At 66.4% G+C, this 52,782-nt stretch carries 60 protein-coding genes and 1 tRNA gene (2 of these 61 cut by a window edge); 29 read left to right on the top strand and 32 right to left on the bottom strand.

All coding sequences use genetic code 11. The features are described 5' to 3' along the window. The 3 genes in view from AC1DX2_RS24360 to AC1DX2_RS24350 are tightly spaced (at most 17 nt apart) and all read right to left on the bottom strand, a layout consistent with a single transcriptional unit that may run on beyond the window. Positions 1-574, bottom strand: the beginning of a protein-coding gene (locus AC1DX2_RS24360) for a thiolase family protein (protein WP_477199019.1). It extends 677 nt beyond the left edge of the window; only the first 574 of its 1,251 coding nucleotides appear in the window; it begins with the start codon at positions 572-574; its stop codon lies beyond the left edge, outside the window. A gap of 2 nt (positions 575-576) precedes the next feature. After that, positions 577-2,448: a feruloyl-CoA synthase gene (locus AC1DX2_RS24355; protein WP_477199049.1), complete on the bottom strand. Its 1,872-nt coding sequence runs from the start codon at positions 2,446-2,448 to the stop codon at positions 577-579. 17 nt (positions 2,449-2,465) lie between these two features. Then, positions 2,466-3,248, bottom strand: a complete 783-nt coding sequence (locus AC1DX2_RS24350; protein WP_477199018.1) for a crotonase/enoyl-CoA hydratase family protein — start codon at positions 3,246-3,248, stop codon at positions 2,466-2,468. Positions 3,249-3,409: 161 nt separating this feature from the next. Here AC1DX2_RS24350 and AC1DX2_RS24345 point away from each other — a divergent pair, with 161 nt between their 5' ends. The 4 genes from AC1DX2_RS24345 to AC1DX2_RS24330 all read left to right on the top strand — a co-directional run bounded on the left by AC1DX2_RS24345 (position 3,410) and on the right by AC1DX2_RS24330 (position 5,559). Beyond that, a complete protein-coding gene (locus AC1DX2_RS24345) occupies positions 3,410-3,883 on the top strand; it encodes a group II truncated hemoglobin (protein WP_477199017.1) in 474 nt (157 codons plus the stop codon). 185 nt (positions 3,884-4,068) lie between these two features. Continuing rightward, on the top strand, positions 4,069-4,683 hold the full coding sequence (locus AC1DX2_RS24340) for a LysE family translocator (RefSeq protein WP_477199016.1): 615 nt from the start codon (positions 4,069-4,071) through the stop codon (positions 4,681-4,683). Positions 4,684-4,699: 16 nt separating this feature from the next. After that, a complete protein-coding gene (locus AC1DX2_RS24335; RefSeq protein ID WP_477199015.1) occupies positions 4,700-5,137 on the top strand; it encodes a YeeE/YedE family protein in 438 nt (145 codons plus the stop codon). Positions 5,138-5,145: 8 nt separating this feature from the next. Continuing rightward, complete coding sequence (locus AC1DX2_RS24330) at positions 5,146-5,559, top strand: DUF6691 family protein (RefSeq protein WP_477199014.1); 414 nt, start codon at positions 5,146-5,148, stop codon at positions 5,557-5,559. Positions 5,560-5,745: 186 nt separating this feature from the next. On the opposite strand, the gene AC1DX2_RS24325 is transcribed toward AC1DX2_RS24330, so the two are convergent. The 5 genes from AC1DX2_RS24325 to AC1DX2_RS24305 form a co-directional block, all read right to left on the bottom strand. Beyond that, the gene (locus AC1DX2_RS24325; protein WP_477199013.1) at positions 5,746-7,782 is read right to left on the bottom strand and encodes a dipeptidyl-peptidase 5; all 2,037 of its coding nucleotides are present in this window, start codon (positions 7,780-7,782) and stop codon (positions 5,746-5,748) included. A 14-nt stretch (positions 7,783-7,796) separates the two neighbouring features. Continuing rightward, positions 7,797-8,387: a hypothetical protein gene (locus tag AC1DX2_RS24320; RefSeq protein ID WP_477199012.1), complete on the bottom strand. Its 591-nt coding sequence runs from the start codon at positions 8,385-8,387 to the stop codon at positions 7,797-7,799. Positions 8,388-8,484: 97 nt separating this feature from the next. Next, positions 8,485-9,081 carry a trimeric intracellular cation channel family protein gene (locus AC1DX2_RS24315; protein ID WP_477199011.1) on the bottom strand — a complete coding sequence of 199 codons (597 nt, stop codon included), beginning with the start codon at positions 9,079-9,081 and terminating at the stop codon, positions 8,485-8,487. 6 nt (positions 9,082-9,087) lie between these two features. Continuing rightward, the gene (locus AC1DX2_RS24310) at positions 9,088-9,456 is read right to left on the bottom strand and encodes a hypothetical protein (RefSeq protein WP_477199010.1); all 369 of its coding nucleotides are present in this window, start codon (positions 9,454-9,456) and stop codon (positions 9,088-9,090) included. 9 nt (positions 9,457-9,465) lie between these two features. After that, positions 9,466-11,553 (bottom strand): prolyl oligopeptidase family serine peptidase, encoded by a 2,088-nt coding sequence (locus tag AC1DX2_RS24305; RefSeq protein ID WP_477199009.1) that lies wholly within the window; start codon positions 11,551-11,553, stop codon positions 9,466-9,468. A 131-nt stretch (positions 11,554-11,684) separates the two neighbouring features. Between AC1DX2_RS24305 and AC1DX2_RS24300 the strand changes: the two genes are divergently transcribed. Then, the gene (locus AC1DX2_RS24300; RefSeq protein WP_477199008.1) at positions 11,685-12,341 is read left to right on the top strand and encodes a hypothetical protein; all 657 of its coding nucleotides are present in this window, start codon (positions 11,685-11,687) and stop codon (positions 12,339-12,341) included. 4 nt (positions 12,342-12,345) lie between these two features. Here the strand turns inward: AC1DX2_RS24300 and AC1DX2_RS24295 are convergent, their stop codons facing one another. Beyond that, positions 12,346-13,542, bottom strand: coding sequence for an MFS transporter (locus AC1DX2_RS24295; RefSeq protein WP_477199007.1), 1,197 nt, complete (start codon positions 13,540-13,542; stop codon positions 12,346-12,348). Positions 13,543-13,598: 56 nt separating this feature from the next. Continuing rightward, complete coding sequence (locus AC1DX2_RS24290) at positions 13,599-14,225, bottom strand: ATP-dependent Clp protease proteolytic subunit (protein WP_477199006.1); 627 nt, start codon at positions 14,223-14,225, stop codon at positions 13,599-13,601. A gap of 51 nt (positions 14,226-14,276) precedes the next feature. On the opposite strand from AC1DX2_RS24290, the gene AC1DX2_RS24285 reads away from it, so the two are divergent. Both AC1DX2_RS24285 and AC1DX2_RS24280 read left to right on the top strand, forming a co-directional pair. Beyond that, the gene (locus tag AC1DX2_RS24285; protein WP_477199005.1) at positions 14,277-15,089 is read left to right on the top strand and encodes an AraC family transcriptional regulator; all 813 of its coding nucleotides are present in this window, start codon (positions 14,277-14,279) and stop codon (positions 15,087-15,089) included. Positions 15,090-15,186: 97 nt separating this feature from the next. Beyond that, a complete protein-coding gene (locus AC1DX2_RS24280; RefSeq protein ID WP_477199004.1) occupies positions 15,187-15,672 on the top strand; it encodes a DUF6265 family protein in 486 nt (161 codons plus the stop codon). A gap of 24 nt (positions 15,673-15,696) precedes the next feature. Here AC1DX2_RS24280 and AC1DX2_RS24275 read toward each other — a convergent pair whose 3' ends face one another. Both AC1DX2_RS24275 and AC1DX2_RS24270 read right to left on the bottom strand, forming a co-directional pair. Then, entirely contained in the window at positions 15,697-16,149 is a 453-nt protein-coding gene (locus AC1DX2_RS24275; protein ID WP_477199003.1) for a DOPA 4,5-dioxygenase family protein, read from the bottom strand. After that, entirely contained in the window at positions 16,146-17,828 is a 1,683-nt protein-coding gene (locus AC1DX2_RS24270) for a M14 family metallopeptidase (RefSeq protein WP_477199002.1), read from the bottom strand. The genes AC1DX2_RS24275 and AC1DX2_RS24270 overlap by 4 nt, the downstream gene beginning before the upstream one ends. Before the next feature lie 158 nt (positions 17,829-17,986). Here AC1DX2_RS24270 and AC1DX2_RS24265 point away from each other — a divergent pair, with 158 nt between their 5' ends. Beyond that, entirely contained in the window at positions 17,987-18,199 is a 213-nt protein-coding gene (locus AC1DX2_RS24265; protein ID WP_477199001.1) for a hypothetical protein, read from the top strand. 13 nt (positions 18,200-18,212) lie between these two features. Here the strand turns inward: AC1DX2_RS24265 and AC1DX2_RS24260 are convergent, their stop codons facing one another. Next, a complete protein-coding gene (locus tag AC1DX2_RS24260; protein ID WP_477199000.1) occupies positions 18,213-20,600 on the bottom strand; it encodes a TonB-dependent receptor in 2,388 nt (795 codons plus the stop codon). A 181-nt stretch (positions 20,601-20,781) separates the two neighbouring features. Next, the gene (locus tag AC1DX2_RS24255) at positions 20,782-21,429 is read right to left on the bottom strand and encodes a flavin reductase family protein (RefSeq protein WP_477198999.1); all 648 of its coding nucleotides are present in this window, start codon (positions 21,427-21,429) and stop codon (positions 20,782-20,784) included. 134 nt (positions 21,430-21,563) lie between these two features. On the opposite strand from AC1DX2_RS24255, the gene AC1DX2_RS24250 reads away from it, so the two are divergent. The 6 genes from AC1DX2_RS24250 to AC1DX2_RS24225 all read left to right on the top strand — a co-directional run bounded on the left by AC1DX2_RS24250 (position 21,564) and on the right by AC1DX2_RS24225 (position 25,400). Then, the gene (locus AC1DX2_RS24250; protein ID WP_477198998.1) at positions 21,564-22,244 is read left to right on the top strand and encodes an ArsR/SmtB family transcription factor; all 681 of its coding nucleotides are present in this window, start codon (positions 21,564-21,566) and stop codon (positions 22,242-22,244) included. A 154-nt stretch (positions 22,245-22,398) separates the two neighbouring features. Then, positions 22,399-22,872, top strand: a complete 474-nt coding sequence (locus AC1DX2_RS24245) for a DUF6714 family protein (protein WP_477198997.1) — start codon at positions 22,399-22,401, stop codon at positions 22,870-22,872. A gap of 108 nt (positions 22,873-22,980) precedes the next feature. Beyond that, positions 22,981-23,640: a YidC/Oxa1 family membrane protein insertase gene (locus AC1DX2_RS24240; RefSeq protein ID WP_477198996.1), complete on the top strand. Its 660-nt coding sequence runs from the start codon at positions 22,981-22,983 to the stop codon at positions 23,638-23,640. Continuing rightward, a complete protein-coding gene (locus AC1DX2_RS24235) occupies positions 23,637-24,251 on the top strand; it encodes an SIS domain-containing protein (RefSeq protein ID WP_477198995.1) in 615 nt (204 codons plus the stop codon). Before AC1DX2_RS24240 ends, AC1DX2_RS24235 begins: the two co-directional genes overlap by 4 nt. After that, the gene (locus AC1DX2_RS24230; protein WP_477198994.1) at positions 24,244-24,717 is read left to right on the top strand and encodes a YiiD C-terminal domain-containing protein; all 474 of its coding nucleotides are present in this window, start codon (positions 24,244-24,246) and stop codon (positions 24,715-24,717) included. Before AC1DX2_RS24235 ends, AC1DX2_RS24230 begins: the two co-directional genes overlap by 8 nt. 107 nt (positions 24,718-24,824) lie before the next feature. Continuing rightward, positions 24,825-25,400 (top strand): peroxiredoxin, encoded by a 576-nt coding sequence (locus tag AC1DX2_RS24225; RefSeq protein ID WP_477198993.1) that lies wholly within the window; start codon positions 24,825-24,827, stop codon positions 25,398-25,400. Positions 25,401-25,741: 341 nt separating this feature from the next. On the opposite strand, the gene AC1DX2_RS24220 is transcribed toward AC1DX2_RS24225, so the two are convergent. The 4 genes from AC1DX2_RS24220 to AC1DX2_RS24205 form a co-directional block, all read right to left on the bottom strand. After that, positions 25,742-26,644, bottom strand: a complete 903-nt coding sequence (locus AC1DX2_RS24220; RefSeq protein ID WP_477198992.1) for a hypothetical protein — start codon at positions 26,642-26,644, stop codon at positions 25,742-25,744. A 77-nt stretch (positions 26,645-26,721) separates the two neighbouring features. Then, positions 26,722-26,916 carry a hypothetical protein gene (locus AC1DX2_RS24215; protein WP_477198991.1) on the bottom strand — a complete coding sequence of 65 codons (195 nt, stop codon included), beginning with the start codon at positions 26,914-26,916 and terminating at the stop codon, positions 26,722-26,724. Between the two features lie 78 nt (positions 26,917-26,994). Then, entirely contained in the window at positions 26,995-27,669 is a 675-nt protein-coding gene (gene lepB / locus AC1DX2_RS24210; protein ID WP_477198990.1) for a signal peptidase I, read from the bottom strand. A 56-nt stretch (positions 27,670-27,725) separates the two neighbouring features. Continuing rightward, entirely contained in the window at positions 27,726-28,082 is a 357-nt protein-coding gene (locus AC1DX2_RS24205) for a PspC domain-containing protein (protein ID WP_477198989.1), read from the bottom strand. A 258-nt stretch (positions 28,083-28,340) separates the two neighbouring features. Between AC1DX2_RS24205 and AC1DX2_RS24200 the strand changes: the two genes are divergently transcribed. Next, positions 28,341-28,787, top strand: a complete 447-nt coding sequence (locus AC1DX2_RS24200; protein WP_477198988.1) for a CBS domain-containing protein — start codon at positions 28,341-28,343, stop codon at positions 28,785-28,787. A 77-nt stretch (positions 28,788-28,864) separates the two neighbouring features. Here AC1DX2_RS24200 and AC1DX2_RS24195 read toward each other — a convergent pair whose 3' ends face one another. From AC1DX2_RS24195 to AC1DX2_RS24150, 10 genes are all read right to left on the bottom strand, one after another. After that, complete coding sequence (locus tag AC1DX2_RS24195; protein WP_477198987.1) at positions 28,865-29,662, bottom strand: substrate-binding periplasmic protein; 798 nt, start codon at positions 29,660-29,662, stop codon at positions 28,865-28,867. A gap of 9 nt (positions 29,663-29,671) precedes the next feature. Next, positions 29,672-30,946 carry an EAL and HDOD domain-containing protein gene (locus tag AC1DX2_RS24190; protein ID WP_477198986.1) on the bottom strand — a complete coding sequence of 425 codons (1,275 nt, stop codon included), beginning with the start codon at positions 30,944-30,946 and terminating at the stop codon, positions 29,672-29,674. Positions 30,947-31,014: 68 nt separating this feature from the next. Beyond that, entirely contained in the window at positions 31,015-32,769 is a 1,755-nt protein-coding gene (locus AC1DX2_RS24185) for a hypothetical protein (RefSeq protein WP_477198985.1), read from the bottom strand. Between the two features lie 378 nt (positions 32,770-33,147). Then, a complete protein-coding gene (locus tag AC1DX2_RS24180; protein WP_477198984.1) occupies positions 33,148-34,659 on the bottom strand; it encodes a S10 family peptidase in 1,512 nt (503 codons plus the stop codon). Between the two features lie 52 nt (positions 34,660-34,711). Next, entirely contained in the window at positions 34,712-35,242 is a 531-nt protein-coding gene (locus AC1DX2_RS24175) for an N-acetyltransferase family protein (RefSeq protein ID WP_477198983.1), read from the bottom strand. Beyond that, a complete protein-coding gene (locus AC1DX2_RS24170; RefSeq protein WP_477198982.1) occupies positions 35,239-35,841 on the bottom strand; it encodes a helix-turn-helix domain-containing protein in 603 nt (200 codons plus the stop codon). The genes AC1DX2_RS24175 and AC1DX2_RS24170 overlap by 4 nt, the downstream gene beginning before the upstream one ends. 72 nt (positions 35,842-35,913) lie before the next feature. Continuing rightward, positions 35,914-36,729, bottom strand: coding sequence for a TlpA family protein disulfide reductase (locus AC1DX2_RS24165; RefSeq protein ID WP_477198981.1), 816 nt, complete (start codon positions 36,727-36,729; stop codon positions 35,914-35,916). Positions 36,730-36,825: 96 nt separating this feature from the next. Beyond that, entirely contained in the window at positions 36,826-36,972 is a 147-nt protein-coding gene (locus tag AC1DX2_RS24160) for a hypothetical protein (protein WP_477198980.1), read from the bottom strand. Further along, a complete protein-coding gene (locus AC1DX2_RS24155) occupies positions 36,969-38,252 on the bottom strand; it encodes an MFS transporter (RefSeq protein ID WP_477198979.1) in 1,284 nt (427 codons plus the stop codon). Before AC1DX2_RS24155 ends, AC1DX2_RS24160 begins: the two co-directional genes overlap by 4 nt. Before the next feature lie 123 nt (positions 38,253-38,375). Next, positions 38,376-39,008: a TetR/AcrR family transcriptional regulator gene (locus tag AC1DX2_RS24150; protein ID WP_477198978.1), complete on the bottom strand. Its 633-nt coding sequence runs from the start codon at positions 39,006-39,008 to the stop codon at positions 38,376-38,378. A gap of 122 nt (positions 39,009-39,130) precedes the next feature. Between AC1DX2_RS24150 and AC1DX2_RS24145 the strand changes: the two genes are divergently transcribed. The 5 genes from AC1DX2_RS24145 to AC1DX2_RS24125 all read left to right on the top strand — a co-directional run bounded on the left by AC1DX2_RS24145 (position 39,131) and on the right by AC1DX2_RS24125 (position 44,820). Next, positions 39,131-40,753 carry a methyl-accepting chemotaxis protein gene (locus tag AC1DX2_RS24145; RefSeq protein ID WP_477198977.1) on the top strand — a complete coding sequence of 541 codons (1,623 nt, stop codon included), beginning with the start codon at positions 39,131-39,133 and terminating at the stop codon, positions 40,751-40,753. A gap of 48 nt (positions 40,754-40,801) precedes the next feature. Next, positions 40,802-41,638 (top strand): arylamine N-acetyltransferase family protein, encoded by an 837-nt coding sequence (locus AC1DX2_RS24140; protein ID WP_477198976.1) that lies wholly within the window; start codon positions 40,802-40,804, stop codon positions 41,636-41,638. A 21-nt stretch (positions 41,639-41,659) separates the two neighbouring features. Beyond that, positions 41,660-42,304: a glutathione S-transferase family protein gene (locus AC1DX2_RS24135; protein ID WP_477198975.1), complete on the top strand. Its 645-nt coding sequence runs from the start codon at positions 41,660-41,662 to the stop codon at positions 42,302-42,304. A gap of 20 nt (positions 42,305-42,324) precedes the next feature. Then, on the top strand, positions 42,325-42,789 hold the full coding sequence (locus tag AC1DX2_RS24130) for a hypothetical protein (RefSeq protein WP_477198974.1): 465 nt from the start codon (positions 42,325-42,327) through the stop codon (positions 42,787-42,789). A 162-nt stretch (positions 42,790-42,951) separates the two neighbouring features. Then, the gene (locus AC1DX2_RS24125) at positions 42,952-44,820 is read left to right on the top strand and encodes a PAS domain-containing hybrid sensor histidine kinase/response regulator (RefSeq protein WP_477198973.1); all 1,869 of its coding nucleotides are present in this window, start codon (positions 42,952-42,954) and stop codon (positions 44,818-44,820) included. 59 nt (positions 44,821-44,879) lie between these two features. Here AC1DX2_RS24125 and AC1DX2_RS24120 read toward each other — a convergent pair whose 3' ends face one another. Then, the gene (locus tag AC1DX2_RS24120; protein WP_477198972.1) at positions 44,880-45,104 is read right to left on the bottom strand and encodes a hypothetical protein; all 225 of its coding nucleotides are present in this window, start codon (positions 45,102-45,104) and stop codon (positions 44,880-44,882) included. A gap of 157 nt (positions 45,105-45,261) precedes the next feature. Further along, positions 45,262-45,834: a hypothetical protein gene (locus AC1DX2_RS24115; protein WP_477198971.1), complete on the bottom strand. Its 573-nt coding sequence runs from the start codon at positions 45,832-45,834 to the stop codon at positions 45,262-45,264. Positions 45,835-46,029: 195 nt separating this feature from the next. Between AC1DX2_RS24115 and AC1DX2_RS24110 the strand changes: the two genes are divergently transcribed. The 4 genes from AC1DX2_RS24110 (at position 46,030) to AC1DX2_RS24095 (ending at position 49,139) form a co-directional block, all read left to right on the top strand. After that, positions 46,030-46,386 carry an ArsR/SmtB family transcription factor gene (locus AC1DX2_RS24110; protein WP_477198970.1) on the top strand — a complete coding sequence of 119 codons (357 nt, stop codon included), beginning with the start codon at positions 46,030-46,032 and terminating at the stop codon, positions 46,384-46,386. A gap of 42 nt (positions 46,387-46,428) precedes the next feature. Continuing rightward, positions 46,429-46,926, top strand: coding sequence for an SRPBCC family protein (locus AC1DX2_RS24105; RefSeq protein ID WP_477198969.1), 498 nt, complete (start codon positions 46,429-46,431; stop codon positions 46,924-46,926). Between the two features lie 172 nt (positions 46,927-47,098). Beyond that, a complete protein-coding gene (locus tag AC1DX2_RS24100) occupies positions 47,099-48,970 on the top strand; it encodes a sensor histidine kinase (RefSeq protein WP_477198968.1) in 1,872 nt (623 codons plus the stop codon). 93 nt (positions 48,971-49,063) lie between these two features. Next, positions 49,064-49,139 (top strand) — tRNA-Ala (locus AC1DX2_RS24095). 53 nt (positions 49,140-49,192) lie between these two features. On the opposite strand, the gene AC1DX2_RS24090 is transcribed toward AC1DX2_RS24095, so the two are convergent. Continuing rightward, positions 49,193-49,837 (bottom strand): TetR/AcrR family transcriptional regulator, encoded by a 645-nt coding sequence (locus tag AC1DX2_RS24090; protein WP_477198967.1) that lies wholly within the window; start codon positions 49,835-49,837, stop codon positions 49,193-49,195. A 99-nt stretch (positions 49,838-49,936) separates the two neighbouring features. Here AC1DX2_RS24090 and AC1DX2_RS24085 point away from each other — a divergent pair, with 99 nt between their 5' ends. Both AC1DX2_RS24085 and AC1DX2_RS24080 read left to right on the top strand, forming a co-directional pair. After that, the gene (locus AC1DX2_RS24085; RefSeq protein ID WP_477198966.1) at positions 49,937-50,194 is read left to right on the top strand and encodes a DUF4287 domain-containing protein; all 258 of its coding nucleotides are present in this window, start codon (positions 49,937-49,939) and stop codon (positions 50,192-50,194) included. Then, on the top strand, positions 50,194-50,607 hold the full coding sequence (locus AC1DX2_RS24080) for a DoxX family protein (protein WP_477198965.1): 414 nt from the start codon (positions 50,194-50,196) through the stop codon (positions 50,605-50,607). The genes AC1DX2_RS24085 and AC1DX2_RS24080 overlap by 1 nt, the downstream gene beginning before the upstream one ends. Here AC1DX2_RS24080 and AC1DX2_RS24075 read toward each other — a convergent pair. Beyond that, complete coding sequence (locus tag AC1DX2_RS24075; protein ID WP_477198964.1) at positions 50,599-50,913, bottom strand: helix-turn-helix domain-containing protein; 315 nt, start codon at positions 50,911-50,913, stop codon at positions 50,599-50,601. The two genes, AC1DX2_RS24080 and AC1DX2_RS24075, sit on opposite strands and share 9 nt — an antisense overlap. Before the next feature lie 110 nt (positions 50,914-51,023). On the opposite strand from AC1DX2_RS24075, the gene AC1DX2_RS24070 reads away from it, so the two are divergent. From AC1DX2_RS24070 to AC1DX2_RS24060, 3 genes are all read left to right on the top strand, one after another. Beyond that, complete coding sequence (locus tag AC1DX2_RS24070; protein WP_477198963.1) at positions 51,024-51,389, top strand: VOC family protein; 366 nt, start codon at positions 51,024-51,026, stop codon at positions 51,387-51,389. A gap of 40 nt (positions 51,390-51,429) precedes the next feature. Beyond that, the gene (locus AC1DX2_RS24065) at positions 51,430-52,407 is read left to right on the top strand and encodes a VTT domain-containing protein (RefSeq protein ID WP_477198962.1); all 978 of its coding nucleotides are present in this window, start codon (positions 51,430-51,432) and stop codon (positions 52,405-52,407) included. 315 nt (positions 52,408-52,722) lie between these two features. Beyond that, positions 52,723-52,782 carry the 5' portion of a TonB-dependent receptor gene (locus AC1DX2_RS24060; protein WP_477198961.1) on the top strand. 2,163 nt of this gene lie beyond the right edge of the window, so the window shows 60 of its 2,223 coding nt (coding positions 1-60); it begins with the start codon at positions 52,723-52,725; its stop codon lies off the right edge, out of view.

Genomic DNA, 52,782 nt, shown 5'->3' with positions numbered 1-52,782 from the left:
AGGCGGATGCAAACTCGTCCACTTCAGCGCGGGTGATGCCGTATTGCCTGGCCAGGTTCTCAGCCGTCTGGATCATGTTGATGTCGGCGGCCGGGTCCAGCAGCGCTTCCCACATGTAGTCCTTGAAACCCACCGGCGCGCCGAGCTTGAAGCCGGTGCGGTGCTCAAAGCTGGCGATGGGGTTGCGCGTCATGCTCTCGGTGCCCACCACCAGCGCGGCCTCGCAGGCGCCGCCCTGGATATGTTCGCCGGCCTGGCGAAACAGCTCGAAGCCCGTGCCGCAGATGCGCTGCGCCATGATGGCCGGCACCTGCACCGGCACGCCGGCGTACAGGCCGATGTGGCGCGGCAGGAAGAACTGGTAGAAGTCTCCCGGCGCCATGTTGCCGGTGATGACGGAACCGATGTGCTCGCCCGGCACGCCGGCACGCGCCAGCGCCGCGCGCGCGGCCTTGATGCCCAGATCAGTGGGCGAGATGTGGCCCAGCGCGCCGCAATAGTCCACCATGGGGGTGCGCACGCCGTCCAGCAACCAGACGTCGTTGAAGGGGGTAAAAAATCCGGCTTGGCTCATGGTCAGGTTCTGTTTTGGGGTTGCAGCGTGTGGGGCAGGCGGCCTTCGTGCAGCGCCGCCACGGTGTCCGCGCGCAGTGTCAGCACTGCGCGCTGGTTGATCGAGCCCTTGTCGGTGACCTCGCCTTTGTCCATCGACGGCGGTTGGGCCAGCAGGCACATCCTGGCAATGCGGGTGGCGCTGCCCGTGGCCTGGGCGGCCAGCGTGTCCAGCAGGCGCTGGAAGTGGGCCAGCACCGGCGTGCTGGCCAGCACCTCATCCAGCGGCGCGTCCGCCGCCAGGCCGCTCAAGGCCCGGCATGCGGCCACGTTGGGGAACACCATGGCCCCCACCTCGTGCCGGTCCAACCCGGTGATGACCGCGTCCTGCACGCAAGGTGCGCCGGTGGCGATGAGCTTGCCGCGCAGCGGCCCCACGCTGACGAAAGTGCCGGTGGCCAGCTTGAAGTCCTCGGCAATGCGGCCGTCAAAGCGCAGGCCCTTGTGGACGTCGGCCTCGTCTATCCATTTCAGCGCGTCGCCGGTGCAGAAGAAACCTTCGTCGTCGAAGTGCCGGGCGGTCTCCGCCGGGTCGCGCCAGTAGCCGGGCGTGATGTTGGGGCCGCGGTAGCGCACCTCGGTCTTGTTGCCACAAGGGGCCAGCTTCAGCTCCAGCCCCGGCGCGGGCAGGCCCAGGTCGCCGGACTGCACATGCGGGCTGGTGACGAACAGGCCAAACGGGCTGGATTCGGTCATGCCCAGGCCACTGGCCATCACCACGCGCTGGCCGATTTCCGATTGCGCGCTGGCAAACAGGCTGTCCCATACCGGCTGGGCCAGTGAGGCACCGGCATAGAAGAACATGCGCACGCGCGAGAACAGGTTCTTGCGCAGCGCGGTGTCGGTCTGCATCGCACCGGCAATGGCTTCAAAGCCCGTGGGCACGTTGAAGTACACGGTGGGCGCCACCTCGCGCAGGTTGCGCAGCGTCTCGCCCACCAGGGCCGGCACCGGCTTGCCCTCATCGATGTACAGCGTGCCGCCGTTGTACAGCACCATGCCGACGTTGTGGTTGCCGCCGAAGGTGTGGTTCCACGGCAGCCAGTCCAGCAGCACCGGCGGCTCTTCGGTCAGCACCGGCATGGACTGGCGCATCTGCTGCTGGTTGGCGCACCACATGCGGTGCGTGTTGATGACCGCCTTGGGCAGCTTGGTGGAGCCGCTGGTGAAGAGGAACTTGACGATGCTGTCGGGCGTGATGGCCGCGGTGGCCGCGTCCACCGCCGCCGTGGGTTTGGTCGCCAGCAATTCGGCCAGTGGCGTGCTGGGTCGGCCTAGGGTGCTGCCTTGGGCAAACACCAGCTCCACTTCCGGGGCGACCGTCGCCAGCATCGCCTTGGCGTAGCGGCTGGCGTCGTTGGCGAACACCAGGCCGGGTGTCAGCGTGTCCACCACATGGCGCAGCTTGGCGTAGTCCGTGCTCAAGGTGGAGTAGGGCGGCGAGGCCGGGCACCAGGGGATGCCGGCCAGCATGCAGCCCAGCGCCATCAGTGCGTGGTCGAGGTCGTTTTCGCTCAGGACCAGCACCGGGCTTTGCGCATTCAGGCCGCGTTGCAGCAGCGCCTGGGCGATGGCGCGGGCGCTGGCCAGTGCCTGCGCGTAGCTGATGTGACGCCAGTCGCCCCGGCTGCCATCGGCCAGCCGCGTGCGCTGCGCGAACAGCGTGCGGTCCGGCGCCTCGCGCGCCCAATGCAACAGGCGCTCGGCCATGTGCGGTGCGTGCGGCTCCAAGGCTTGCTCGGCGCGCAGGTAGCGCACGCCGTCAACGCCCTCGGTCATCACCCCCCGGGTGACACCGAAGCGCAGCGGACGGTACAGCGAAGCGGGTGCGTTCATGGCCTGCGCTTCGCTGTTCATTGCTTCTTGACCTTGGCGGCGCGGCCCTGCAGAAAGTCCTGCATGCGCGCCTTGGCCTCGGGGGCGCTCTGGGCAATGGCGGCCATCATGGCTTCGGTGAAATAGCCCTGGTCGGAAGGCTGCTCGGCGATGCGCGGCAGCGCGTGCACCAGCGCATAGTTGGTCATGGGGGCGTTTTGCGCGATGCGTCGGGCCAGCTCCACCGCTTTGGTGAGCGCCTGGCCGGGCGGCACCAGGTACTGCGCCAGGCCCACGCGTTCACCCTCGGCAGCGGTGTAGACGCGGCCTGTCAGCATCATGTCGGCCATGCGGGCGGCGCCTATCAGGCGCGGAATGCGCACCGAGCCGCCACCGCCGACGAAGATGCCGCGCGAGCCCTCGGGCAGTGCGTAGAAGGTGGTCTCGTCAGCGACGCGGACGTGGCAGGCGCTGGCCAACTCCAGCCCGCCGCCCACCACGGCGCCATGCAGCGCGGCCACCACCGGCACCGGGCCGAACTGCACCTGCTCCAGCGCCGCATGCCACATGCGCGAATGGTGCAGGCCCTCGGCGGCATCGCGCTCCTGCAGCTCGGCCAGGTCCAGCCCGGCGCAAAAGTGTTCACCCTCGCCATGCAGCACGGCAGCGCGCACGCCGGCGGGCAATTCCTCGAACAGCCGGCGCAGGCCCAGCATCAGGCCGTCGCTGATGGCGTTGCGCTTGCGCGGACGGCTCAGGCGGATGACGGCGACTTCGCTGTCATCGCCCTGGATCTCGAGGTGCAGGTCTTTGGTGCTCATGGTGGTTCTGCCTTGTGGAATGAATTATGGTTATTAAATATAACTAAATCAATGCGGGACGAATGTGCTTTTCTAGGTGTTTTCCCGGGCCGTCCCGGGATTGCATGAGCCACGGGACGACACCATGTACAGGCATATCTCCACCACAACAGCCCTGACCCATGACTGACCCAACCGGCATCCCGTCCCTGTACCAATGGCTTGGCGGCATGGACGTGCTGCACCGCCTGACCACGCGCTTTTATGAGCATGTGAAAGCGGACCCGCTGCTGGCCCCGGTGTTTGCCCATATGGGCGCGGACCACCCCGAGCATGTGGCGGCCTTCCTGGCCGAGGTGCTGGGCGGCCCCAGCAGCTATTCGGCGCAGCATGGCGGTCACCCGCACATGATCCGTCAGCACCTGAACCGCCACCTGGAGCAGCCACAGCGCCGCCAATGGGTGACACTGCTGCTGCAGACGGCTGACGAACTCGGCTTGCCGGACGACCCCGAGTTCCGCTCCGCGTTGGTGAGTTACCTGGAATGGGGTTCGCGCCTGGCGGTCATCAACTCGCAGCCCGGCGCCACGGTGGACGAGCATGCGCCCATGCCGCATTGGGGCTGGGGTGAAGTCAAGGGTCCGTACCAGCCTTGACAGAATTCGCAGCACCATGGTGAAAACCCTAGGCCTGCGCGCGGAACTTGTTTCACTGCTGTGAATTTCAGCAAGCTGAGCACGGCGCGCGTCAATGCTGGGGGTTTGGCCTTCAGTCACAGTTTATCCACAGGCTTGTCAACCGCTGTGGGGGACATGTAGGATGAGAGCGGTAACATTCAGACATGCATTTCAGTACCTGGCTCCTCTATTTGCTGGCCTGCGTGGGCCTGTCGCTGTCTCCCGGCCCCAATGGCCTGCTGGCCTTGACACACGGTGCGCTGCATGGCCGCAACAAGGCGCTGTACACCATTGCGGGCGGTGCGCTGGGCTTCACGGTGCTGATTGCACTGTCCATGTTCGGCATAGGCGCGCTGCTGCGCGCCTCCATCACCTGGCTGACCTTGCTCAAGTGGGTGGGCGGCGCCTACCTGGTGTGGCTGGGCATCCAGGTCTGGCGTGCGCCGCCGGTGCGCCTGCAGGCACACGGTGATGCGCTACCCACACGCTCGGGCGCCTCGCTGTTCCGACAGGGCCTGCTGGCCTCGTTGACCAACCCCAAGGGCCTGCTGTTCTTTGCCGCCTTCCTGCCGCAGTTTGTGGATCCGGCGGGCAACATGCTGCTGCAGTTCTTCATCATGGCTGGCACCTTCGCCCTGACCGAGATCAGCACCGAGTTGCTGCTGGCCAGCCTGGCGCAGCGCCTGGGGCCCTGGTTGCAACGGGTGGGCCGGCGCTTCAACCAGGTCTGCGGCGGCATCTTCATGGCGCTGGGGGCGGCGTTGCCGCTGCGGGCTTGAGCGGGCGGGCGCCTACATGTCCATCGCCTGGAATACCTTCACCCCCTGGGGCGCCTTGGCCGGCGGCGCGCTGATCGGCCTGGCCGCCGCGCTGTTCGTGTTGTTCAACGGCCGCGTGGCCGGCATCAGCGGCATCGTGGGTGGCCTGCTGCGTCCGGCGCGCGGCGATGTGCTGTGGCGGTTGCTGTTCGTGGCCGGGTTGCTGGCCTCACCCTGGGTGTACCGGCTGCTGGCCCCCTGGCCCGCGATCGAGATCGCCGCCGGAGATGCGGCCTTGGTGGTTGCCGGCCTGCTGGTGGGCGTGGGCACGCGCTATGCCGCTGGTTGCACCAGCGGGCATGGCGTGTGCGGCTTGTCGCAGCTGTCGCCGCGCTCGTTGGTGGCCACGGTGGCTTTCATGGGCGCAGGTTTTGCCACCGTGGCGCTGCTGCGCCATGTGCTGGGCTGGGGTTGAGGCCGTTCATGGCGTCGCTGATCATCGCTTTGCTGGCTGGCCTGGTGTTCGGTCTGGGCCTGGTGCTGTCGGGCATGGCCAACCCGGCCAAGGTCTTGGGCTTCCTGGACCTGGGTGGCGCCTGGGACCCGTCGCTGGCCTTCGTGATGGGCGGCGCCATTGCCGTCGCCCTGCCGGCGTTTGCTTGGGCACGCAAGCGCAGCCGTTCGTTGCTGAATGAACCCATCAACCTGCCCACCGCGCGCCAGGTCGACCGGCGCCTGGTGCTGGGCAGTCTGCTGTTCGGCATCGGCTGGGGCGTTGCCGGCTTCTGCCCCGGCCCCGGCGTGGTGGCGTTGGGCATGGGGCAACCCAAGGCCCTGCTGTTCGTTGGGGCCATGCTGGCGGGCATGGTGCTGTTCGAGTGGCTGGAGCGGCGTTGAGCTCTTGCGGTGCCTTTGCTGCCGGCGTTTCGGCGTGGCGCGTTCCAATTAACCCGATGTCGCTGGGGCGCGTGGCGGAGGGAAATCAAGGAGGAGGCCCGCAGGGCCGGGGGACATTCCCGTAGCCACGCGCACCAGCGGCGTCGGCAGCCACTGACCCAGCAAGGCAGTATCGTCGCCTACCAGTTACGACTGAGCGCGCGAATGCCGATCAAGCCAGTCAAAGAACTCGCCGTACCATTGCTTCGAGTTGCGCGGCTTCAGCACCCAGTGGTTCTCGTCGGGGAACCACAGCAGGCGCGCATCCACACCCAGGCTTTTCAGCGTGTTGTAGTAGGCCAGGCCGTTGTGGTCAGGCACACGGAAATCCTGCTGGCCATGGATCACCAGCGTGGGCGTGCGCATGGCAGCGGCAAAGGTGGCGGGGCTTTGTGCCTGCACCTTGGGCAGGTCTTCCCAGTAGTTGGCGCCCAGGTCCATGGGACGGTGGGTGTAGGAGTCCGCGCTCCAGGTGGCCACGCGATCAAACACGCCGGCATGGCAGATGTAGGCGCGGTAGCGGCCGGCCGGGATGTGGCCGTTCATCCACGCCACCAGGTAGCCGCCATAGCTGCCGCCGGAGGCAAACACCTGCTTCGCATCGGCCCACGGCTGCTGCAACAGCCAGTCGGTGGCGGCCTCGACGTCCTGCAACTCCAGCTCGCCCATGCGCCCCATGATGCTGTCGCGGAACGCGAAGCCAAAGCCGCTGGAGCCGTGGTAGTTGACCTGCGCCACCACATGGCCTTTCGATGCCAGCGTGTGCGTGTTCCAGCGGTAGGCAAAGGTGTCGCCGCTGGCCGCATACGGCCCGCCGTGGATGGCGTGCAGCACCGGGTGCTTCTTGCTGGCGTCAAAGCCCGGTGGGAAGGTCAGCCACACCTGCACCGCGTCGCCCTGGGCGCCGGTGACCCAATGTTCCTGAACCTCGCCAAGCGCACAGCGCGCCAGCAGATCGTCGTTGAAACGCTCCAGACGTTGCGGTGGCGCCTGCGCCGCGTCATGCCGCAGCACACGCACCGGGTGCATCGCGCTGTCCATGGCGCTCAGCACCACGGGTGGTTCATTCAGCGGGCCACCCACGTCAAAGCCCTGCACCCAGCCGCCGCGCGCGGCCAATTCGAACGCGGCTGGTGTCTGGTCCTGTGGCCGTTCCAGACGATAGCGCCACAGGTGGCAGCGGCCATGCTCTTCGGCGGTGAAGTACACGCTGCCGCTGTCGGGTGCCCAGCGCAGCGGTGCGTTCACATGGCGATCGCGTGCATTGCTGACAGCCTGCCAGCGGCCACTGTCGCGGTCCAGCAGCGCCAGCTGGCCGAGCGCGGTGTGGCGCGGGCCGTTGTGCGCCGCGATGACGGCGATGCTGCCACCGTCAGGGCTGTAGGTGGGGGCGGCAAAGTCCCAGTCAGGCGCATCGGTCAGCAGCCGGCAGCGCCGCTTGCGCAGGTTCAACTCCACCAGCGCCAGCCGGTTGCTACCGCGCTTCAGCGGCTGGGTGTCGCAGGCAAACACGATGTGTTTGCCGTCGGGGCTGATGTCGAAGTGGCCGGCGCCCGGCTCGTCGCGTGGCAGCTCATAGCCGCTGCCTTCCAGCAGGTCGGTGACGCGGCCGCTGCCCAGCTCCAGCAGCAGCAGGTGCGCGACCCGGTCCTGCGGCAGGTTGTGGTCGAAGTAGCGGTAGTGGGCTTCGGAGGTGGCGTAGCCGCTTTCCTTACGCTCAAGGAAAGCCTTGTAGCGCTTGGCCTGCGCCTTGGCACCTTTCAGTTCAGGCCAGACCCAGGCGACGAACACGATGCCCTTGCCGTCGGGCATCCACTTGAAGCCTTCCATGCCGGGCGCGTACTGGCTGACGCGCTGCGCTTCGCCGCCGTCCGGGGCGATCACGTAGAGCTGCGGCGTGTCGTCCTTCCTGCCGTCCTGCTCGCGCCGGGCCATGAAGGCGATGCGGTCGCCCTGCGGGCTCCAGGCCGGCTGGCTATTGCGCTCGCCGCACTGCGTCAGTTGGCGCGGTGTGCCACCGGGTGCGGTGGGCAGCAGCCACAGGTGCGTGCTGGCCTTGTTGTCGTCCATGTCGTAGCGGCTGACCGAGCACACCGCCTGGGTGCCATCGGGCGCCAGCGCGAGGCCGGCGATACGCTGCAGTTGCCACAGCGTGGCGACGTTCAGGGGTTTGGACTTGCGCATGGATTGAGCCGACTTCACTTGGCGGGCAGGACGAGCTCGCGAAACCGGGCGTCGGTGTAGATGGTTTTCAGAAAACCGCGAACACTGGGCACGAAGGCATCCGAAACTTCCTTGCAAGCGTAGACAGCGCCCATGGAGACCTCGAATGGAAACTCATAGGACAGTTGCAAGGGCTGCTGCCGCCCTTGCACGGTCACCACCGCCTTGTAGATCCACTTGCCCTTAAACTGGGAATTGAAGTCCACCAACTGCGTCTGCAGCGTCAACTCCAGGCCTTCTGTCTCGGAATACAGCCCTGCGCTGGTGAGCTCATACTGCAGCGCGCCAAAGACGAACTCCTTGTACGTGACATCCTGCTGGGGCACGACGGGAAACCATCCCCGGCACCAGGTGCTCGGCTCGTCTTCTGGCCTGGAGGGCACAAACGGCGTGAGCTTCAGCTTGACTCCGGCTTCCTTGAGATCAGTCAGGGCGGCGAAGCTTTCTTCCCCCATGGAATAGGGTTGCGAGTACAGCGTCACCGGGATGGGCAAAGTCAACAGACGGCTGGCCGCGAGAACCGGCGCTGCGGACAGCAGCATGAAACCTGTCAGGACCGTGGACATGGACAACTTCATCGGCATTTCTCCCTGGTGGACGCCCTTGTTTGGGCTTGTTGCGGCATATTGTCGCGCTTTGGTTTGGAATTGTGCGTGCCATGCCTCAAAAAGACGGCAGTGCCAGCCCCAGGTAGATGGCTGCCAGCCGCACCACCACCACGGTCAGCATGCCGGCACCCATGGCCCAGCGCGTGGCCAGGCCGGCGCGCAACAGCAGCAGGTACAGCACGATGCCGGCGATGGCTGCCGTGGCATAGATGTCTTGTCGCAGGATCAGCGGCACCTTGGCGCTGAGCACGTCGCGCAGCACGCCGCCGCCGGCGCCCGTCAGCGTGCCCATCAGGATCACGACCAGCGCGCCGCAGCCGCCGGCACGTGCCACCTGCGCGCCCGACAGCGCGAACAGCGCCAGACCGAACGCATCTGCCAGCAACAGCGCCTGCCGCGGCACAGGGAGCAGCTGCACCCACAGCACCGTGATGAGCGTGGCGGCAATGATGACCAGCAGCGGCCGGCTGTCCTGGATCCAGAACACCGGGTGGCGGTTCAGCAGCAGGTCGCGCAGCGTGCCGCCACCCACGGCGGTGACAGAGGCCAGCACCAGCACGCCCAGCAGGTCCAGGTGCGCGGCCATGGCGGCCAGCGTGCCGCTGGTGGCAAACACGGCCACGCCCATCAGGTCGAGGATGTAGAACAGCACCGCGCGCTACACCGGTTGCGCGGTGGCCAGCCTCGCGGGCAGCGGCCGCAGCAGCGCCCACAGCGTGTAGCCGCCGATCAGCGTGCCAATGGGGAACTTCAGCAACATCAGCCCATTGACCAGGATCAGCCAGATGCGCGCCACTTGCGAGCCGCGCAGGAAGCAGACGGCGGCAACCAGGTTCACCCCCGCGACCAACGCGAACCCGGCCAAAATGGCGCCGCCAAAGGCAGCGATGAAGCGCATCAGCTCGTTGTGCGTGCCCAGCAATGCGATCAGGCTACCCAGGAACATCGCCATCAGAGAGATCACGAACAACTCGAACAGGCTGAGCGCGATGGACAGGGCGGCGGCTACCTTGCAGTGGATGTCCATGGTCTTTTCTCAATGCGCGCGGTGGGCTGTATTGTCGCGCTTCAGCATGGCCCACAGGAAGCTGTAGGTGATGGCCGACATGTCGGCGCGCTGCGCGTTGTCGGCCGCGCCGCCGTGGCCGCCTTCGATGTTCTCGTAGTACCAGACGTTGGCATGGCCCTGGCCCAGCATCTTCGCCGCCATCTTGCGCGCGTGGCCGGGGTGCACGCGGTCGTCGCGGGTGGAGGTGATGAACAACACGTTGGGGTAGGTGACGCCGGGTTGGACATTCTGGTAGGGTGAGTACCGGCTGATGAAGGCCCATTCGTCCGGCACATCCGGGTCGCCGTACTCGCCCATCCACGAGGCGCCGGCCAGCAGCTGGTGGTAACGCCGCATGTCCAGCAGCGGCACCTGGCTGACCACGGCGTTGAACAGCTCGGGGCGCTGCGTCAGCGCCACGCCGGCCAGCAGGCCACCGTTGCTGCCGCCCATGGCACCCAGGTGGCGGTTGCTGGTGAGGTTGCGCCGAATCAGGTCTTCGGCCACGGCGGCGAAGTCGTCATAAGCGCGCTGGCGGTGGGCCTTCAGCGCTGCCTGATGCCAGCGCGGGCCGAATTCGCCGCCGCCACGGATGTTGGCCACCACGTAGACGCCGCCCTTGTCCAGCCAGGCCTGTCCCAAGCCGCCGGAGTAGGCCGGCGTCAGCGAGATTTCGAAACCGCCGTAGCCGTAGAGCAACGTGGGGTTGGCACCATCCAGGGCCAGGTCCTTGCGCTTGACGACGAAGTACGGCACTTGTGTGCCGTCCTTGGACGTGGCCAGATGTTGCAGGGTTTCGTACGGCGTGGCATCGAAGAAGGCCGGCGTGCTCTTCAGCAGTGCGCGCTGGTCGCTGCCCGCCCGTGCCAGCAGGTAGACACTGGGCGTCAGGTAGTCGGAGTAGCTGAGCCAATAGGTGTCGGACGCCTGCTCGTCCACGGCATGCGCGCTCACCGCGCCCAGCGTGGGCAGTGCCACGGTGCGCTGGGTCCACTGGCCATCGGCACCCAGGCGCCATTCGACCAGCTTGCTTTTCACATTGTCCAGCGAGGTCACCAGCACGCAGTGCTGCGTCACCGCATAGGTCTCCAGCGAGGTGCTGTCGTTGGGCGTGAACAGCAGCTTGAAGTCACGCTTGCCCTGGTGCAGAAAAGCTTCGAAGTCCGCCGCCAGCAGGCTGCCGGCCGGGTAGGTGGTACCGCCGGTGGCCCACGGCTGTCGCAGGCTGACCAGCATCTGCTGGCCGAAGAAGCCCAGGCTGGCCTGTGCCGGCAGGTCCAGCTTGACAAGTTGCTCGTCGCCTTGCACCAGGTAATGCTCGGCGTCGTAAAAGGTGATGGCGCGGTGCACCAGCGCATGGCGCACACCACCGTGCTCGCTGGTGTAAGCGCTGACGGCCACGTCGCTGGCCCGGCCTTCGAACAGCGTCCTGGCTTCACTCAGCGGCGTGCCGCGCTGCCACAGCTTGACGATGCGCGGGTAGCCGGATTCGGTCAGCGAACCGGGGCCAAAGTCTGTGCCCACGAACAGCGTGTCACGGTCACGCCAGGCGATGTCGGTCTTGGCCTCGGGCAGCGTGAAGGCTTGCGGCCCGGTGATGAAGCTCTGCGTGGCGAGGTCGAATTCGCGCAGCTCGGCAGCGTCTGCGCCGCCGCGTGACAGCGCCACCAGGCAGCGGTCGTGCTGCGGGTGGCGGCAATGCGCGCCCTTGAAGACCCAGTTTTCGTTCTCCTGCGCAGCCAGCGCATCCACATCCAGCACGGTCTGCCAGGCTGGTTCCGTCTTGCGGTACTCGGCCAGCGTGGTCTTGCGCCAGATGCCTTTGGGGTGCTGCGCGTCGGTCCAGAAGTTGTAGTAATGCTCACCCATCATGTCCAGCGTGGGGATGCGGTCCTTGTTGTCCAGCACCTTCAGCAGCTCGGTGCGCAACGTCTGGAAGCCGGGGTCCGTCGCCAGCCGCTCGCGTGTCAGCTGGTTCTGGGCCTTGACCCAGTCCAGCGCCTGTTCGCCGGTGACCTCCTCCAGCCATTCGTAGGGGTCTGGCGCGTTGGTGGGAAATGTTGTTTTTTGGGTCATGGAAACGGGTTTGGCAGCGCTGGCAGTATAGGGGCCGCGTTGCCGCTGCTACGATTCATGGTCGCACACGGCATGCCTCACCATGCGTGGATGCCGTGGACCCAAAAAAGACAGTTTCAGGGAGTGAAGAAATGAACCAATCCGTGTGTCACGCGGGCGGCCGCATGCCGTTCGCAGCCAAGGGCTTGCTGGCCCTGGCCCTGCTGGCGGGCGCCGCAGGCGTTGCCCAGGCGCAGCAAACCTCCAACTGGCGTTTCTATGCGGGCGGCGGCATGGCCAGTGGGGGCGAGGTCTTGGCCTCGGGCACCATCGTCAACGTGCAGAACGGCAACACCATCCCCTTCAAGATCAAGCCAGCGGGCGATTTGCAGTTTCGCATCGGCGCGGACTACCGGCTGAACGAGCGCTTCTCGGTGCAGGCCGCGATCGGCCATGGCAACAGCGACCCCATGGGCACCAACGGCAGCCTGAGCATGACCACCATCCCGTGGGAGTTCACCGGCTTCTTCAACATCACCGACGCCTTGCGCATCGGCGGTGGCTACCGCCGCTCGTATGCCGACCTGTCGGCCACCGGCGTAGGCCTGGGCTGGCAAGGTCTGGGCCGGTACAACAGCAACAACGGTGCAGTGTTGGAGGTGCAGTACCTGTGGTCTAACTCGGGTCCCACCAACGCGGCCAAGACACAGTTTGGCCTGAGCCTGCGCGCGGTGTCCGAGACCTTCTCGCAGGGCGGCAACTCGTTCAGCGGCAACCACTACGAAGTGGGCGTGGCGCTGTACTACTGAGGAACTACGGCTGCGTAGCTGGCGCCGGCCACAGCAGCCGGCGCATGCCCAGCAGCCCCAGCACGGGGCCGGGCAGCAGCAGCCAGGCCACCTGGCTGCCCAGCACCGGCAGTGCCGAGGTGGCCAGCCCAATGGCAAACAGCGTGAGGAAGAAGCCCAGGCTGTTTTGCAGCGCCAGCGCGGCGCCCACCAGTTCGGGCGGGCACGCGGCCACCGACAGCGCCGAAAACTGCGGCGAATCGGCCACCACCGCGAAGCCCCACAGCAGCATGGCCACCAGCAGCAGCGGCACCGGCAGGCCCTGCAGCAGCGGGAACAGCGCGCACATCAGCCCCGAGGTGGCCAGTGCCCAGCCGGCCACCCGTGCGCTGCCCAGGCGACGGCTGAGCACGCCGCCGGCAATGCAGCCCAGCGTGCCCATGGCGATGACGGCAAAGGACCAGCCCGAGACCTGCATGCGCGTGTCCACACCGGGCTGGCTGAGCACCGCTGCCATCAGCAGCGGCACCAGCGTCCAGAAGGCGTACAGCTCCCACATGTGGCCGAAGTAGCCCAGCGCCGAGGCGCGAAAGGCCGGCCGCTTGAAGGCGCTGAGCACGTGTGGCCGAGGCGGGTTGCCTGTACCCGTGTTGGGCGTGCGCGGTTTCAGATACGGCCCATCGCCCAGCAGCGCGATCAACAGCGCGGCCAGCAGCGCCAGCGCGGACGAGGTCAATATCACCCCCTGCCAGGACAGGTGGGCACCCATGGTGCGTATGCCGTGCGGCAACGCGGTGCCCAGCGTCAGCATGCCCACCAGCAAGCCCAGGGATTGCCCGGCGCGCTGCGGTGCCCAGCCGACCACCAGCTTCATGCCCAGCGGGTAGATGCCGGCCAGCGACAGGCCGACGGCAAAGCGCAATGCCATGGCGCCGTGCAGGTCCTGCGCCAGCAATGCAAAGGCGGCGTTGAAGCCCGCGCCGGCCACGGCGCAGACAGCAAAGATGCGGCTGGCGGGAAAGCGGTCGGCCAGGCCGCTGAGCGCGAAGCCCAGCGTGCCGGTGATGAAGCCGGCCTGCACCGCATTGGTCAGCCAACCCAGGTCGGACGCGCTGAGGTGCCACAGGCGCTGCAGGTCGTCGGCCGCGCTGTTGGCGCTGAACCACAGCGACGTGCCGCACAGCTGTGCCAGCACGATCCACAGCACCGGGGTGCGCCGCATCGCCGCCGCCAGTCTTTCAGTGGGGCTTCACGGGGCGGCGAGGGCGGGGGCGCCGTTCAGCGCAGCTGGCTCTGCTGCTCGATGATGCGCGACACGATGCCGTAGTTGATGGCCTCTTCGGCGCTCATCCAGTAGTCACGTTCCATGTCGGCCAGCACCGTCTCGTAGGTCTTGCCGGTCTGCTTGGCGATCACGCGCGCCAGGCGCTCGCGCGTCTTGATGATCTCACGCGCCTGGATGGCGATGTCGCTGGCCTGGCCACCAGCGCCGCCGGCCGGCTGGTGGATCATGAAGCGGGTGTTGGGCATGCACACGCGGCGCTCTTTCGGCGGCGACAGGAAGATGTGCGCACCGGCGCTGGCCACCCAGCCGGTGCCCACCGTGGTGACAGGCGCACGCACGAAGCGGATCATGTCGTGGATGGCGTCACCCGACTCCACATGCCCGCCGGGCGAGGAAATCAGCATGGTGATGGGCGCGTCGGAATCCTCAGACAGCGCCAGCAGTCGGCGGCAGACGGCGTGCGCCAGTTTGTCGTTGATCTCGCCAAACACCATCACATAGCGCGATTTGAAGGAGAGTTGCTCTTCCATGCGGTCGGGGCGGGCGTCGGGGCTGGCATCGCCCTTCTTGCCGGGCTTGTCGTCTTCGTCGTCGTGGTCGTTCAGGTAGATATTGCTCATGGTGAATCCTGTCTTTCGTGGCGCAATGATAGCCCTTGGCACAATCCGTTCATGGAGTACCGAGAATTCCCCGCTCCCGCCGGCCTGGCGCCTCGGCTGCGCTGTATATGGGTGTTTGAGGGGCGGTTTAAAGAGCCGCATGACGAATGCATCGCGCCGGACGGCTCGCCAGAGCTGATTTTCCATTTCGGTAAGCCGTATGAAGAGGCGGATGGGCAGGGTGGTTGGCGTGCCCAGCCGCGCGCGCTGCTGGCCGGCAACCTCACCAAGCCGCTGGTGCTGCGCGCCAAAGGGCAAGTGGGTGTGCTGGGGTTGCGGTTGTGGCCGCATGCGGTGAGCCAGTTCACCGATCTGTCCCCGCCGCAGACGCTGGACACCCGGTTGCCGCTGGCGCCTGGCGCGGCGCGTTGGGCGGCGCAGGCGATCAAGGCCTTGGCCAACGACAGTTCGGAGTCGATGGTAATGGGGCTGGCGCAACAACTGGTCGCGCGCCTGGCCAAGCCGGATGCCGCGCCGGACGCAGCGGCGGCCTGGGCCGTGCTGGAGCTGTTTGCCAGCCAGGGCCAGGCGCCGCTGGCCGGGTTGGCGGCGGCGGTGAACCTGTCGCCGCGGCAGTTCCAGCGCCGCATCACCCAGGTCACCGGCATGGCACCCAAGCTGCTGGCCTCCATCATCCGCTTCCGCGCGGTGTTCGACCAGGTCAACGCCGGCCGGCCCAGCCCGTGGCTGGACGCCGCGCTGGCCACCGGTTTTTTCGACCAGGCGCACATGATCCGAGCCTTCCGCCGCTTTGCCGGCAGCCCGCCGCGCGCTTACCTGCACAAGGCGGGCGTGCTGTCGGCGGCACTGGTGGCGCCGCGCTGAAACCCCGTGGTTGCCGGCGTGTCGTTTTTGTACAAGACGGCGCGCCGCTGCTGGCCTACAGTCTGCCTATCAAGAACATGCAACTGGAGTCTTTCCCATGCGATACATGACCACACGTGGCGGCTTCCGGGCTCTCGCCGTCGGCCTGCTTTTGCTCTGCGTCAGTTGGGCGCAGGCCCAGGACGTGGCTGGCCTTGCCTTCATGTCCGGCCACTGGTCCGAGGTGAAAGACGCGACTGAGGTGCAGGAAATCTGGGCCGGCCCCAAGGCCGAGCTGATGGTGGCGGTGAACCTGACACAGACGCGCGCCGGCAAAGGGGAGTTCGAGTTCCTGCGCATCGCACGCGGCGAGGATGGCCGCATCACCTACTTCGCCAGCCCCGGTGGCCGCAGCCCGGCCACGCCGTTTCCGCTGAAGGAGCTCACGGCCAACCGCGTGGTGTTCGAAAACCCGGAGCGCGCTTTTCCGCGCCGCATCATCTACCAGCGGCGCGACAGCGACACGCTGGTGGCACGCATTGAGGGCAGCATCAACGGGCAGGAGCGCGTGCAGGAGTGGACCTTCAAGCGCATGGCGCCCTGAAGTACCGGCCGCAACTGGGTCGCGTCAAAGGTCCGGCGCCACCGGCCCATCCTTCAGTAGGCTGGTGTCCAGCGTGCGCATGCCACCCAGCCAGATGGCGCGCTCGGTATGGTCCAGCAGCTCGTTGTCGCTCAACGGATGGATGAACAGCACCAGGCCCCGGCGGTGCACGGCCAGCCAGGGCAGGATGTGGCCGAACAGCTCGGGCATGAACGAGATCTGGCAGCTCCAGTCCGGGTGCGGTCCCACCGGTTTTTCATGCAGGCGGCCCAGTTTCACCTGGGGATAGCGTTCTTTGGCGGCAGCCGTCAGGTCCCGCGCCAACGCAAAGGTGCTGGCGTCGTAGTACACGTGGGCGTGGTAGCCGTGGATGTGGGGCATGGGCGTGCGGCCGGTCAACCGTTGCCCGGGCGGCAGTGCTTCGGGCAATGGGGGCAGTGGCGCTGGCGCAAAGCTCTCGGGTGCGTCGCCGTTCATGTCAGCTCCAGGGTTGTGCGCACGGCGCCGGCCTTGGCATGGCGCACGATGATGTCCACCTTGCCGCCTTGCGGTGCATTGACCACCCACACCAGCTTGGCGCGGTCGGCAGTGGGGTGGCTGTCGCTCCAGAAGCTGGTCAGCGTGTGCTTGTAGGCGCGGCCTTCCAGCTCGCCGGCGAATTCGCGCGCCTTGCCGGCCAGCAGCCGGGCAGCCTCGGGCAGGGTGATCTCGCCAATCAGTCCCCGGCTTTGCTTGCGCTGCAAGGCGCGCTTGCTCACATAAGAGGGCAGGTGGCCGGTGTTTTGCACCCCCACCTCGATGCGCCAGGTGCCATCAGCCGCCTTGTCGGCCTTGGCGTGCACCAGCTCCAGCTTGGGCGAGGTCAGCGTGTTGTACAGCACCCAGTCGGGGAACTTGGCGATCTCGCGCTCCAGCAGGTGCGGCGGCGGGTTGCGAAAGGCGTAGAAGGCGTTCCAGCCGCCCAGTTCCACCTCGCCCAGCTGCGGGTGGGTGTAGGGGTACCAGGTGACGTAGCCCTTGCCGTCCAGCTCCTTGTCGGCCCAGGCCAGCAGCTTCAGATCGTCTGCCACCGGGTGCTTGCGGAACCAGTCGATGTACTTGTAGTCGGTGATGCCGGCCTCGCGCATCGGGCACCAGATCTCTATTGTCCATTTGTACAGGCCCAGGTGCTCGTAGATCCACTCGAAGGTGCCGGTGGTCACCTCCTTCGGGTGGTAACGGAACTCGTGGTAGTTGCTGATGGCCGGGTAGCCAGTGATGGCAGTGCCACGCTCGCCCTGCTGCTGGTACACCCACAGGTCTTCGGCTGGCATCTCGTCGTCCGGCTGCGAGCCGAAAGGCCGCAGCAGCACGCCGCTCCAGGTGTGGAAGGTGATGCCGCCGCTGATGTTGCCGCGCTCGGTGATGAACTGCACCACCGCGCGCACCTCGGGCTCTGACGTCGGGTAGGGCCCGGCGCCGGACTGCTCATGCTCCTGCCGCCAGCCGCCGGGGAAGTTGCGGTTCAGGTCCAGCCCCTCTTTCTCGGGGTTGACCTTGATGCTGAAGCCATCGTAGTCGCGCAGCTGCCCCTCGGGCAGGATGCGGTAGTAGGTGCCGCCGGCCTCCACGTGGTCGCGCGCCACCATCAGGCGCGGCTCGTCGGCGTGGCATTTCCAGTTGCCGTTCGGGTCCTTCACCCGCATCATCAGCACGCGGCCGTCGCCGTCCATGTCCTGCACGTCCATGCCGTCTACCGGTTCCTCGTCGTGCGGGTAGGGGCGGGTGGAGGAACGTATCAGCTTCGGGCTGTCGCGCAGCGCCCACTCCGCGCCGTCAGGGTTCATGCGCGGGCAGACGTAGATGGCGCGGCTGTCCAGGGCCCGGGTGATGTCCTCGCGCTTGCCGTATTCGCGCGTCAGCATGTCCAGCAGGTACAGCGCGGCGGCGCTGGCGGCCAATTCGCTGGCGTGGATGTTGGCGTCCACCCAATAAGCAGGCTTGTCGGCAGCGGGGCCGGTGGCCTGGTTGGTGGCTGTCAGCACCCAGATGTCGCGGCCCTCATGGCTCTTGCCAATGCTCTCCATGGACAGCAGCTGCGGGAACTTGGCTGTGAGGTGGCGCAGCAGTGCGGTGAACTCCTCAAAGCGGTAGTAGCGGTTGTATTGAATCTGCATGGGGCAGAAGGATAGCGCAGCGGCGCCTCACAGTCGGTTTGGGGATGCGCAAGGCTTCACCGATTCGGTAGAAACAAATGGGAACACTTTGTTCCAAATGGTAGGAAACATGTGATCCGAAATACGCCATGCTTGGGGCGATTCCCCAGGAGCTACCCATGACCAACCCACCTGCAAGCAACGACCTGGAACAGCAACGGCAGCGAGAGTGGCTGGCCGGCAACCGCCGGGTCTATCCCGACGAAGTGGATTATGGCGACAAGGGCAGGGCGCAGGCCGATGCCGGCCGAGAACGCCGCGCTTTGTCTGACGGCAGGGCGGGCGGCCATCGGTGGGGAAAAAATGGCCCGCAACAGCGGGCCATGGCGTGAAAGCCCTGCGGCCCTACAGCGACTTCGTCAGCGTCAGCCCCACCGTGCGCGGCCGCTGCCGGTAGGCCTCGGTCAGGAACTGCACGTAGGGCTTTTGCAGGATGGTCTGGTCGTTGTACAGGTTCTTCACATACAGCGCCAGCTCCCACTGGTCCATGGTGGCGCCTATGCTGGCGTCGGCCGTCAGGTAGCCGGGACGGTCGTAGTCGGCGTTGGCCGGGTCGAAGGAGCCGCGGCTGCCGCCCACCCAGCGCGCAGCGCCGCGCACGAAGCCGGCGATGGCGCCCTCGGTGTTGAAACGCCATTCGCCGGTCAGCGCCGCGTTCCACTTCGGTACGCCTTGCAACTGGGCACCGGCCTTGACGTTGATCGCCGGCACGTCCTCGCTGAAGCTGGCGTTGGTCACGCCGCCCGACAGGCCCACGGTCAGGTTGGGCGTCACCTTGGCCTTGGCCTCGAACTCCACACCGTGCGAGGTGGCGGTGCCGAAGTTGCCCTCGAAGTCAAACGTGCAATTGAGCACGACGCTCTGCTGAATGTTGTTCCACTTGACGTAGAAGGCCGACATATTGAGTTGCAGCTTGCCGTCCAGCAGGCGCGACTTGTTGCCGATCTCGTAGCTCCACAGGCTGTCCGAATCAAAGGTGCCGGGCGACTTGGTCAGGTGGTAGACATCGTTGAGTTCCTTGCCGCAAATGGACAGGGGTATCTCGCGATTGGCGCCGCCCAGGCGGAAGCCCTTGGTGGCGCTGGCGAACACGCTGTTGTTGCGGTCCACATCCATGCTGACGGCGAACTTGGGCGTCACGGCGTTGAAGTCGCCACTGTAGGAAGACGCCACCGGGCCGGCGGCGAAGTAATAGTCGCCATTGCGGTCCAGCCGCTCGCTGGCCTGCAGGTAGCGGGCGCCGGCGGTCAGGCGCAGCGCGGGCGTCACGTAGTAGGTGGCCTCGCCGAACAGGGCGATTTGCGTTTCCGCGTAGCGGCGCTGGCTGTAGTAGGCGTTGTCGTTGGGAAAGGCGTTGGCGAAGCCGCCGGACAGCACATCGGTGTTGGCCACGCTGACGCCGTACTTGGCGAACGTGGCGTTGATGCCGTACACCGGCTCGTTGTCGGTCACCGTGGTGTCCAGCTTGCTCAGGTACACGCCGGCCAGCCACACCCAGGGCGACTTGCCGTCATAGCCCTTGGAGGCAAAGCGCAACTCTTGCGAGCTCTGGCGCACCCGGTTGTCCAGCAGCACGGCTGAGGGCAGGTTGTACACCGCATCGGCCAGGCCGGGTTTGCCGGGCGCGTCGGTGATCAGGCAGCAGCCCAGGAATTGGCTGTTGGCGGCCTGGCCGTCCTGCTGGCGGTTGAAATCGCGCATGAAATAGCTGGTGACCGAGGTCAGGTCCGACCAGCCCAGGTCGTAGTTGACGGTCAGGCTGTTGACCAGCAGGCGGTCGGTGCCGGGCTCGCGCAGCAGCTGGTCGCTCTGGTTGGGCGGCAGGTCTTTGCCGCTGACATCGGTCAGGTGCGACACGTCCATGCCCTCGCTCTTCACGCGCTGGTAGAAGATGCTGGGGGTGATGCTGAGTTGCGGCGTGGGCTGCCACTTCAGCGCCGCCTTCACCACCAGGTCGCGCTCGGAATTGATGCCCCGGGCCACGATCTGGCTGGGGTTGGCCTGCGACACCTGGTCGATGTAGCCGCTGGTGGAGCCGGCCATCACGCCGATGCGCAGCGCCAGCTCGTTGGTCTTGATCGGCGCGTTGTAGACGGCGCTCAGGTTGTAGTTGGTGCCGCCATGGTTGGTGGATGACACGTCGGCCGAGAAGCTGTTCTCGACTGACTTCAGGTTGGGCTGGTTGGAGATGAACTTGATGGTGCCGCCCATGGAACTGGCGCCGTACAGCGTGCCCTGCGGGCCGCGCAGCACCTCGATGTGGTCTAGGTCGAAGAACTTCGGCTCGGCGCTGCCGGTGCTGTACAGGTTGCGGGTGGTCATGGATACGTCGTCCATATACACCCCAACCGTGGCCGAACCGGCCTGCGAACTGATGCCGCGCAACTCGATGTTTGACAAACCGGAGCCACCGCCCTGCTGGCCGCCGGAGAACGACATGTTGGGCACCGAGCGCGACAAATCGGCCACGCTGATGACGTGCTGTTCGGCCAACGTGTCGCCGCTGAGCACGGAGACTGACAGCGGGATCTTGGCCGCGTCCTCCTTGCGCTTGGTGGCCGACACCACCACCGTTTCCAGTGTGGCGGAGTTCCTGGCATTGGCCGCGTCAGCAGGGGCCTGCTGGGCCAGACTGGTGACAGGCAGTTGGGCACAGGCCGCCATGGCGGCCAGCCACAGCAGCTTGCGGGTGAAACGGGGCGAACGGGGGGATGGCGAGGGCAGCGAGTTCATGGGTTTTATCTCCGGTTTTTATTGGCTCTGGTTATTGATTAGGAGGAAGCCATAACAACTGTAGCACCCACCTACAGCCTGAAAAGCACGCCGCTGTATCAGTGTTGTATCGACGCTGAAGCAAAGGCGGACGCGGCCACGCTGGCTGTTGGCGTGCGCCGCTGTAAGGCGTCCCGATGTCTCAGGTTTGTGCACGGAAGTTGCGGCCCAGCCGTTCTCCCGTGCCGAAGTAATGGCGAAACACATACAGCAGCGGGCTCCAGCGCGCCGTGTCCACATGCTGGGTGCCGGGCAGCGTGATGTCTTCATGCGCATGCACGCGCAGCACCTGCATCTCCAGTGTCATGAAGCCGGGGGCCTCTTCGCCTGGCAGCGGCGTGGCGGGATGGGCCGCCAGCAGCCGCGCTTCCAGTTGCAGCGGGCACTCGGCCACCCGTGGTGGCGCCACCTGTTCGCAGGGCAGCGCGGTCAGCCCGGCGGTGGCGAACTTGTCGGCATCAAAGCGGTAGCCCATGGCCTGCTTGTAGCCCGGCACCGGGTCGCACCCGGTGGTGGCCGCCATGGCTTCCACGGCCGTGTGCAGTGCCGGGCCGGGCAGGTTGATCACCGCCTCGCGCGTGGCCAGCAGGTTGGCGCAGCCTTGGGATGCGCAGGCCAGGCCGAGCATGACGCGGTCGCCCAGCGCCCAGGCGCTGGACATGGGGGTGAGGTTGGGCTGACCTTGTGGGCTGAGCGTGCTGACCAGCGCCACCGGCGTGCCGAAGTACAGGATGGCGGGGGTGATGACGCGGCTGGTGGGCAACAGGATGCGGGGTTCGGTGCGGTGCATGGTGCGGGCGAGGGTTCCGTGGAAAGCATGAAGGGCCCCCCAGCATGCCGGCCGGCCACCGGCCTTGCTTCGCCCGCGAGCGAAGCAAGCCCCCGCCCAGGGCGGCATACTGGGGGCTTCTGAGGAACCCCGCCATGACCGAAGGCCCCAACCTCGCCAAACTGGCCGCACTGCTGGCCGACCCGGCGCGTGCCCACATGCTGACCACGCTGATGGCCGGCCAGGCCTTGACCGCCACCGAGCTGGCCGATGCCGCCGGCGTTGGCCGCCCCACCGCCAGCGCCCACCTGGCCAAGCTGCAGGATGGTGGCCTGCTGCGCCACACCCAGCAGGGTCGGCACCGCTACTACCGGCTGGCCGATGACGACGTGGCCGAGATGCTGGAGCAGTTGCTGGGCATTGCCGGGCGCGCCGGCGCCTACCCGCTGCTGACCGGCCCACGCGACCCGGTGCTGCGCGAAGCCCGGGTGTGCTACGACCACCTGGCCGGTGCGCACGCGGTGGCGCTGCTGGACCGGCTGCTGCACACCCAGGCGGTGGTGTACCTGGGTGCCACGCTGGCGCTGGGGCCGCGCGCCCAGCAGGTGCTGGCGCCGCTGGGGGTGGATGTGCCGGCGCTGGCCCAATCGCGCCGCCCGGCCTGCCGTGCCTGCCTGGACTGGAGCGTGCGTCGCGAACACCTGGCCGGCGCCCTGGGCAAGGCCTTGCTGGCGCTGGCCTTTGAGCGCGGCTGGGCGCGCCGCCTGCAGGGCTCACGCGCAGTGCAGTTCTCGCCCACCGGGGTGCGTGCCTGGGACGCCATTGGCCAGGGCTGAAGCGCACCCGCAGGGGCCCCAGATGTGCCCGCGCTTGTAAGACTTTGAAAAAGTGAAAAAGCCTGGTTTCCCCGGGCTTCACCGGGCTTGGGCATTTGCCTGATCTGCGCGACAATCGCGCCGTTGCATCACGCAACAAGCGAGAGCACCCGCCATGCATCCCCAGGTTTTGTTGGAGCGCATCCAGGTCCAGTTTCCGCCCATTGCCCGGCCCGCGGGCGATGCTGCATTGCTGCATGGCCGCGACGACTGCGCGCAATGCCATGCGCTGAACGACAGCCTGCGCGATGTCGATGCCCCCCTGTTGCCGTTGGCCGCGCTGCGCGGCATTTACGACCAGGTGGAGCACCTGTCGGCCGTCGGCTGGCGTTGGGTGCTGCCCTCCTACCTGACGCACTGCCTGCTGCTGGCCAACAGCCAGACGCTGCTGGACACCGAGTTCCTCACCTTCGACCTCGGCGCCAGCATGCATGGCCTGGCCGAATCGGTGCAACGGCTGGACGCCTTCACGTCCGAGCAGAAAGCCTGCCTGGTGCTGTTCCTGGAATGGTGCGGCGAGCAGGAAGACTGGGCCGACCTGTGTGGCGAGGACATCGACTCCGCGCTGGCTGCCCTGCAGACCTCCTGATGCTGCCGGCCTGGCCTGGCGCCTGACGCGGCCCTGGCCCAGGGCTTGAAAAGCCGCGATCCGCTCCCAACTGCGCGAACATCGCAAGCCAAACAACAAGGAGCTGACATGGCGCCGTGGTCCGCGTGGACGCAGGCCCTTCAATGGGCATTGGACTTTCTCAGCAGCCAGGGTGGGCTCTCGCAGGCCATGGCCATCATCGTGCTCACCTTGCTGGCCCGGGCGGCCCTGATGCCGCTGTCGTTGGTGGGCGCGCTGCGCGCGCAGCAGCGACAAGAGGCGATGAAGCGCATCCAGCCCGAGGTGCAGAAACTGCGTGACACCCATGCCGGCGACGCGCGCGAGCTGAACCGCCGGCTGCTGGCGCTGTACCGCGACAACGGCATCCGTTTCATGGACCGCCTGGGCCTGGCCAACCTGCTGAGCCAGGGCGCTTTCGGCATCGGCCTGTACCAGACGCTGCAGGGCATGGCGTTTGGCGGCCGCTTCCTGTGGATCGCCAACCTGGCCAAACCAGATTTCTGGCTGACGGTGCTGGTTGGCCTGCTGATGGCCGCCAGCATGCTGTTGATGCCCGGCGTCACCGACAACACGGTGCTGATGCTGGCCCTGTTGCTGGTGCCGGTATTGGTGTCGCTGTTTGCGGTGGCGGCGCTGCCCTCGGCGGTGGGCATTTACTGGGCCACCTCCAATGTGGCCAGCCTGGTGCAGGGGCTCTTGCTGCGCGCCTGGATGGCGCGCCGGCGCGCGGCGACAATGTTGCCATGAGCATGCACAACCATATCCAGTCCAGCCTGCGCGAGGCCCACAGCGCGCTGGAAGCGCTGCTGAACAACCCCGAAGCGCTGGCCGCAGTGGAGCAGGCAGCCGCGTTGCTGATCGCCACGTTCGAGCGCAAGGGGCGCGTCTATTCCTGCGGCAACGGCGGCTCCATGTGCGACGCCATGCACTTCGCCGAAGAGCTGACCGGCCGCTACCGGCGCGACCGCGCCGCACTGGCCGCCACCGCCATCAGCGACGCCGGCCACCTGACCTGTGTCAGCAACGACCTGGGCTATGAGCAGGTGTTCTCGCGCTACATCGAGGCCCACGGCCGCCCAGGCGACTGCCTGCTGGCGCTGACCACCAGCGGCACCAGCAAGAATGTGGTGCGCGCCGCCCAAGCCGCCAAAGAGCTGGGCATGCACACCATCATCCTCAGCGGCAAGCCGGCCGAACTGCTGCAAAGCTTGAGCACGGTGTACATCAATACCCCTGGCGGCAACGGCTTTGCCGACCGCGTGCAGGAGTTGCACATCAAGCTGCTGCACATCCTGATCGAGCTGGTGGAGCGCCATTTCTACCCCGAGAACTACGCCGCCGCCCCCGCCCATGGCTGAGCCTGCTGAGCCTGATACGGCGCTGGCCACGCCAGCGCAGTTGCAGCACTACCTGCACCAGCACATCCCGTTGTCGGCGGCCATGCAGGTGCGCGTGCTGGTGGCGTCGCCCGACGAGGTGCTGCTGCAGGCACCGCTGGCGCCCAACATCAACCACCGCGAAACCGTGTTTGGCGGCAGCGCCTCGGCGCTGGCCATCCTGGCGGCCTGGTCGCTGGTGCACACCCGCATGCGCGCCCAGGGCTTGCAGGGGCGGCTGGTGATTCAGCGCAACAGCATGGAATACGGCAGTCCCATCCAGGGCGACTTCACAGCCCGCGCCACGGTGGACGCGGCGCAGTGGCAGCCCTTTGCCCGCATGCTGGCGCGCAAGGGCAAGGCGCGCATTGCCATCACCGCAGTGCTGGAGCACGCCGGACAAGAGGCGGGGCGCCTGCAGGGTGAATTCGTGGCGCTGGGCCCTTAACCCCGCAGCAAGGCTGGGCCTGCAAGAAACCCCGTTTTCGGTTACCGTGGCGCACCCACACATTGGCCGGCGTGAGCCGGGATGTCTTTTTTTTGGAAATATGAATCATGAGCACCACTGAATCCTCAAACTTCTTCAAGCGGCTGAGCATGTCCAGCGCCGCTGGCGCGCTGCTGGCCATGGCCGGGGCCAGTGCGCTGGCCGCGCTGCCCGTGGGTGCGCCCGCGCCCGACTTCACCACCGACGCCGCGCTGGCCGGCGTGGCCTCCAAGTTCGTGCTGGCCGACGCCTTGAAGAAAGGCCCGGTGGTGCTGTATTTCTACCCCAAGGCCTTTACCCAGGGCTGCACGGTGGAGGCACATGAGTTCGCCGAAGCGACGCCCAAATTCAACGCGCTGGGCGCCACCGTGGTGGGCATCTCCAACGACAACATCGACACGCTGAAGAGGTTCTCGGTGGAGGCTTGCCGCAACAAGTTTGCCGTGCTGGCCGACAGTGGCGCGCGCATCACCAAACAGTACGACGCCGGCCTGGCCATCATGCCGGGCATGTCGGACCGCATCTCCTACGTCATCAGCCCCGAAGGCAAGGTACTGTACGTCCACGCCGCCATGAGCCCGGAAAAGCACGTCGAAAATACCATGAAGGCTGTTGAGCAGTGGAAGGCTTCTGCCGGCAAGTAGCCCTCTGACTTTGAGTTGGTTTGGGGATCATGCCGACGCGGCACTCGGCTCCGCGGCTGTCCCCCGGCCCTGCGGGCCTCCTCCTTGATGCCGCTGCGCCGAATGCCGCATCGACATGATCCTGCCAGCATGGGTGGGGCACGGATGCTTGCCAGCCGACCGGTTGATCTTGCCAATGTCATGGGCGTTCCGGCGTCACCCGCGCCAATGTGTCCGATGTCGCTGGGGCGTGTGGCGGAGCGGAATCAAGGAGGAGGGCCGCAGGCCCGGGGGACATCCGCGTAGCCACGCGCACCAGCGGCGTCGGCAGCTAAAGACAGGGCCACCTCAGCAGCCTGAACTCATGCTGCCAACCGCTCCATCTCGACAACGTGCGCAGCTGCGGCGTCCACATTGGGCACCGGCAACGCGCGAATGGCATCGCGATCCGCAATGGTGGTTACCAGGTTGATCACGCGGCGTTGCACCGGGTCGCTGTGCTCGCCCACCATCACCAGCGCGAAACGCTCGGGGCGCTCGTCGTCCAACAGGCCCAGCGAGCGGCGTGGTTTCTTGACGAAGCGCTGCAAGGCGGCCAGCTCGTAGAGTTTGCCGAAGGCGCGCTCCACGGTGGTGTCGGCGCTGCGCGCGCTTTGCGTCACCTGCAGGAAGTAGCAGGCAAAGTTCTGGCCCAGAAAATCCACCCGCAGGCGGCCGGCTTCTTCGCCCACATGGATGTCGCGGTTGAAGCGCTCGTGCAGATGGCGGGTGTTGACGTCGCGTTTGATGGCGGCCTTCACCCGGGCCACGATGCCGCGGCCCCATTCGGCCTGCGACACCTGGTATTGCGCCAGCAGCGTGTGCAGCGTGCTGCCGCGCTCCAGCATCTGGCGCGCGCCGGTGTCGGCGTCGCGCGCGCTGAAAGCATGCACCTCGGCCAGGCTGGCGCCTTCGAACGGCGGCACCCATTGGCTGGCGTCGGGCTGGGCACGCCAGTGCTCCAGCAGCGACTGGCACAGCGCCTGGGCGGCGAAATACAGGCCCTGGCCGGCCTCGCCGAACAGGTGGGCGGCCTTCTTGCTGTCTATCGCGCAGACGGCGGCCACCTCGCCGGTGGTCAGCCGGGTCACCACACCGGCGCACAGTTGCTCGCGTGAACCGGGCTGGGGCTTGAACATGACCACGGCCCGCAGGCCGGCCACCCGGCCCGGCGCGGGCGGTTGCACCACGAGGCTGGCGGGCGGGGCGGGCGTGGCTGCGGGCATGTAGGCGGCGAGGGGGTTGGCAGCGAGTCTACCAAGTTCGCCCTGCGCCGGCCGCAGCCGCTGCTGCGCCGGGCTCCTCAGGTGGGGAGCGAGCTGACGACGGGCTTGCCCGCGTGCTTGTCCTCGCTGTAGATATGCAGCCGGGCCTCTTCCAGCGCACGGTACATGCGCACGAAGGTGTCGGCGGCGGCCTGCACGTTCTGCTCGGCGGGGTGGGCAGCCACCAGCGCGGCAGTCAGTGTGGCGGCGGGTTGCAGCAGGGTATCGATCATGGCGGTCTCCTGAAATGGCGTTGCCGTGCCGCCATTGTGCGCCCGGGGTGGGCCGCCCGCCAGAGGGGGCGGGTCAGCTCACAGCAGCGCCTGGCCGAAGCGCTGCAGCCGGGGCATCCAGTTGCCCTTGATGTCGGCCGACACCAGGATGCGCACCGCCTTGCCGATCAGCAGGTGGCGCGGCACCAGGCCGATGAAGCGTGAGTCGGCACTGTTGTCGCGGTTATCGCCCAGCATCAGGTAGTAGCCCTGGGGGATGGTCAGCGGCGCGAAGCTGTTGATGGAGCCGCGCCCCTCCAGCCACTGGATTTCGTGCTGGCTGCCGCCACCGGTGCGCTCCAGTTGGCGCTCCACCGGCCAGCTGGCGTCGTCGCCCACGCCGGCTTCGGGTGCGGCCGACAGCGGTGCGTACTGGGCCGCCACGCCGTTGATGACCAGGTGCTTGTCGCGCATTTCCACGCGGTCGCCGGGCAGCGCGATCAGCCGCTTGATCAACCGGGTGCCGTCCACCGGCGAGGAGAACGTGACGATGTCGCCGCGCTGCGGCTCGCCCACGCGGGCCAGGATGCGGTCGGTCAGCGGCAGCTTCAGGTCATACGCCAGCCGGTTGACGAACACCACATCGCCCTCCAGCACATTGGGGTGCATGGAGCCCGAGGGAATGGGGTTCCAATCGGCCACGGCGGTGCGGAACAGCCCGAACAGCAGCATGAAGGCGATGAAACCGCGGTTGTTTTTCAGCAATTGCAACATGTTGTCAATTCCGTAGGGATAAGCCTGTGATGAAGACCGACCTGCGCGGCCGAAGTTCAACGCGAGTGTACAAGCGGCGGCTGCAACTGCAGCGGCACCACCAGCCACAGCAGCAGGTACGCCACCAGCCCGGCGCAGCCGGCAAACAGCAGCAGCACGAACAGCAGCCGCCAGACCCAGGAGGCCACGCCGGTGGTCTGGCCCAGGCCACCGCACAGCCCGGCCACCCAACGGTCGGTGGATGAGCGGCGAAATCCATTCACCGCCTCGAAAACCGGCGCCGCCGAGGTCGTGCTGGCCGCCGGCTGCGGGTCCCCCAGCAGCCGGGCTTTGGCGCGCTGGAACTCGTCTTCACTCAGGCTGCCGCGTTGGCGCATCTGCTCCAGGCGCAACAGCTCGTCGGAGATGGACATGGGGGGCTCCTGTTCAAACAAAAAAACAAGCAATCAAAACAAGCACTTGGCGGCGGTTGTGAAGGTTTCAACCGGTCCGCTGCCTAAGGCTCTGGGGTGAACGATAGTGCCAACCGGCGGCACATTCCAGCCCCAGGCGACGGATGGCGGGAGGGGCGGGACAGAGTGTCGGTTCGGCCGGGCAGACGGAAGCCCTCTTGGCTAGTGACAGGCGGGCGGCGCTGCGGTAAATTGCACGCAAACCCAAGGAGAATTGCCATGGCTGAACGCACGGTTTCGCAATCCATGGCGCCGCGCAACGTGGTGAGCCTGGGCCCCACCGCCACCGTGCACGAGGCCGCTTGCGTGATGACGCGCGCCAACGTGGGCAGCGTGCTCATCATCGACCCGGCGCACGGCACGCTGCTGGGCATACTGACCGAGCGCGACCTGATGACGCGCGTGCTGGCGCGTGCGTTGGACCCTACCCGCACCACCACCGCCCAGGTGATGACGCGCGGCCCGCACTGCGTGGGGCCGCAGACGCCGGTGTCCGACGCGGTGCTGATCATGCTGGAGCATGGCTTTCGTCACCTGCCGGTGGTGGCGGCGCCGGGTGGGCGCATCCTGGGCGTGTTTTCCATTCGCGACGCGCTGCCGCGCGAACTCACCGCGGCGAGCAGCCTGGCCGACTTCCACGATTCGGTGAACGACGCTTTAGGCTAAATCCCCGCCGGGCCGCCCCAAGGGGATTTGCGGCCCCCTCGGGGGGCAGCGAGTACACGAAGTGACGAGCGTGGGGGCTAAAACGGCAGATCGCCGGCGTTCTTGCGCCACAGCTGCATGAACTCGCCCGACTTCATCATGGCGGCGACCTGCGCGTCAAAGGCCGGCAGCAGCGCGGCGGCGGCACTGCCCTTGGCGGCCACCAGGTGGCGTGCTGGCGGTGTGGCGCCTTCCAGGCCAGTGTGCAGCAGTTCGGGGTCGCTCAGGTAGTTGCCCAGCGTGCCAGGGCTGTGCTGGAAGGTCTCTATCTCTTCCGGAAAGTAGTCGCAGCGGCCTGCCTTGAGCTTGGCCACCAGCGAGGTCACGGTGGCGACGCCACGCTCCAGGTCGTTCTCACCCAGGCCATAGTGGGCATAGCTGGCGCCGTGCATGCCACAGCCTTTGTAGCGCTTCAGGTCGGCCACGGTCTGGATAGTGATCGGGTGGCGGGCGGCGAAGAAGATTTGCGGCGTCAGCGTCTTGTAGGGTTTTGAATAGGCCAGCGTCTTGGCCCGCTCCTCGCTGAAGTAGGCGCCAAAGGCGTAGTCCACCTCACCGGCCTGCACCAGCCGCAGGCAGCGGTTCCAGGGCAGATCGCCGCGCATCTGAACCTGGCGGCCCATTTTTTTGAAAGCGGTGGTCAGCATGTCCGGCGAGAAGCCCAGCATCTGCCCGGAAGGCTTGCCATCGACGGGCGGCGCGCGACGGAACCAGAGCGAGGTGTCGCCGGGCTCGGCGCAGAAGACCAGCGGTTTGCCAGCGGAGCTCTTGCTGTCCTGCGCCCAGACGGCGCCCTGCGCCAGCAACGCGGCAAGTGCCACAACCAGGTGACGCATGGCGCGGTCTTACAGGCCCAGCCCGTCGGCCCAGATCAGCGCCTCCATGTGTGCCATGTTGATGTGGTGGTTGGTGTAGCCCAATGCCTGGGCGGCGGCGGCGAAGGACGCGTCGTCATAGGTTTCGGCCGCCTTCACCAGCTTGAGCATTTCGCCGTAGACACCGTTGCCGTCGCGCAGCGCCAGCAGCACCGGATCGGGCAGCGACAGCAGTGTCAGCGCATGCTGCATGGGCATGGCCAGCATGTCGTCCAGCAGCGAGAAGATGCCCACCACGAAGGCACCGTCACACTCCTCCTTGGACAGGGTGCCGTTGCCCAGCAGCTCCATCATGCGCCCGCGCACCACGGCGGTGGTGCCCACGATGGGTGGCGAGCCGGCCGCGCGCGAGGAGGCCAGCAGCAGCGCCGTCCAGCGGAACAATTTTTTCAGCCCCATCAGCATCACCGCGTGGCGGAACGAGGTGACCTCTTGCGACAGGCCAAAGCTGGCCGAGTTGATCAGCCGCAGCAGGTTGAAGCCCAGCATGGCGTCGCGCTTGAGCACCTCTTCGATCTGCTCGGTGGCGGCCTGGTTGCGCACCAGGTTGAACAGCTGCAGCACATTGGCCTGCGAGGGCGTGACCACCTTGGTCTGCACCACGTCAGGCCGGGCCACGTAGTAGCCCTGGAACATGGTGACGCCATAAGCCGCCATGGTGGAAAACTGCTCGGCCGTCTCCACCTTTTCGGCGATCACCGCGGCCTTGGTGCGCGCCTTGATGGCGGCCACCAGTGCCTTCAACTGGTCGGCCGGCACGCCTTGCATGTCCACCTTCACATAGTCGGCCAGCGGCTGCCAGCTGGCATAGGCCGGTGCCATCACCGCCTGGCCGAACGACAGGCGAAAGCCCTGCTTCTTCACCTCGCCCAGCATGAAGGCCACGCGGTCGATGTCGGCTTGCGCGTCCTCGGCCATCAGCGGGATCTTCAGCACCACCTTGTCCGGCTGCACCAGGTCCAGGTGGCCGTCCACCAGGCTTTGGTGCGTGCGGTTGATGAAGATGTCCGTCTTGCCCAGCGCCAACTCGTCGCCGGCATGGTTCATGGCGTTGAAGATCAGGGAGATGTCGGTGGCCGCATCGTGGGCGTCCAGCGCGGTCGAGCGGTCGGACAGTTCATAGGCCACCACCGCGCGCTTGCCATCCACAATGGGCTGGCGCGCGATCAGGTTGGGTGTGGGCAGGCCCTTGGCGGGGGCGGCGGGGCTGTTGGCTGAAGGGCTGGCGGCAGGTGTGGTGGGCATGCCGCATATCTTAGCCGCGACGGCGGGGCTGGATGTAACCGCTTTCCACCGGTTGGCCAGCCCCCGGATCAGACGGCGAACGCCAGCCCGGTGCCGGCATAGCCCGCCAGATGCACCTGCTGCTGCGCCACGTCGCTGCCCGCCACGGCGGCCAGCCACTGCACTTGCGTCAGGCTGTGGTTGTCCAGTGGCGCGGTCAGAGCGGTCAGCGTGGCGGCATCCGGCGCGTTGCCGAACAGGTTGTGCCAAACCCAGCCCACCAGCGTGGCGTTGCTGCTGCCACCTGCCGCTGCGCCCACCAGGCCGCTGGCCAGCAGCAGGTCGGCGCCGTTTTGCAGCGTGGCGCCATGGTCGAAATAGGCCAGGGCCTTGCCGACCCAGCTGGCGTCCTTCAGCAGGCCGGTGCCCAGCGCGGTACCCAGCATCAGCACCGTCTTGCCGGCGGACTGGTTGGCGGCCACGTCATAGGCCAGCCCCTTGTGGTCGGCAAAGGCCAGCCGCTCCACCGCGGTGGTGTGCACGTCACCCACCGGCGCCACGGTGATGCGCTGGTCGTGCACGGTGAAGGCCAGGTTGGGGCCCGCCGCCACCGACGTGATCTGGTAGTCTGCGAAATTGCCCGAGAAGCGCAGCGTGTCCACGTTGTGGCCGCCCGTCACCGTAGTGGGGTTGCCGGGTGTGCCGCCGCTGCCCAGCGTCACGTCCAGCCGACCCGTGAGTGCCGAAGCGTCCAGGGTATTGCTGCCAGGGGTGGGACTGAAGAAGACCAGCTGGTGCAGCGTCAGGTCCTGGTCACCGGCAACCGTCACCTTCTCCAGCGTGCTGGACTTCAGCGCCGCAATGTTGGAAGAGCCGCCCTTGGTGGTGATGGCGAAGGTCTCGATGTTTTCGGCCTCGATCACGCCAATGCTGCCGCCGGCAATGGTCTTGTTGTTGTTCAGGGTCAGGTTCATCGTGTCATTGAGGTGACCGGCCACGAAGGTGTCGAACAGCAGGTGCGTGTCGCCGCCGCTGACGTTTTGCAGCGTGACCGGGGCCAGGCTCATGATCTTGCTGAACGTGACGTTGGAGGAGCTGTTGTCGTTGATCAGCGTGGTGAGCCCTTGCATGGCCGAGGTGTCCATGGTGGTGCCACCGGTGGTGTCGGAGGTGACCAACAGCGTCTGGATGCCGGTGGTGGTGAAGCCGGTTTTGCTGATGGCAGTGGTGCCGCTGCTGGCAAAACGCAACTGGTCGTTGCCGCCGTTGCCGGTCAGGACATCGCCAGCGTTCAGCGTGGCTTCTGTGGCTACAAAGACATCGTCGGTTGCCAGGCCGATGGCGTTGTCCACGCCGGTGGTCAGCACGAAGGTGCGTCCAACCACTGGAAGCGTGGGTGGGCCGCCTTTCACCGGCATGTAGATGGAGCCCGGGGTGGTTGAAAAGATGTAGCCCAGACTGACTCGCTCGTTCCAGGTTGACGCCACGGCCGTGAACGCGGGAGTGTCCGCTGCCGCTTCGAGCACTTGTACCAACTGGTAGATCACCACCCCGCGATTGCCAGGGTGGGCCGCCAGCAGTTCCGTTACCGCACCCGCCAAGGCCTGCGTGTTAGCCGGGCTGATGCCCAGAATGTTGTTCAACACGATGGTAGCCAGAGCATTGTCCGAAGCGCCTTTGAAATTCGCGTCCGTGAGCTGGTTGGCATAGGTCGCCAGGCGCACATTGTTCTCGCCGATCACGCCCAATTGGTTCATGTAGACGGCATTGCTGGGCACCAGGCCGAACAAGGCCAGGTTCATGTCGAGGATGGAAGCGGGGCTGCCGGTGATGGTTTGGCTCATGGGTGTTCCCTTTGTGGTTCAGGTGGTGCAGCGCAGGCGAGGCCGCGCCGGCTCAGCGGCAGTAACTGCGCGTCCGCCGCCTAGCTTGCAGGTTTCTCTGTCGCGCAGGAGCGAACCCCTGCCGACTCGTGTCCGGGTCTGTTTCACGCGTTACCTCCGCCGTAGCGTTGAAGCACCCGGCACGGCTGTGTCGCCGCTCGTTGGCCAGGTGCTGTGGTCAGCCGCAATCGCTGCGAGGGCGATGTGCGGCCGCTGTTGTCACGGATTGAATTCTTGAGCGGCCGCCTTCGCGGCGCCAGGGGGCATGCGCACGGGCATGTGATTTGCCGCACAAGCCTGAGCAGGTTGTGCGAGGGCATCCCCCATTTGGGGGTGGCGCTACGCGGCGTTTTCCAGCCAGCCGGCCAGGTCTGTTTTCAGTTTCTTCAGGTCGTCGCCACGCGTGTACATCATGTGGCCGGCGCCGTAGTAGTGGTGGCTGATGCGCGCCATCACGTCGGTTGGAAGGTCCAGCCGGGCCAGCGAGTAGTCGCTGGCCGAATAGGGCGTGCCCAGGTCGTAGTAGCCGCTGGCCACCAGCACGCGCATGTGCGGGTTGCGCCGCATGGCGCGCGCCAGCGCGGCGCTGGTGCTGGTGCTGGTGTAGTGATTGCCCTTGCTTTCGCCTTGCAGCCAGTTCCAGTTCTTGTTCACATCCAGCGCCAGCGTGTGGTAGGGCTGCTCCTGCTGCACGCCCAGGCTGCCCTGCAGGTAGGCGTTGAAAGCCATGGTGTACGGCGCGGCCAGCGCCTCGATGCCGGGGTCGAACTCCCAGGCGCGCGACTTGCGCGCGCCCATGGGGCCGGTGACGCGCGACTCCAGCCGACCCACCATCAGGCCCTTGTCGCGCAGCAGCTCGAAGAAGAACACCTGGTCAGACACGCGCAGGTCATGGTCTTCCACCAGGGTGGCGCTCAGGCCGGTCAGCTCGCCCAGCCGCTTGGCCACGCGCGTGCGCTTTGCGGCGCTCAGGCGCGCGCCCTGGTGCAGCGCGGCCAGGTAGTCTTCCAGCACAAAGGCCTCGGCGGCGGCGCGGGCGGCGGCGGCGTCCTGGCCAGGCGCGCCCTTCAGCATGCCGTGGTACTGCGCCGTGGCGGCAAAGCCGGGCAGGAACAGGGCATAGCCCAGGTCGTTCTTGCCCTCGAAGTCCAGCGTCTGGATGTCCATCGCGCAGCTCACCAGCACCAGGCCGGCCAGCGCAATGCCCAGGTCCAGCAGCTTGTCGGCCAGCGCGGCGCCGCGCGTGGTGCCGTAGCTCTCACCGGCCAGGTAGACGGGTGAGGCCCAGCGGCCGCTGCGCGTCAGGTAGGTGCGGATGGCTTCGGCCAGCGCGTCGACGTCGCCATCCACGCTCAGCATCTTTTTCTTCGCTTCCTCGCTGGCGGTTATCGAGAAGCCGGTGTGCGGCGGATCCACAAACACCAGGTCGAAGTGCTCCAGCCAGGTGTGCGGGTTGTCCTGCACGGTGTAGGGCGGCGGCATGCTGCCGTCGTCGTTGATGGGCACGCGCTTGGGGCCCAGCGCGCCCAGGTGCAGCCAGATGGAGGCCGAGCCGGGGCCGCCGTTGAAGGCGAACAGCAGCGGACCCGGTTTGGCCGCAGCCTGCGCGGGCTCGGCCACATAGCTGGTCATGAACAGCGCGGCGTCGGGCTCACCCTTGTGCGTGTCTGACATGTTAGCCACCACCGGCACGAAGCCGGCGCTGCTGCTGTAGCGCAGTGTTTGGCCACTGGTCAGCACAACCTGGCCGCTGGCGGTGGCGGCGCTTTGCGCCAGCAGCTTTTCCACCCGCTCGCGTTGGCGCTTCTTGTCGTCGTCGGAAGGCGTTTTGTCGCTGGTGGTGTCGGTCATGGCTGGGCTGTGGGAAGTGCGAAGCGCGCAGCTTACCGCACCTCATCGCAAGCTACAGTTTTTTGTAGAACACCGTGGTGGGCACCAGGCCGCCATAGGGCATCAGCGCGTAGTCGGGGATGACGCCTGCGCGCGTCCAGCCCAGGCGGGCATACAGGCGCTCGGCGTCGCCGCCCGTCACCGTGTCCAGCACCAGCAGCGTCTTGCCGCAGTCGCGGCCCGCTTCTTCTGCGGCGCGCATCAGCGTGGCGCCCAGGCCAGAACGGCGCGCGCGGCGGTGCACCAGCATCTTGCTCAGGTCGGCGCGGTGCGGCTGGTTGTCGGGCTGGGCCAGCACCAGTTGCACCGTGCCCACGATGCCTTCATCGTCTTGCGCCACCAGCAGCGCGCGCTCGCCGGCATGCACGCCTTGGGCCACACCGCGCCAGAAGGCCAGCGCCTTGTCGCGCCCCATGGGCGCCATGAAGCTGACCGAGGCGCCGCCGTCCACACAGTCTTGCAGCACGTCGGCCAGTTGCTGGATGTGCTGTTCTCCCACGCGGTCCAGGCGGGTGATGGTGAAGGTCTGCACCGGGGCGTTCATGGCGTGGCTTTCTTCTGGGCTTGCGTGACCAGCACCACGGCGTAGCGGGCTACTCTGCGGCTGGGGTTGTGGAAATGCGTGGGGCGGTCCAGCGTGTGGGCCAGGCAGTCGCCGGCGCGCAGCGTGTAGGCGTCGTCGCCCACGGTGAAGTGCATCGTGCCTTCCAGCATCCACACCTGCTGGTGCACGCTGGCACCGTGCGGCGCATTGTCATAGGCCACGCGCGCACCGGGCGGGAACACCACCTCCACGATCTGTATGGGCGACGGGTAGTGCGGTGGCGACACGGCGCGCCGCTGGTAGCCGCTGGCCGGGTCTTGCCAGGTGGCTTGCTGCGCATGGCGCACCAGCGGCGCGGCATTGGCAGCCGGCTCGGGTGCGCCAAACAGCGTGGCCAGCGGCACCCCCAGGCCGGAGGCGATGCGGCTCAGCACCACCGCGGTAGGGCTGCTCTGCGCGCGCTCGATCTGCGACAGCGCTGAGCGGCTGACACCGGTGGCGCTGGCCAGTTCTTCCAGCGATAGCCCGGCCTGCTGGCGCAGTGCACGCAGCGTGGCGGCGATGCGCTGGTGGATGGCCTGTTCTTCGGTTGAATCCATAATTGTGGAATATTTTCCACAATTATGGACGAAGCTGTCAAGCCGTCGAGGGCGGCGCCAGGGCGAACGCAGTCACTTGGCCGGCAGGGTCGCCTTCACCCAGGCCGCCAGCTTTTGGTGCTCCAGCTTGCCGCTGGCTTCGTCCGGTGAGGGGGCGTTGCCCATCATCGTGTAGGCCACCAAGCGGCCCTGCGGATCGACCAGCGCGAAGCTGGGGTAGGCCATCGCGCCCAGCGCCTTGTTGAAGGGGCCGGTTTCCGCGACGATGGGCCAGTTGAAACGGTAGCGGGCCTGGAAAGCCTTGGCCGTGGCCACGTCGTCGTAGGTGAAGGCCATCACGTTGAGTTCGGGGTGCTTGTCGCGAAAGGTGTTCAGCGACGGTATTTCGAGGATGCAGGGCACGCAGGCAGCGAAGAAGAAGTTGATCAGGCTGTAGCGGCCGTTCAGCGTGACGTTGTCGCGCCGCTGGCCGTCCAGCCCCGGCAGGTCGAACGGCGGCAGCGGTTGGCCTGGCTGCACCTTCACCTGGGCCAGCGCGCTGGCACGCATGGCGGCGCCGTTGTAGTTTTTGTCCATCAGCCGGAACACCGTGACGCCGTCACGCGTGCCTTTGCTCAGCGAGCGGCGTTCGCGCCGCTGCTCGGCGAAGGCGGCATAGCTGATGGCCTGGCCCAGCTCGTCCTGGTAGACCACTTTGGTGCCAGGCTCCACATGCCACGTAGCGAGGAAGGTGGGCTCATCCAGCGACGGGGCGGCGGGGGTGGGGGCCGGCTGGGCTTGCAGCCCCACGCTGAGCGCAGCCGCCACCACGGCGGAGCAGAACCGGGCCGCGGCACTGGCCGGTCGTTTTGCCGTGGCTGTGTTGATCGTGAGTCTGTCTGCATGCATAGCTCGCGCTTCCCCTGTCGTGTTGGAGCGCGATCTTAGGCGCAGTTGCGCCGCGCGACCATCCCCCGAACGGGGCATGGCCGCGCAATGGACCCGTCAGGTCATCAGCACCATCACGGTGACCAGCGAAAACATGGCCGCCGCCACGGCCGCCAATGTGGCGGCGAAGTAGCCGGCCCAAGCCATCACCAGCCGCGGTGTGCTGCCTGATGCGTGGATGTCTTTGGCGGTGATGGTGCTCATGATGCGGCTCCGGGTGCGGTGGTGATGGCGATGGCCGGGGCGCGCTGCGGCCACAGCCTGTTGGCTGCCACCAGCGCTGCTGCGGCCAGGCTCAGCCCGGCGATGGCGGGCCCGCCCAACGTCAAGGCGGCGGCCAGGCCGTGGCGCGTGGCCATCACGCCCTGGGCCAGCGCCAAGGCGCCCATGGCCAGGTAGCCGATCAGGTAGATGGCCGACAACGTGCCGGCACGGTGCTGGGCTGGGGCATTGGCGTTGATCAGCGTCAGCCCGCCCAAGAACAGCAGGCTGTAGGCCACGCCGGTCAGCAGCACCGAGGCGATGTAGATGGGCAGCGCGTGCTGGCTGGCCGCCAGCATCAGCAGCGCCATGGCGGTGGCGGACGTCAGCCCGCCGGCGGCGACGCTGACACGGCTGTCCAGTCGCTTGGCGGTTATGGCCACCACGGCGGTGACCGCCGCGAACGCAGCCATCACCAGGCCGGTGACCATGGCGTTCTTCGAACCGATCAGGTCACGTGCGATCTGCGAACCCAGCGACAGGTGGATGGCGCCCATGGCATACGCCGCCGTCACGGCCGTGGCCGAGGTGGCAAACGGGCGCAGCAGCTTGGCCGGCACCTTGATCACGGCCGGCCGCCAGCGGGCACCCGCATCAACGAGGGTGTGGCGCGGCAGCAGCCAGGTGAAGCCCAGCAACACGGCCAGCACCGCCGACAGCACCCAGAAGTTCAGATGCGTGGGCAGCGGCGCGTAGGTGATCAGCGCGCCGCCCACCAACACGGCCAGCGCCAGGCCCAGCCCGGTGGCGGCGGTGTTGACAGCGCCGGCCCGCTGCGCCTGGCCGGGCGCGCTGAATTCCACCAGCGCGGCGCTGGCCGGGCTGGCCGACAGGCCCACACCCACGCCCATGGCAAAGCGCCCGGCGAAGATCCAGGCCACGTCCTGCGCCAGCGCGAACAGCAGGGCGCCCACCAGCGAAGCGCTGACGCCCATCAGCATGGTGGCGCGCCGGCCAATCTGGTCCGACAGGTTGCCCAGCAGCAGCAGCACGGCCACCACGGTGACCGGGTAGACCGCGAACATCGCGGTGATGACGGTGGGCGTCAGATGCCACTGTGCCGCATACAACGGGTAGCTGAGGGCGGGGGCGGCGCTGGTCCACAGCGTGTGGGCGGCGACCGCTGCCGCCACCCAGAAGCTGGCGCGGGTCCCCAAGGTGAAGGTCTTGCTCATGTGGAAGCTCTCTTTCTTGCTGGAGGGGTGTGGGGTGGGGGAAGGCATGAAAACAACTCAGGAACCAGGTTTGAACAAGGTGCGTAATTTTGCTTAAATATGTACGACCGTATTAATTGAAGGGAAATAAGGCAGAGGCACAACAATGGCGACATCACCGAGGACGTGGGATCAGTTGGCGGCCGGCGTGGCCGCGGCCACGGTCAGGCCGGCGGTGCCGGTGCGCGGCAACAGCAGCGAGAAGATGACTTCCTTGCAGCGCTCCAGCGGCACCGTGCTGCGCTCCACCTTGGACAGCAGGTTGGCGCCCTGCAGAGACGACTGGATGAAGCCGGCCATCTCGTCGCAATCGGTCTGCGGCGCAATTTCACCGGCCTGCACGGCGGCGCGCAGGCAATAGGCCAGCGATAACCGGCCCTCGGCAAAGATCTCCAGCAAGCGCTTGCGTATCGGCTCGCTGTGCTCGCTGGCCTCGGCGGTGAAATTGCCCAGCAGACAGCCATTGCGCATCTGGCTCTGGTTCAGCCGGTCCTTGCTGGCGTCGATGTAGGCGCGCAGCCGTTGCAGCGGGGCCAGCGCGTCATTGCGCAGCGTCTGGCGCTGGCTGTCGCGGCTGGCGGCGTAATACAGCTCTATCACTTCCAGGCCAAAGGCTTCCTTGGAGGTGAAGTGGTTGGTGAACGAGCCCTGCGGCACCCCGGCCGCGCGCACGATGTCGCGCACGCTGGCATTGGCATAGCCGTGCGCGTGCACGACTTTCATGCCTTCGCTGAGGATGCGTTCGCGGTGTGAATGCTTGGCCATGGAGCGAATAATACACTCGTACGTATTTGCTTGTCAAGCACCCCCGCGAGGGATTCACGCAATTGACCGCCGTCAGCCACGCCACCACCATAGCGACCGCTACGAGGACACAAGCTAGACCTATGAATAACCTGAAAATTTCAACCCGCCTGATCGTCTTCGCCGCCTTGCTGTGCGGCATGCTCGTCGTGGGGGCCGGGCTGGGGCTGTTTGGCATCGCCTCGGCCAATGGCGCGCTGAAGACCGTGTACGAGGACCGAACCCTGCCCATGCGGCAGTTGGGCGCGATAGAGAGCCTGACGCTGCGCGTGCGCCTGGCCATAGACCGCAGCATGTTCGACCGCAACCCGCAGACGCTGACCGAGGTCAACACCGAAATCACCACCAGCATCGCCGGCGTGGACAAGGCGCTGGCCGAGTTCATGGCCAGCCACATGACGCCCGAGGAGGCTGTGCTGGCCAAAAAGCTCAACGACAATCGCAACCGCTACCTGAATGAGGGCCTGCGCCCTGCGTTGGAGGCGATGCGCAACAACGCACTGGCCGATGTGATGACGTTGCAAAAAGAAAAGCTGCTGCCGCTGTACCTGCCAGTGCAGCAGGACCTGCAGGACCTGATGCGCCTGCAGGCCAATGAGGCCAAACACGAATACGACGCCGCGGTGAAGCGCTACGAATGGATACGCGTGCTGGCTGTGGGCGGGCTGATCGCCGGGCTGGCTTTTTCCGCCGTGTTCAGCACGCTGCTGATCCGGACCATCTCGCGCAGCCTGCGCGAGGCGGTGGCAGCTTCCAGCGCGGTTGCGCGCGGTGATCTGACGCACCGCATCACGGTGGAGGGCAACCACGAGATCACGGCGCTGTCACGCGCGCTGTCTGAAATGCAAGGCAATCTGTCGCAGGTGGTGACGCAAGTGCGCCAGGGCTCGGAGCTGGTGGCCAATGCCAGCGCCGAGATCGCCGCCGGCAACCATGACCTGTCAAGCCGCACCGAGAGCCAGGCCAGCGCGCTGGAGGAAACCGCAGCCTCGATGGAGGAACTGAGCGCCACCGTCAAGCAGAACGCCGACAACGCGCGCACCGCCAACCAGCTGGCGCAGAGCGCCAGCACCAAGGCGGTGCAGGGCGGCGAGGTGGTGGCCCAGGTGGTGGACACCATGAAGGGCATCAATGACTCGTCGAAGAAGATCGCCGACATCATCGGCGTCATCGACGGCATTGCCTTCCAGACCAATATCCTGGCGCTGAACGCCGCCGTGGAGGCCGCCCGTGCCGGGGAGCAGGGGCGCGGTTTTGCGGTGGTGGCCAGCGAGGTGCGCAGCCTGGCCGGGCGCAGTGCCGAGGCGGCGAAAGAGATCAAGGGCCTGATAGGCACCAGCGTGCAGCGGGTGGATGCCGGCAGCGCGCTGGTCGACAAGGCCGGCACCACCATGACCGAGGTGGTGGCCGCGATTCGCCGCGTGACCGACATCATGGGCGAGATCAGCGCGGCTAGCAGCGAGCAGAGTGCCGGTGTCAGCCAGGTGGGCGAGGCGGTGCAACAGATGGACAAGACCACGCAGCAAAACGCCGCCCTGGTGGAGCAGATGGCCGCCTCGGCCAGCAGCCTGAAGGGCCAGGCGCAGGAGCTGGTGCAGGCGGTGGCGGTGTTCAAGCTGGGTAGCCATGCGGGTGGTGCCCATGCCGCCACGCCGGGTGGTGCCTCATTGCACCTGGGGTCTGCGCCCATGGCCTTGTTGCGATGATGCCGGCAGCACCGTTTTGCCGTTATCCTTCGCGCGGAGAATCCGCGCATGAGCCTGCCCAACCCCACTGCTGTTGACCTGGACGCCTACCTCGCCCGCGTGGGCTGGGCCGGGGCGCTGCGCGCCGACCACGCCACGCTGGCCGGCTTGCTGCGCGCCCACATGGAAAGCATCCCGTTTGAAAACCTGGACGTGCTGCTGGGCCGTGGCATCCGGCTGGACCTGGCCGGCCTGCAGCACAAGCTGCTCCACCAGCGCCGCGGTGGCTATTGCTTTGAACAGGCCACATTGTTCGCCGCCGTGTTGGAACAACTGGGCTTTGCGGTGCAGCGCCACACCGCGCGGGTGGTGATGCGCATGGCGCGCGACGAGGCACCGCGCACCCACATGTTCCTCAGCGTGCAACTGCCAGGGCCGCAAGGCGGCCGCTTCGTGGTGGACCCTGGCCTGGGCGGCCTGGCTTGCCGCGCACCCTTGCCCCTGCGGGATGGTGAGCGTGTGCAGGTGCAACAGCAGACCCACTGGTTGCAGCAAGAGGGCCACTATTGGTGGCTGCGCACGCTGGACCAGGGCGCGCCGGCCGACGCCTGGGTGGGCACGCTGGATGTGGAGAATCCACAGGATTTCGACATGGGCAACCATTACACCGCCACACACCCCAATTCCGGCTTTCGCCAACGTATCATGCTGCGTGCGTTCGCGCCCGATGAGGGGCTGGTGACGGTGGCCAACCGCAGTGTCACCATGCGTCAGCATGGCGAGGTGGTGCGCACCTTCGAGCTGGAAGACCGCGTGGCCTTGCGCGCACTGCTGCGCGAGCACTTCGGCTTCGACCTGCCCGAGCTGGCGCAATTGCGCGTGCCCAGCATCCCCGAGTGGGCCTGAGTGCCCTTCAAGGAGTTCTCCATGTACCGTCTGCACAGCTTCTGCCAATCGGGCAACAGCTACAAGGTGGCATTGGCGCTGAACTGCCTGCGCCAGCCCTGGGAGCCGGTGTTCGTGGACTTCATGAACGGCGTCACCCGCGAGCAGGCCTGGCGCGATGGCATGAACGAGATGGGTGAAGTGCCGGTGTTGGAGGACGGCCCGCTGAGGCTGACGCAGTCTGGCCTGATCCTGACGCACCTGGCCCACAAGCACGCCGCCTTGGGCGGTGACGATGAGGCGCAGCGCCGCGAGGTGCTGCGCTGGCTGCTGTACGACAATCACAAGTTCAGCAGCTACTTTGTCAGCTACCGCTTCATGAAGTCCTTCGGCCCCAGCGCGCCAGACCCGGCGGTGATGGCCTGGCTGAAGGGCCGCATAGACGCCGCCTTCACCATTGTGGACAAGCACCTGGGCACCACCCGGAGTTTCATGGTGGGTGAGAAGCCCACCATTGCCGACCTGTCCATGTGCGGCTACCTGTTCTTCCCGGAGGAGGAGAGCGGCTGCCAGATACGCCAGCGGTTTCCTCATATCGACGCCTGGTTGGACCGTATTCGCGCCTTGCCGGGCTGGGCCGACCCGTATGATGTGTTGCCGGGTCAGCGCATCAGCCCCAAGTGGTGAAGGGTTCCCGCGTTACCCCCATGTCTCCCATACCTGATCCACTCTCCGAGCAACGCCCGCCAGCGGCAGGCCAGGGTGTCCCACCCGAGATCCATGAAGCCTGTGGCCTGATCCTGGGCTCGCTGGTGCTGAGCCTGCTGGGCAGCCTGGCCGCCGGCTACTTCGACACCGAGCCGCGTCCGCTCATCCCTGAGCCGCCCCTGCTGTCGCTGGTGTGGGACCTGGGAATGTTCTTCGGCACGTTGGCGCTGTTGCCGTGGCTGGTGCTGTGCCTGCGCCGGCGCAAGCTGTGGGCGCGTTGGGCCATGCTGGCGCTGCTGGCCTATGGCTGGCTGCAGGTGGCGCAGGACATTCCGGTGGAATGGCCGCGCTCGGCCTGGGTGGCGCTGACCGAAGGCGTGACCACGCTGATGGAGTTCGCGGCGGTGTGGCTGATGTTCTTCGGCGCTGGCGGTCAGTGGCTGGCCCAGGCCGAAGCTGCTTGACCGCAGCCCCGTCAACCGGCTATGTGACGAACCGCACAGAGTGGCAGCAAGCCAGCCGATAGCATGAGGCTTGCCGTCGGGGTACTCGACCAGTCCGGTAGCCATGTAGACTCCAGGCAACTTTCACCCCCTATGAAGCCTTAAGCCCGCTATCGGCCCCGCATGACCCAGGAAGATGGAACCTCAGACCGCTTTCGCCTGCTGGTGGAAGCCGTGCAGGACTACGGCATCTTCATGCTGGACACGGACGGCATCGTCAGGTCCTGGAACGCCGGGGCGCAGCGCATCAAGCAATACCTGCCGCAAGAGGTGATAGGGCGGCACTTTTCGTTGTTCTACCCCCCGGATGCCGTTGCGGCCGACTGGCCGGCCGAGGAACTGCGGCGCGCCAAGGCCCTGGGGCGCTATGAGGACGAAGGCTGGCGCCTGCGCAAGGACGGCAGCCGCTTCTGGGCCAACGTGGTCATCACCGCCATCGTCGACCCATCCGGCACGCTCACCGGCTATGGCAAGGTCACCCGCGACCTGACCGAGCGCAGGCGCAACGAGGAGGCCCTGCGGGACAGCGAGCAGCGCTTTCGTCTGCTGGTGGAGGGCGTCAAGGACTATGCCATCTACATGCTCAGCCCCTCAGGCCTGATCGAGAGCTGGAACAGCGGCGCGGAGCTGATCAAGGGCTACCCGGCGCGCGAAGTCATCGGCCAGCACTTTGGCATGTTCTACCGGCAGGAGGACCGCGAGCGCGGCGCGCCCGAGGAGGAGCTGCGGCTGGCGCTGGAAACCGGCCACACGGAACGCGAAGGCTGGCGCCTGCGCAAGGACGGCTCGGCCTTCTGGGCCAACGCAGTGCTGACGCCCGTGTTTGACAGTGACCGCAACCTGCGCGGCTTCGCCAAGGTGACCCGCGACATGACCGAACGCCGGCGGCTGGAAGAACTGGAACAGTCCAGCCGGCGCATGAATGAATTCCTGGCCATGCTGGCGCATGAACTGCGCAACCCGCTGGCGCCGATTCGCAACGCGGTGAGCATCCTGCAACTGGAGCCCGCGCCCTCCAGCATGGTGAAGAGCGGGCGCGACATGATAGACCGCCAGCTGTCACATCTGACGCGACTGGTGGATGACCTGCTGGATGTCGGCCGGCTGACCACCGGCAAGATCCATCTGAAGACCGAAGACCTGGATTTTGGCGAAGTCATCTCCCGCTGCATGGAAGCGGTGCGTCCATTGGTGGATGCGCGCAAACACCGGTTGGTGGTGGACGTTCCGCCGTCCGACATCTGGGTGCAGGGCGATGCCACGCGCCTGAGCCAGGTGTTGCAGAACCTGATGATCAATGCCGTCAAGTTCACGCCGGAGGGTGGTGACATTCGCCTCACCGCCTGGGTGGAAGGGCAGCATTTGTACGCCGCCGTGGCGGACAGCGGCATCGGCATGACGGCGCAGGCGCTGGGCGAGGTGTTCACGCTGTTCTCGCAGGTGGAAGGTGCTTCGGCCGGTCAGAGCGGCCTGGGCATCGGGCTGACGCTGGCCAAGTCACTGGTGGAGTTGCATGGTGGCACGCTCTACGCCGACAGCGAAGGTCTGAGCAAAGGCAGCAAGTTCACCTTCGTGCTGCCGGGTGCCCGCCTGGTGGCCAAGGGCACTGCGGGCACGCAGGACGCCAAGAGGCGCTTGCTGGTGGTGGACGACAACCGCGACGCCGCCGACAGCCTGTCCGAGGTGCTGCGCATGCTGGATTACCAGGTGGTGACCGCCTACGACGGCCACGGCGCCATGGCCGCCGTGCGTGCTGCCATGCCGGACGCGGCGTTCCTCGACCTGTCCATGCCTGACACCAGCGGCTATGACCTGTTGCGCGAATTGAACGCAATTGCCGGCGAACAGAAGCTGTGTGCATTTGCCGTCACCGGGTACGGCAACGACGACGACAAGCGGCGCACCCGTGCCGCCGGCTTTCAGGAGCACCTGACCAAACCGGTGGAGCTGGACCGGCTGCGCGAGGTGCTGGCGGCGCATCTGGGCGGCTGATGGCCAAAGAAAACGGGGCCTTGCGGCCCCGGTTCGGTCAATGCACAGTGGCGCTGTGGTCAGACTTCGTTCAGCCTGTTCTGGCCGGCGTCATTGTCTTCTTGGCCCGAGCGAGCCGGTCTTTCGCGTTCGACCTCCTTGGCGCTGCCGCTGTCGTCGGCCTGTGCGCGGCGGCCATCGTCGACAGCGCCCAACCGTTGCCGCTCGTCCAGGTCATCGCCGGCCTCGGGCTGGTTGCCCAGGGATTGCTTGTCCTGCTTCTTCTGTTGCTTCTTCGAGCTCATGACCTTCTCCTTCGTTGATTGGCGCGAGATTGTTTTGCTCTTGTTGTTCGTGCAGCCACTGTAGGCCCGAAACGACCTGCCGACTGTCATCCGGTTTGCGGTGGGCGTGTCGGACAATGGCGCATTCGCCCGCAGGAGCAGGCATTCCGGTCAGTTGCTAAGGCGCCAACGCGCCTTCAAAACCCAGCGTCATCGGCTGCTTCATGTCGCCGGTGTTGTGGGTGCCGTTGGGCTTGAGCTGCACGTCGCGCATCTTCACGTACAGGTAGCCGTTGACCTTGGAGACGGTGACGCTGCCGGCCTTGTCGGCGCTGGTCCATTCCCTGATCTTGCCGCCAGACACGTCGGACATGGAGACCCGCACCTTCTTCTGCGCCAGCCCGGCCTTGGCGGCGGCCTCATAGGTGCCGGGGGGTGGGGCGGGGTCGCCAAAGTCCAGGCTCAGCGTGCGCAGCGAACTGGCGTCGGCCAGCACCAGCAGGCCGGCGGTGGTGTTGAAGCCTGCCTTGACGTCATAGCGGGTCTTGGCCGGGTTGGCCACCACGGCGCGCACCTCGCCAAAGTTGTGCCAGCCGTTCGGGCCGGCGTACAACTTGCTTTTGGGGTTGGAATAGCGGTCATCGCTGGCCTGCGGCATGTTGGACCAGGTGTCGCCCGCCGGCGCGGGTGCCTGGGCTTGGGCAAGCGCGCTGGCAGCCAGGCAAAGAAGGAGCAGGGCGAGCCGTTTCATGAGGAGCCTTTCTGGAGCTTGTCTGATGCGTCGAGTGCTTGGCCGCGCTGGCGCGGCTGCGCCTGACTATCGCACATGACTTGCGGGCGGTTGTGCTGGCTAGCGCACAGATGTCAAGCCGTCAGAAATCCATGCCCCTGCCTGCAGGCGGGAAATTACTTAGCTTTTTACCTAAGTTTAGGTTACACTGTGTCCATGCCAACTTCCCAAGCCACCGTCGACGGCGTATTTCGCGCCTTGGCCGACCCCACCCGACGCAGCGTGCTGCAGCGGCTGTGCGCCAGCCCGGCCTCGGTCAGCGAACTGGCAGCGCCGTTCGACATGGCGCTGCCTTCCTTTGTGCAGCACATGCGCGTGCTGGAGCGCTGTGGCCTGGTGCGCTCCAGCAAGCGCGGGCGGGTGCGCACCTTCACCGTGGAGCCCAAGCGGCTGAAGCAGGCTGAGGACTGGCTGGCCGTGCAGCGCCGCCTGTGGGAGCAGCGGCTGAACCAGCTGGACACCTACCTGCTCCAATTGCACGCGCAACGCCAGTCCGATGCGTCCGAACATTGACTCTTTCATTCAACCAACCATCTCAACCCTGAGGAGAACGACATGAACGCTTCCGCAACCCCGCCTTCCCTGTGGACACCCAACCCCGAGCTCGACCTGGTGCTCGAACGCGACATTGACGTGCCGCGCGGGCTGGTGTGGGATGTCTGGACCACGCCCAAGCATCTGGAGAAGTGGTTCTGCCCCAAGCCCTGGTACACCACTGACATCGTGATGGACCTGCGGCCCGGTGGCGAGTTCAGCTCCGTCATGCATGGTCCAGGTGGTGAAGTCATGCCCAACAAGGGCTGCTGCCTGGAAGTGGTGCATCAGGAACGCCTGGTGTTCACCGACACGTTGCTGGCGGGTTTCCGCCCCTCGCCCAAGCCCTTTTTCACCGCTGTGGTGACGCTGCAGTCGCTGGGTGAGGGCCGCACCCGCTACATCGCCATGGCCCGCCATGGCGAGGCCAGCACCCGCAAGCAGCATGAGGAGATGGGTTTCCACCACGGTTGGGGCGCTGCGCTGGACCAACTGGTGGCACTGGCCAAGACGCTGTAGGCGCCCCGCGCCTCCCGGGGGTGTCGCGCCATCGATTGGCGCAGCCCTTTCTTGGTGGTGTAATGGGCAGGTCGGTGGGGTTGGTTGTCTGCGACATGGGTGCAGCCCGGTTGCCTGCCGGCGTTGCTTATCCATGCAGGCCGAAACCTTACCCGCCACCGTTGACCAACCCTTGCCCGACCCTGTGTGGTCGGGCGATCTGGAATCGGCGCTGCGCCAGCGCCGATTCGTCCAGATCTGTGCCTTCTGCCTGCTGGCGTTGACCTTGCGCGCCGGCTTGAGCCTGTGGGCCGGCAGCATGATCACCGCCTGGCTGCTGTTGGCCGGCATGGTGGTGATCGCGATCTGTATCGGCCTGCATCGCCACGCCATGCAGACCACGGCCTGCGCGCTGCTGCTGGCCGCCCTGACGGTGATGATCACGCTGCTGGCCTGGAGCGGCGAGGGTGTGTACGACATCGCGCTGGTGGCCTACCCCATCATCCTGGTCATGGGCGCCATGCTGCTGCCGCTGCGCTTCTTCTGGGGGCTGACGGGGTTCGTTGTGGCTGCCATTGCGCTGCTGGCCTATGCCTATACGGTGTCGGGACGCGCGCCGCGCATGGGCTCGCTGGGCGCCCGCCTTACCGACTGGGTGGTCATCATGGCGGTGGGCACCCTCACAATCTGGCTGATCAAGAGCGATTTCGAGCGCATCCTGGCGCAACTGCGCCTGCAGGTCAGCCGCGCCCAGATGGCGGCCGAGCTGCAGCAGGTCAGCGAGCACAAGTCGCGCGTGATGTTCAACAGCTCACCGGTGCCCATGGCGGTGTTCGACGGCGCGCCGCTGGTGACCGGCGCCGGCGCGGGCAAGGGCTTGCGCATTGTCAGCATCAACGACGCCTGGGCCAGCTCGTTTCGCTACACCCGCGAGCAGAGCCTGGGCCGCACCGGGCTGGAGCTGGGCTTCTGGGTCGACTTGGCCGAGCAGGTGCGCTTCGCCCAGACCTTGAAGCGTGACGGTTTTATACGGGACTTTGAAACCCATTTCGTGCGTGGCGACGGCAGTCGCTTCCTGGGCCATGTGCAGGCCCGGCCCACCGTGGTGGGCGATGCCCAGTTGCTGGTGCTGTCCTGTGAAGACGTGACCGAGCAGCGCCGCAATGCGCATGAGATCCAGCTGCTCAACACCGAACTGGAAACCCGCGTGGCCATGCGCACCGACGACCTGGTGCGCGTCAATCGGGACCTGGAGCAAACGCTGGCCAACCTGCGCGCAACGCAGGAAAACCTGGTGCAGGCTGAGAAAATGGCCGCGTTGGGCCGGCTGGTGGCCGGCATCGCGCACGAGCTCAACACGCCCATAGGCAACAGCCTGATGGCCGTCACCACCGTGCGGGCGCAGTTGCGTGATTTCCGCACCGATGTGCGCACCGGCGGCTTGCGCCGCGCGGCCTTTGAGGCCTTCTTGGCCAACGTGGACATGGCCGGCGACATCGCCCAGCGCAACCTGGAGCGCAGTGCCGAGCTGCTGGCCAGCTTCAAGCAGGTGGCGGCCGACCGCGCCCAGGCCACGCGGCGCGAGTTCCGCCTGCGCGAGCTGGTGAACACCACACTGACGACGTTGAACTTCGGCGGTGCCTACAAGCCCTATGGGCTGAACGTCGACATTCCCGAGGGCCTGGTGCTGGACAGCTTTCCCGGCGCGCTGGAGCTGGTGCTGTCCAACCTGGTCAGCAACGCCGTGGTGCATGGCTTTGAGGGTCGCGAGCACGGCAACATCGAGATCTCAGCCAAGCTGGTGGGTGACGGAAGGGTGGTCATCATTGTCGCCGACGACGGCAAGGGCATTGCGCCGGAGCACCAGTCACGCATCTTCGACCCCTTCTTCACCACCCGGCTGGGTCATGGCGGTTCCGGCCTGGGGCTCAATGTGTCGCACAACGCGGTGTCGCAAATCCTGGGCGGTACCATCCACGTGCGCAGCGAGCCGGGGCAGGGTTGCAAATTCGTCATCGACATTCCCGCCGTGGCGCCGGAACTGGACCGCAATTCGGTGTTCTGAAGGGGGTGTCCAACGGCGGTGTGCACGGCGCCGAGGGTCCCGCTAGAATGACCTTTCCACACCGGCACGGCTTCGTTTCTGCCGCGCCGCCACGGGCCGATAGCTCAGCTGGGAGAGCGCTGCGTTCGCAATGCAGAGGTCGGGAGTTCGATCCTCCTTCGGTCCACCAGATTTCCCACGCTAGAGCGCTGTTGTTCTCCCCGCGGTTCTTGTGACGAAGGTTCAACTGGCGCTCGGGCCGGCATGGCCCGGTGCCACCAGCGCGCTGACCAGCGTGTCGGTCAACCAGGCCTGGTAGGCGTCGGGCGACCAGCCACCCTCTGTCACCAGCATGCGGTAGACATCGCGGCTGGTGTACATCCACATGATGCGGCGGGCCTTTTCCCAGTCCAACCCGGGCCGGGCCTTGCCCTGCTCGAACAGCAACCGCAGGCGGGCTTCCTGCATCTCGTACCGCTGGCGCTCGAACTGGGCTTCCATCTTGCGCAGGCTGGGTGAGAAGGCGGACACCCCGCGCAGCAGCCCCAGTTCGGCGTGCTCGCTTTCGTAAATCGCGCGGGAGATGCGCGGCGTCAAGGCCACCAGCACAGCGGCGTCGTTGACGCCCTCCATCACACGCTGCGCGGACAAGAAGCGTTCGCCAAACAGCGTCTCCCGCATGATGGCCTGCAATATCCCATCCTTGGACTTGTACAGCGCATAGACGGTGGAGGTGGCCACATCGGCCTTTTCGGCGATCTGCGCCACGGTCACCAGGTCTATGCCCTTGCGCGTGAACAGCTGCTTGGCCGCGTCGCGCACCCGCGCGCGCGTGGCTTGCGCCGCCTGTTCGCGCTGGCTCGTGTCATAGCGCCGGGGTTTCGTCATGGGGTCGTTGACAATTTAAATGTAGTTAACTATATTTAATTTGCCAGGCCGGACGGGGCATGGCAATTGGCAATTCAGTTAAGGAAAAAAGGAAGCTGCATGACGTTTCAAGCATACATCGACAACATCCATGCCAAGACGGGCAAGACGCCGGACGACTTCAGGCGCATGGCGAAGAGCAAAGGCTTTGTGGAGGGCGCCGGCATCAAGCCTGGGGTGAAGGCCGGCCAGATTGTGGAATGGCTGAAGGCCGACTACGGCCTGGGCCGTGGGCATGCGATGGCCATCGTTGCCGTGCTCAAGGGCCACCCGGGGGCAGCCGCGTCAACCACCCTGGCCAAGGGCGAGGTGTGGTGATGGCGGCTGGCACCTACCCGGTTTCCACCCTGCAGCGCCGCATTGGGCTGGTGCTGAGTGGCTTGGTGGTGGCGTTCTTCGTGCTGGACGCGACGATGAAGCTGCTGCAGTTGCCCGTGGTGTTGCAAAGCACAGTGCAGATAGGCTGGCCTGTGGAATCCGCGCTGCCACTGGGTGCTGTGCTGCTGTCGGCCACGGTGCTCTACATCCTGCCTCGCACCAGCGTTCTCGGGGCCGTGCTGTTGACCGGCTACCTGGGTGGCGCCATTGCCACGCAGGCGCGTATCTCTGCGCCCTGGTTTTCGCACATCCTGTTCGGCGCTTACGTGGGCCTGGCCATGTGGGCTGGCTTGTACCTGCGTGACAGGCGTTTGCGCGACTTCTTGCCCTGGACCTCGGCCGCATCAGGCTGAGCCCGCGCGCAGCCGCCCCAGCCAGGGCCGCAGCACGCTGTACTGTGGCACGGCGGTGGCGCTGGCCGCCTGTGCTGCAACCAGGCCGCGCCGCTTCAGGTGCTGGATAGCGCGCTGGGCCGAGGTCTTGGACAGGCCCGTTTCCGTGGCCAGCGTGGCGTAGCTGACCTGCACCGCATTGCGCGGCGCCGCCGAGACGCGCCGCCACAGGTACAGGTAGACGATGAAGGCCGCTGCCGATTTGTCGTGGCCCACCAGGTCGGGCATCAGGATGTCGACAAAGTAGGGGTCGAAGGGAATGCTCATGCGGGCGTTTTCATGCTATTGCCACCAAGACTATAGTCATCATGGTAACTGCAGGGCTGGGCCCATGGCAACATCCCGTCACGTTCATACACCGTACAGGAGACCCCACCATGATCACCCACGTCAAGTTCGTCAGCATCCCCACCAGCGACCAGGACCGCGCGCTGCGCTTCTACACCGAGCAGGTGGGCTTTCGCCTGATCACCGACCAGCCCTTCAACGACAAGCAGCGCTGGATAGAGATGGGCATCAACGGCTCGGACACGAAGTTCGTGCTGTTCACCCCCGAGGGGCAGGAGGATCGCATCGGCGGCTTCTTCGCCGGCGCGCTGGCCTGCGACGACGTGCCGGCCACTTACCGCCAGCTGAGCGCGCGCGGGGTGGAGTTCATGTCACCGCCGCAAAAGCAACCGTGGGGCGAGTTCGCCATCATGAAGGACCCGGACGGCAACCAGTTCGTGCTGTCGTCCAAGTAGCCGGCGGGCGAGGCGGCAAGGCGCATGCCACAATGCCCGCATGAGCTCCTTCTCGCAGGTGCTGGCCCAGCATGGCGTGGGCCTGCTGTTCCTCATCACGCTGGTGGAGCGGCTGGGATTGCCGGTGCCGGCCGCGCCGCTGCTGCTGGTGGCCGGCAGCCTGGTGGCCACGGGGCAGATGAGCCTGGCGCCGGCGCTGCTGGCGGCCGTCGTGGCCTCCATCCTGGGCGACGTGGTGTGGTTCGCGCTGGGCCGGCGCTTTGGGCACCGCGTGTTGCGGGTCTTGTGCCGGCTGTCGCTGTCTGCCGACACCTGCGTGCGCCAGAGCGAAGGCTTCATCCTGAAGTGGGGCGGCGCGGCGCTGGTGGCCGCCAAGTTTGTACCCGGCGTGTCGGTGGTGGCGCCGCCGGTGTCTGGCGCGTTGGGCATGCCGTGGCGGCGCTTTATGGGCTTTGAGGTGTTGGGTGCCAGCGTCTGGGCGTTGGTCTATCTGGGGCTTGGCGTGTTGCTGGCGCGGCAGATTGAGGCCGTGATCGCCTGGCTGCGCGAGGCCGGCACCGTGGCCGGCGCGGTGCTGCTGGCGGTGCTGGTGCTGTACCTGCTGTGGCGCTGGTTGCGCCGTCTGCGCGCGTTGCGCGATGGTGGGGTGCCGCGCGTCAGCGTGCAGGAGTTGCTGGCCATGCTGGACTCTGCCCAACCCCCGCTGGTGGTGGACGTGCGTTCGCTTGCCAGCGTGCGGCTGGACCCGCGCCAGGTGCATGGCGCCATCCATGTGGCGCTGGACGAGATGGTGGCCTGGGCCCAGGCTCAGCCGGTGGGCGAGCGCGAGATCGTGGCCTATTGCAATTGCCCCAATGACGTGTCGGCCGTGCGCGCGGTGAGTGTGCTGCGCGCCCATGGCCATGTACGCGCCCGACCTTTGGCCGGTGGCCTGGAGGCCTGGGCGGCGAACCATGGCCATTCAGCAGGCCATGCGGGTGTGGCCGGGTCGGCGGGCACCGCCGCAGTGAGCCGCTGAGCAAGCCGCACCTGTTGCGGCGCGCCAACTGTTCCGGGACTGTTGCGCCATGCCGTGGTGCGCTCGGCACCTTCTTTTGCTCCCCTCTGTAGGTACGGTTTGCCTTGGTGATAGGGGGTGCGTCCGGCGCCCGATCAACAAACAAAAAGTATGTTTTGAATATTCGAATAAATGGTTTTTATTTCTACTAAATCGATGGAGACTCGCGGCAATACCAAAGACGGAGACACTCGCGCGCTTTTTTGCACCCCGCAGCACGGCCGACGCCCGCGTTCGCTTTTTTCCCCCACCATAACCACGAAGAGACAAAACCCCATGACCACCTCCATCCCTCGCATGCAGAAGACCTTGGCCGCCAACCTGGTGGCGCTGCTG

The sequence above is a fragment of the Hylemonella sp. P2_B10 genome (genome assembly GCF_056404875.1).
This window is presented reverse-complemented; position numbering and strand designations above follow the sequence as displayed.

Bases quoted from the DNA above. Each gene is read 5' to 3' on its own strand.
- AC1DX2_RS24295 (WP_477199007.1), bottom strand. From the start codon at position 13,542: ATGCGGCGCACCCCGGTGCTGTGGATCGTGCTGGCACAGCTGTGCGGC.
- AC1DX2_RS24200 (WP_477198988.1), top strand. From the start codon at position 28,341: ATGGCTGAACGCACGGTTTCGCAATCCATGGCGCCGCGCAACGTGGTG.
- AC1DX2_RS24075 (WP_477198964.1), bottom strand. From the start codon at position 50,913: ATGAGCATTCCCTTCGACCCCTACTTTGTCGACATCCTGATGCCCGAC.
- AC1DX2_RS24150 (WP_477198978.1), bottom strand. From the start codon at position 39,008: ATGGCCAAGCATTCACACCGCGAACGCATCCTCAGCGAAGGCATGAAA.
- AC1DX2_RS24225 (WP_477198993.1), top strand. From the start codon at position 24,825: ATGAGCACCACTGAATCCTCAAACTTCTTCAAGCGGCTGAGCATGTCC.
- AC1DX2_RS24140 (WP_477198976.1), top strand. From the start codon at position 40,802: ATGAGCCTGCCCAACCCCACTGCTGTTGACCTGGACGCCTACCTCGCC.
- AC1DX2_RS24275 (WP_477199003.1), bottom strand. From the start codon at position 16,149: ATGAACGGCGACGCACCCGAGAGCTTTGCGCCAGCGCCACTGCCCCCA.
- AC1DX2_RS24305 (WP_477199009.1), bottom strand. From the start codon at position 11,553: ATGACCCAAAAAACAACATTTCCCACCAACGCGCCAGACCCCTACGAA.
- AC1DX2_RS24170 (WP_477198982.1), bottom strand. From the start codon at position 35,841: ATGGATTCAACCGAAGAACAGGCCATCCACCAGCGCATCGCCGCCACG.
- AC1DX2_RS24320 (WP_477199012.1), bottom strand. From the start codon at position 8,387: ATGTCCACGGTCCTGACAGGTTTCATGCTGCTGTCCGCAGCGCCGGTT.
- AC1DX2_RS24090 (WP_477198967.1), bottom strand. From the start codon at position 49,837: ATGACGAAACCCCGGCGCTATGACACGAGCCAGCGCGAACAGGCGGCG.
- AC1DX2_RS24110 (WP_477198970.1), top strand. From the start codon at position 46,030: ATGCCAACTTCCCAAGCCACCGTCGACGGCGTATTTCGCGCCTTGGCC.
- AC1DX2_RS24310 (WP_477199010.1), bottom strand. From the start codon at position 9,456: ATGGACATCCACTGCAAGGTAGCCGCCGCCCTGTCCATCGCGCTCAGC.
- AC1DX2_RS24280 (WP_477199004.1), top strand. From the start codon at position 15,187: ATGCGATACATGACCACACGTGGCGGCTTCCGGGCTCTCGCCGTCGGC.
- AC1DX2_RS24145 (WP_477198977.1), top strand. From the start codon at position 39,131: ATGAATAACCTGAAAATTTCAACCCGCCTGATCGTCTTCGCCGCCTTG.
- AC1DX2_RS24250 (WP_477198998.1), top strand. From the start codon at position 21,564: ATGACCGAAGGCCCCAACCTCGCCAAACTGGCCGCACTGCTGGCCGAC.
- AC1DX2_RS24215 (WP_477198991.1), bottom strand. From the start codon at position 26,916: ATGATCGATACCCTGCTGCAACCCGCCGCCACACTGACTGCCGCGCTG.
- AC1DX2_RS24330 (WP_477199014.1), top strand. From the start codon at position 5,146: ATGGCGTCGCTGATCATCGCTTTGCTGGCTGGCCTGGTGTTCGGTCTG.
- AC1DX2_RS24300 (WP_477199008.1), top strand. From the start codon at position 11,685: ATGAACCAATCCGTGTGTCACGCGGGCGGCCGCATGCCGTTCGCAGCC.
- lepB (WP_477198990.1), bottom strand. From the start codon at position 27,669: ATGTTGCAATTGCTGAAAAACAACCGCGGTTTCATCGCCTTCATGCTG.
- AC1DX2_RS24160 (WP_477198980.1), bottom strand. From the start codon at position 36,972: ATGAGCACCATCACCGCCAAAGACATCCACGCATCAGGCAGCACACCG.
- AC1DX2_RS24285 (WP_477199005.1), top strand. From the start codon at position 14,277: ATGGAGTACCGAGAATTCCCCGCTCCCGCCGGCCTGGCGCCTCGGCTG.
- AC1DX2_RS24065 (WP_477198962.1), top strand. From the start codon at position 51,430: ATGAGCTCCTTCTCGCAGGTGCTGGCCCAGCATGGCGTGGGCCTGCTG.
- AC1DX2_RS24290 (WP_477199006.1), bottom strand. From the start codon at position 14,225: ATGAGCAATATCTACCTGAACGACCACGACGACGAAGACGACAAGCCC.
- AC1DX2_RS24070 (WP_477198963.1), top strand. From the start codon at position 51,024: ATGATCACCCACGTCAAGTTCGTCAGCATCCCCACCAGCGACCAGGAC.
- AC1DX2_RS24185 (WP_477198985.1), bottom strand. From the start codon at position 32,769: ATGAGCCAAACCATCACCGGCAGCCCCGCTTCCATCCTCGACATGAAC.
- AC1DX2_RS24340 (WP_477199016.1), top strand. From the start codon at position 4,069: ATGCATTTCAGTACCTGGCTCCTCTATTTGCTGGCCTGCGTGGGCCTG.
- AC1DX2_RS24325 (WP_477199013.1), bottom strand. From the start codon at position 7,782: ATGCGCAAGTCCAAACCCCTGAACGTCGCCACGCTGTGGCAACTGCAG.
- AC1DX2_RS24085 (WP_477198966.1), top strand. From the start codon at position 49,937: ATGACGTTTCAAGCATACATCGACAACATCCATGCCAAGACGGGCAAG.
- AC1DX2_RS24265 (WP_477199001.1), top strand. From the start codon at position 17,987: ATGACCAACCCACCTGCAAGCAACGACCTGGAACAGCAACGGCAGCGA.
- AC1DX2_RS24190 (WP_477198986.1), bottom strand. From the start codon at position 30,946: ATGCCCACCACACCTGCCGCCAGCCCTTCAGCCAACAGCCCCGCCGCC.
- AC1DX2_RS24130 (WP_477198974.1), top strand. From the start codon at position 42,325: ATGTCTCCCATACCTGATCCACTCTCCGAGCAACGCCCGCCAGCGGCA.
- AC1DX2_RS24155 (WP_477198979.1), bottom strand. From the start codon at position 38,252: ATGCCTTCCCCCACCCCACACCCCTCCAGCAAGAAAGAGAGCTTCCAC.
- AC1DX2_RS24235 (WP_477198995.1), top strand. From the start codon at position 23,637: ATGAGCATGCACAACCATATCCAGTCCAGCCTGCGCGAGGCCCACAGC.
- AC1DX2_RS24255 (WP_477198999.1), bottom strand. From the start codon at position 21,429: ATGCACCGCACCGAACCCCGCATCCTGTTGCCCACCAGCCGCGTCATC.
- AC1DX2_RS24345 (WP_477199017.1), top strand. From the start codon at position 3,410: ATGACTGACCCAACCGGCATCCCGTCCCTGTACCAATGGCTTGGCGGC.
- AC1DX2_RS24245 (WP_477198997.1), top strand. From the start codon at position 22,399: ATGCATCCCCAGGTTTTGTTGGAGCGCATCCAGGTCCAGTTTCCGCCC.
- AC1DX2_RS24260 (WP_477199000.1), bottom strand. From the start codon at position 20,600: ATGAACTCGCTGCCCTCGCCATCCCCCCGTTCGCCCCGTTTCACCCGC.
- AC1DX2_RS24205 (WP_477198989.1), bottom strand. From the start codon at position 28,082: ATGTCCATCTCCGACGAGCTGTTGCGCCTGGAGCAGATGCGCCAACGC.
- AC1DX2_RS24120 (WP_477198972.1), bottom strand. From the start codon at position 45,104: ATGAGCTCGAAGAAGCAACAGAAGAAGCAGGACAAGCAATCCCTGGGC.
- AC1DX2_RS24240 (WP_477198996.1), top strand. From the start codon at position 22,981: ATGGCGCCGTGGTCCGCGTGGACGCAGGCCCTTCAATGGGCATTGGAC.
- AC1DX2_RS24270 (WP_477199002.1), bottom strand. From the start codon at position 17,828: ATGCAGATTCAATACAACCGCTACTACCGCTTTGAGGAGTTCACCGCA.
- AC1DX2_RS24335 (WP_477199015.1), top strand. From the start codon at position 4,700: ATGTCCATCGCCTGGAATACCTTCACCCCCTGGGGCGCCTTGGCCGGC.
- AC1DX2_RS24080 (WP_477198965.1), top strand. From the start codon at position 50,194: ATGGCGGCTGGCACCTACCCGGTTTCCACCCTGCAGCGCCGCATTGGG.
- AC1DX2_RS24195 (WP_477198987.1), bottom strand. From the start codon at position 29,662: ATGCGTCACCTGGTTGTGGCACTTGCCGCGTTGCTGGCGCAGGGCGCC.
- AC1DX2_RS24355 (WP_477199049.1), bottom strand. From the start codon at position 2,448: ATGAACGCACCCGCTTCGCTGTACCGTCCGCTGCGCTTCGGTGTCACC.
- AC1DX2_RS24350 (WP_477199018.1), bottom strand. From the start codon at position 3,248: ATGAGCACCAAAGACCTGCACCTCGAGATCCAGGGCGATGACAGCGAA.
- AC1DX2_RS24220 (WP_477198992.1), bottom strand. From the start codon at position 26,644: ATGCCCGCAGCCACGCCCGCCCCGCCCGCCAGCCTCGTGGTGCAACCG.
- AC1DX2_RS24175 (WP_477198983.1), bottom strand. From the start codon at position 35,242: ATGAACGCCCCGGTGCAGACCTTCACCATCACCCGCCTGGACCGCGTG.
- AC1DX2_RS24105 (WP_477198969.1), top strand. From the start codon at position 46,429: ATGAACGCTTCCGCAACCCCGCCTTCCCTGTGGACACCCAACCCCGAG.
- AC1DX2_RS24180 (WP_477198984.1), bottom strand. From the start codon at position 34,659: ATGACCGACACCACCAGCGACAAAACGCCTTCCGACGACGACAAGAAG.
- AC1DX2_RS24125 (WP_477198973.1), top strand. From the start codon at position 42,952: ATGACCCAGGAAGATGGAACCTCAGACCGCTTTCGCCTGCTGGTGGAA.
- AC1DX2_RS24230 (WP_477198994.1), top strand. From the start codon at position 24,244: ATGGCTGAGCCTGCTGAGCCTGATACGGCGCTGGCCACGCCAGCGCAG.
- AC1DX2_RS24165 (WP_477198981.1), bottom strand. From the start codon at position 36,729: ATGCATGCAGACAGACTCACGATCAACACAGCCACGGCAAAACGACCG.
- AC1DX2_RS24135 (WP_477198975.1), top strand. From the start codon at position 41,660: ATGTACCGTCTGCACAGCTTCTGCCAATCGGGCAACAGCTACAAGGTG.
- AC1DX2_RS24115 (WP_477198971.1), bottom strand. From the start codon at position 45,834: ATGAAACGGCTCGCCCTGCTCCTTCTTTGCCTGGCTGCCAGCGCGCTT.